A 57,671-nucleotide genomic window follows, 5' to 3' on the forward strand; every position below is an offset into this window, starting at 1 on the left:
CCTCGGGTGATCTGGTTTTCGAGCGCGCCTGTCCGGCCGTTGAAAAGATACAAATGCTCATACCCGTCGCGCTCTGATGCCCAGATGATCTCCTTCCCGTCATCGACATCGTAACGGAAGATTTTTCCGGCATCCTCCTGGCCATGCCCCAGCGGCAAATAATCCACGAATGTCTCGCTGGTCTCATCGATCAGGGAGCGCCCGCGGCCCGAGGCGGCGTCTACCTCGACCAAGCGATAGAGCTGATGCCCGCGCTGGTTATATTCGAAAGTGAAGCCGCGGCTGTCCGCCCACCACCGGAGAGGGGAAAGTTCGAAGACGTTCGAGAAGAGGGCACCGTCAATCACGATCTGGCGCCGGCCGGCAATGTCGAACAGGACTGGTTGGGGCAGCGGAAGGACATCGCCCGGCCTGGGATAGAATATTGTTGAATATTCCCGCTCCAACTGGTCCGTCGATGAATTGAGGTAGCGGACCTCTCGCCTATAGCCGGGGCGAACAAGGTAAGCGGCGAGGTGGCGCGAGTCCGGCGACCAGCTCAGCGTCGAAAAGACGTAGCAATTGCCTTCGGCTCCGTCCCGGCTCAGAGGAACATCCTGCAATCCGTCCTCGCTGCGCAGGAAAACGTTGCAGTTCTTGATATAGGCGATCCATTTGCCGTCGGGCGACGCGTTGCTCTTGTCGGGGTTGTTCTCCGCTGGCGGCGTGTAGCGGTGGCTGAGCTCCCTACGGTCCCCTTTCCTTGCATCGAATGTGGTGCTGGTACAGTCATAGCTTGCAAGGTCGCAGCTCCACCGGGTGTCTTCAATCTGGAAGTCGAGCCTGCGACCATCCTCACTCAGTTCGAAACGGTCGAACGGAAGATTGCCGGCTTGATAGCTCTCATGGCTCACCTTGTTTAGCGCTGCCGCCAGACGCGCCTGATCGAAAGCGGGCCGCTTGAAACCCGTGGCAGCATCGACCTGCATGAACTGCTGCTCGCCGTGGCTAGTCCGGCGGTAGACGAAGGCTTCACCCCCGGTCAGCCAGAAAGGCATTTTGGGGACATTGACAGTGAGCCCGCCATATCGATCGTTGATCGTAAGTGCGCGCTTGAAATCGGCCGGCGCTAGCGTCGGGTGTAAACTTTTCGAACCCTTGGCCAGCGTCTGAGTTGCCGATCGCCATGCCGCGCGCGTCAAAGCGCCGATCCTGGACATACCTGTTCACTTCTTTCGGTTTTCGGAATGCTAATTTTGAAGTTGGGTTCTCGTCGCCGGTCTGCAGCAGCGCCGAGCGTCGCCTTGGAGGAGAGCCAGCACGCGGGTGCAGCCAGGCACGCGCAACAGGGGCGCTCCTTGGACATCCAGGCACTGGTTCGGGTGCCGATTGAAGAGTTGGCGTCCGTCGCCGAAACAACCAGGAAAGAGCGTCCATGCAGCCCTGACGCGACTATTTCCCCGCGAGTATGGCCGCTTGCTTTTCTGCATCATCTGAAAGGTCCTGCTCTAGTCGGGCCGGATGTCACCCCGGCAGATTGTGCTATTTCGACAATCTCCGAGCGATTGCCGCCGGCCCATGACGAGGTTTACCGATAGGGCGCAATATGCGTGCCAAAGGAAAAGCGGTTTAATACACGGCAATCCGCCTATGTCGCATCCCCAACATCGTCGCACACCGGACAATGCCGGACGATATTGTCCCGGGGCGTCAAATTGGTTTGATGGTGACCCAACAACTGGCGGATGACGATCTCGAAATGCGCGACAACGGCCTCGGTGGACACTGTCGCCGCGCCCAGCACGCTGGCCGCCTGCCCGGCGATGTCCGCGCCCAGGCGGATGGCCTTGGCCACGTCGACGCCATCGCGGATCCCGCCCGACGCGATCAGCTTCACCGTTGGCAGCGCCCGACGCACCGCCTGCACGCTGGTCAGGGTGGGAATCCCCCAATTGGCGAATGACATCGCCACTGCACGGTCGGCGGCATTGCGGGCGCGCTCGCCCTCCACTGCGGCCCAACTGGTGCCGCCGGCGCCGGCGACATCGATTACCGCCACGCCCGCCTCGACGAGCGCACAGGCCACCGAGGCGGACAGGCCGCCCCCACTTCCTTGGCCACGATCGGCACGCCCACGATGCGCGCGGCGCCAGCGATCAGCGCCAGGACGCCGCGCCAGTCGCGGTCGCCCTCCCGGCTGTACCGCTTCCTGCAGCGGATTGAGATGGACGATGAGCCCATCGGCCTCCAGCGCGTCCACCGCGCGACGCGCCAGGTCCAGGCCGTCGGCCTCCCGCAGTTGCGCGGCGCCGATATTGGCCAGCAAGGGAATGTCTGGCGCCAGGCGGCGCAGCGCGCGCGTTAGCCCCTGGGAGTTACGGGATTGCAGGCTCACACGCTGCGAACCGCACATGGCGATCCGCAAGGCTTGCGCTGCCTCGCTCAAATGCCGGTTGATGGCCTCGGCCCGTGGCATGCCGCCGGCCATAGAGCTGATCAGCAGCGGCGCGCGCATAGCCTTGCCCAGCAGCGAGGCGCGCAGGTCGATCTGCGTCAGGTCCAACTCGGGCAGTGCGCAGTGTTCGAAATGGATGTACTCCCAGCCAGCGGCCACCGTGGCCGGCGCCGTTCGCCGATCCAGCACCAGCGAAGCGCGCAGCTGAGCGCAGCCCTCGAATCCGGAGAGAACGCACGGTACGCCGTGCCCCAGCGCCTGCTCCACGGCGGCGAGCTGCTCCGGCGCGATCAGGCCAACGTCGTTGCAATCGTCTAGCCAGAACAGCAGCGCCAGTTCGCGATAGAACGCCACGATCAGCGTTTCGTTCTGCGGATCACGGCCGGTGCGGGCGCTGGTGTCGCGCAGGCTCGGGTGAATGCGTTGCAGGATTGGGGGACGCGTGACGCAGTCAAAGCTCCCCTTGCCAAGCACGGAGCAGGCGAGTGAGAGAGCAGATGAATAGGCGTGTCGCCAATATTTTCGCATTGCTATAATCGATTATAGTTGTGAGGAGCAATTTGAGACCATTTACTTGCGGCTCAAGTCACCCATAAAAGAAGGCAAGCACCGATTCGGTAGCTTATCCCCTGTCTTTCGCGTACTCGCGGCCGTGGCGCCGGGTGAACGATTGAAGACCGCCGGTCTCACTCGCAGGTGGGCGCCAGGGCGTGGGACGGTTGGCAAGCCACAGGAGTAGGACAATGTCGAAGGATTCGGGTAAGGGCGATAATCACGGCGGCGGGCCGGGCAAGATCGAGATCACGATGGTGGTGAACGGCCAGCCCACGCAGGTCGAAGCCAATCCCAACCAGCCGCTTCACGTCATTCGTACCAAAGCCCTTGAGAACACGCAGAATGTCGCCCAACCAGCCGAGAATTGGGAATTGAAGGATGAGGCCGGCAACTTGCTCGACGTCGACAAGAAGCTTGGCGATTTCGGTTTCCCGAATACTGTGACCCTGTTCCTCAGCCTGAAGGCGGGCGTCGCAGGTGCCTAAACCCCAAAGTGTGGATCCGGAGGTCTCCCGAGCGAAGTTTGATCGGGAGATCGGCCGGTTCCGGCCATATGCTGATGTCTATCGGGCTCAGGGCTGCTTCTTGATCGAGGCGACCTTTCCGCGCGCTTTCTTCATTTTCGCAAGCCTCAAGTTAAAACCACGGGTGATCAGCGCAGCGAGCGAGGTCGACTTCACCGACTACGACTTAAGACCACCGTCCGTGGTCTTCGTCGATCCGTTTACGCGTCATCCGATTGCCCGGAAAGATCTATACCTGAAAATGCTTAGACGTCCGCCGCTGCCCGGAACGCCGCCGGAGATGATAGGAGCTCTCATCCAGCAGAACGCCGTGCCGCTGACGGACTTCATCCAGGCCAACAGTCCCGAGGACGAACCATTCCTGTGCATGGCGGGCGTCCGGGAATACCACGACAATCCAGCCCATTCAGGTGATCCATGGCTACTTCATCGGGGTTCTGGCGAAGGCTGTTTGGCCTTCATCCTGGACAAGATCATCAAGTACGGAATCATTCCTATAGAGCAGTTGCAGATTCAACTCCCACCGGCAATCGTAGGAATGGTGGTATCCCCTCAGGCGATACAAGAATGACTGGTTTGAGAGATGTAACGATCGTGACTCTCCCGCGCGGCTGCATCTCGACCACGCATGGGCATCTGCGCTCAGTTGGTCGCGAAGGCAATGAGGGGATGGCGCTCTGGGTCGGCGTTCAGCAAGACCGGCACTTTGCCGTAACAGAGACGGTTATCCCGGCGCAGCGTCACATTCGGACAAACGATGGCGTTTGCGTGATCGTTGCGGCCGAAGAACTGCACCGGCTCAATGTCTGGCTCTACAAAAGCGGCCTGAAACTCTTGGCCCAGATTCACAGCCATCCGGGCCGCGCCTACCATTCGACGACGGACGACGCTTATGCGGTTGCTACCACGGTTGGGTGTCTGTCGCTGGTAGTGCCGAATTTCGCCCGCGAGCCTTTCGATTTTGCTCGGGTCGCCGCCTATCGGCTTGACGAAAAGGCCAAATGGAATGCGCTCCCTCCCGCGGCACTGTCGCGAATGATCATGATATCGAGTTGAACAATGGCATTCGCTAACTTCATCGATCGTGCCGCCACGGCGGCATCTCAGGTCCTGGCCGATTTTCATCTGGGAGACTTCAAAGCAGCTCTTGAAAAGCAGGTCGTGGCAGTCGCCTTCGACCATCAGGCCGCTTCCTGCGCCGAAGGCCAGGCGACACTAGATCTTGCGGTGAGATTGCTCGCTAGGCTCTACCCGGTTCTGGCGATACTCCCGCTGGACAGCGCGGCGAGCTCTCAAGCCCAAGCGCTGGAGCGCTTGGCAAAGTCGATCAATCCAAAAGTCGGCATCCGGCGTTCCGGCAAGTCTGCCACCGTCTGCGTCGTTGCAGGGGTAACGCGCCCATCACTCCGGTGCCCGATCTTTTTCGTGGGATCGGACGGTTGGGCGGCAAAGCTGTCGCGTACGGACCCGGTGGGCTCTGGCCCAAGTCTGCTGCCTTTTGGAGCTGGCGCCGCCAGTTGCTTCGGCGCCGCCAACGTCTTTCGAACTATCTTCGCCGCCCAGTTGACCGGCGCCGAGTTGGACGAAACCATCGACCTCTCGCTATGCAGCTACGACAAGACCAAAGCCGGGGAGGCTGGCCCGATCGACTTCCCAGTCGACCTTGGCGAAACCCACCTCGTTGGGCTCGGTGCGATAGGCCATGGCTCGCTTTGGGCGCTAGCGAGACAACCCGATCTCAAGGGTCGTCTGCATGTAATCGATCACGAAGCGATCGAACTCTCAAACCTGCAGCGCTACGCATTGGCCGGCCAGGCGGAGATTGGTATGTCCAAGGCGGTTCTTGCAGCCACCGCCCTTAGATCGACTGGCCTTGAGGTCGAGGCGCACCCTCTGACGTGGGCAGAATATGTTGCGCGCCGGGGCAATTGGGTCTTAGACCAAGTGGGTGTGGCGCTTGACACCGCCGCCGACCGTCTGGCTGTCCAAGGTGCACTGCCGCGATGGATCGCAAACGCTTGGATGCAGGAGCACGATCTCGGTATCTCCCGGCATGGTTTCGATGACGGCCAGGCTTGCCTTTGTTGCATGTACCTGCCATCCGGAAAATCCAAGGACGAGCACCAGCTGATTGCCGAGGAACTCGGAATACCGGAAGCACACGAGCAGGTGAAAACGCTCCTGCAGACAAATGCCGGAGTTCCCAACGACTTTGTAGTTCGCGTGGCTACAGCGATGGCTGTGCCGTTTGAACCGCTAGCCCCGTTTGTCGGCCAGCCCCTGCGCTCCTTTTATCAGCAGGCTATCTGCGGCGGTCTGGTGTTCCAGCTTAGCGAAGGAAGTCGCCGCGTTCGAACTGTGGTTCCGATGGCCTTTCAGTCGGTGCTTGCCGGGATTATGCTTGCCGCGGATTTGGTCAAGCATAGTGCGGGGTTTCCCATGAGCCCGACGACGAGCACTCGGGTGAATCTTCTGCGCCCCCTTGGCTCTCACTTGCACGATCCGAAGGCCAAGGACTCCAGCGGCCGCTGCATCTGTAGCGACGACGATTTCATTGCCGCTTACAGGCGCAAATACGGAGCGCGTTGATCAGGTAAGCGATGTCTCGGCCGCCTAAGCAGACGCGCACCTCTCCGTAGACGCAGGGGGCGCGGCTTGTGGGCGTGACCATGGGCGCCATTATGACACGCTTGGCCCGCTCCTTTGCCGGCCTATCGTCCTCCGCGCATGATCCCGTGCCGACGTGATGATCCAGCACCAGCCGCCATGGCACCAGAGGCTGGTCAAACCTCCGTTGTTGGCCGGTTTGGACAGTGCTGCATCAGGTCTCGACCGACGTCTCGACAGTCAGGGCTGCTTCGACGGGTGTGAAGATGTCAACATCGACCCCAGGCGCCCGAATCGTCACAATCAGGGCGTACCGAGCCAGAGCGTCGACGCGTTCCAGGTAAGGCTTCTCCTTCCACCAGCCCCCGACCGGGAACACGCCGATCGCGTCACGCTCGGCGAGATCGGCGGCGCTGCCCGACCAGAAATCGGCGTGCAACGAGCCGCGATCGCGGAAGGTGCCGAGCAGCCACTCTTCTCCGCCTCCAGCAGGCGCCCCTTCCTCCTCGTCCCGAGCGGCCTGATTGATGCGGGCTCGGAATTCGTCGACTGTCTCGGTCGCTGACTTTACTCTGAACCGAAGACCATGGGACGCGTAACGATGCCGGCGGGTCCATCCGCGTTCACCGGGGTTGGGTTCGATGAAATAGGACAGCGTGACGCGGAGCTCGACCTGGGCAGCGCCGAGCGCCGCGAGCTGCTCCTTCGGCCAAGGCAGGCGATGCAGCTTCATGTCACGCGTTTTGGCAGCCGCGCCGCCCTCGCGCTGGAAAGGCTGAAGCTCATCTTCAACGATAAGCGTGAGGTCGTTCACCGTTGACAGAAGCGCGCGCCCAAGATCTGGCACGCCGTAACCATAGCGCCGCACGAGCGCCTGGATCTCGCCCTTCGCTCCGTTGCACGCATCGATGCGTGCGCGCATCGCCGGAGTCCATTCGGCCGAGTGGACGATCAGGGCGCGAACCGATTCAGGCCACAGCTCGGGGCGCGCTGATAGAATTAGTCCCGCCATCCGTGCGGCATGGGCCGTTGCCGCGCTCGTATCTCCGAGGGTGGTGAAGTGGCGCAGTTCGGGTCGACAGAAAGTGGTCAATATCTGCAGATCGTCGATCGGCTCGCCGGGCAACACACCGTCATGGGCGAGATTGCCGCCTTCGAAGACGACCTCGGGCTTCACCGGCCACTGCCTGTCCCAAACGACCGAAGTGCGACTGCGCGGCGAGAGCTCGCCGACCGGCGCGATCGGAGCGTAGCCCGAAAAGTCGGTGTCAATGATATCGACCTTTTCTGTGAAAGCGCCGACCGTCAGCGCATTCCAGGCCTGAGAAGGATCATCGACTGCTTCCAGATCGTTGCGCGTCAAATGCTCGGCCGGCATGAGGTCATCGCCGATGTTGCCGGCAGAGAGAACGATCAAGCGTCGCTGTTCCTCTTCGAAACAGAGTTGGTCGATAGCGGCAGACCACGATGTGGGCCTTCCACGCGCCGGACTGGCGCTTGTCACAGCCATTGCGATCGCGCGGCGGCGCTCCGGCGCCTGCACCTCGGCGCGGGCGATCGCTTCCGCGGTGATCGCGCCATAGAGTTCTGGATCGTTTGCCTCGTCTTCTGGCGGAAGGATACGAACACTCTCCAGCCGAAAGGGCAATGGAACTGGATCGCCTCCGACCAGGAGCGGGACCAGATCACCGTACAGGCCGACACCTGCCATTCGCGTCCCGTGGCCGCTCCACGCAGGTGTGTCGTCGCTGCCCCATGCCGGTTTGACGGTGTGCCAGTCTTAAACGGCAAGTGCGGGTTCGATCAACGGGTGGGTGCGACGCACGCCGCTGTCGAGAATGCAGACCGCAATATCGGATTGAGGCGGTCTGACGCGCCCGAGAAGCTCGTCGCTCCAGTCCCTTTGCTCCGCGCCGCCAAGGCCCAGGAAGAAGGACGGCGTATCCTTCGCGCGCCGCAGCTCGGCGACGACATCGCTGTGCGCAATCATGCGGTCGAGCATTGCCGTGCTGGCGAGGGCCAGCATGACCACCCGCTCCGGAAACCTAACCGCATGCGTGCGCAAAGTGATGTTCAGGGCTTCGGCAATGTGCTCGAAGTTCTCGCGGCGACCGTCGCGCAGCCAGACTTCCCACCACACCTGCTCGTCAGCGGCCTGGGGGAAGAGGTCGTCGTGGTCGGTAAACAACGATCGTGCAGTCGCCAGCCTGACTGTCTCCATGCGGGAGACGAGCGGCTCGTTGCGCGGTCTGCCGCGGTCAGTATCAACGTCTCGATACGCCTCGACTTTCCGCAAATAATAGGCTTGCGCGCTTTGCGGCAGGAACACCGACGCTGTGATGGGAGCACCGGGTTGAGTTGGCTCATGGACGGCGACCAGCTCCATGTGCTGGCGACGATCGGCCAACTGGTCGAGGGCCGCCCGTCCGGACATGGGCAGATCGATCGCGAGGTAAAAGCCAGGCGTGCCGACCGACAGCTGGGGGTCACGCGCCGCAATCTGCTGGCGTGCACTTTCGACCGCTTGTTCGATGGATTGCGTCAAGGCCGCAGCATGCGACGCCCGATCACGCGCCGGCAGCGGCGGTGCATGTATAAGTTGGTTGGGCCGCCGATAGGCTTCCCGAATGCCGTTGTTGCGAAGGTGGATATGGGCGCGGTCGCGCGGAAAATCGTCTGCCATTATGATCTGTGCTGTCGCTACTCAAACAGCGACGCCTGCCGGCGTTCCTTCAGAGCGTCGATGAGCGCTTCCGAGGTGATCCGCTTCCCCCCCCGCAATATGATGGTTTTTGCAGCGTCGTCGGCCGCGCGCGTGATCTCGGCCTGCGACAGTCTCTCTGCCTGAGAGATCGCCTCGTTCCAGGCAAGCCCTCTGGTGTCGAAGCGGTCGAGTCGAGCCCGAAGCAGCGCCTCTATAATCGGCCGATCGGGCACGGCGTATTCGATGACATCGTCGAAACGGCGGAACAAAGCTCTGTCGAGCAGCTCGGGATGATTTGTTGCCGCAATAATCAGGCTGTGGCTGTCGTCTTGCTCGAGAAACTGCAGAAACGAATTCAGCACGCGCCGAATCTCGCCAACATCCTGGCGTTCGCCTCGACGCGCGCCGATGGCATCGAATTCGTCAAAGAAGTAGACGCCCCGCGTCGCCTGCATTGCATCAAAAACAAGCCGCAGCTTTCCGGCAGTCTCTCCCATGAACTTGGTGATCAAACCATCGAGGACGATCGTGAAAAGGGGCAGATGAAGCTCCCCGGCCAATGCCGATGCGGTCATCGTCTTGCCTGATCCTGGCGGGCCGACCAGAAGCAGTTTGCGACGGGGAACAAGCCCGTGCTCGCGCAAGCTTGCTTGTTGGCGCTGCTCTCCCAGCACGCGGTGCAGGCGCGAGCGCAGACTGTCCGGCAAAATCATGTCGGTCAGTCGCAGGTCCGGATAGCGCACATGCAGGAGCCCTGCGAGCTCGCCCTTTGGCTGAAAAAGGGGAACCGGCCGACTGCTCTTGACAATCCGGGCGTCCCTGCTCTTGGCTGCGTCGACCAGATCCTTGAGCTCCTGAGCAAGCTTACCATGGCCTTGACGTGCCTCATGCGCAGCAAGCTGCATCGCGATAGAGAGGAAACGATCCTCGTCGCCGGCAATGTGGCTTTTAAGCAGCGTCACGATATGGCGGGCCGTGGTCATGGCTCTCTTCTGGGGTATCCGTTTACTTGGCGAAGCGCATGCAACCTAAACGCTTTCAACGGCGATTTGTATCGCGCAATGGTGTTTTTTCTCTTGTCGATGTTCGCCCGTGGCAACTTCAGCGGTGAACTGTTGCGCCGCGGTCATAGGCCAGCCGGAATAACGCCGGCCAGCAGACAACAGTCCGCATCTTCGAGCGCTCGAAGTCTGGCCACTCACGCAGCGTGTCGGGTCCGAACGCTCCAAAGCCGCCCCGCCTGGCAGGTCCATGCGACCGATTGCGGGCGTGCGGCCATAAGGTCTACGCGGGCTCGCATGGCTGCCCGCGCCGCTGGCTAAAAAGCTGTACACCATCTCACGAAACACCAGGTCCGCTCCTTTGCCGGCCGACGGTCCATGAAATCCCCTCCCCACTTACGACACCGGAGACCTCCTTGCCCACATGGCGCTCAAGCACCGGCCGCCATGGCACCAGCGTGAACTCGCGCGACTTTTCAACGACGGCATATTTTCCGCTGGCAAGCTCGACGGAGCGGCGGAGCGTACCCTCTACTCGTCCTCCGGATCGCGCTTCGGCATAGGGCAGGCCAAGTTCCTCCGACAGTTGGCCAGCAACACGGTTCAGTTCTCGCTGGCGCAGGATCGAAAGCATGTTGGCTCGATAGACGATCCCATCCTGTTCTTTATGCGCGAGGCCTTGCGCGATCAGCCACTGCCGCCGGCGAGCTTGCGCCTCTCTCACGTCGCGGCCGAAGCCGGATCCGTGCAAAGGCTCGGGTCTATCGGCAACCAGCTCCCGGTCGAGCCAGGTGGCGCCGTTGAAGCTGACCTGTCGCTCCAGCGCCATTGAGGAGAGCTTGTCGGCAACGACAGGCTCGGCCCTGGCCCGCTGGCCCTCATAATTCGCGACGCGATCGAGATGGTCCGGCGCGATGAGCCAGGTGCCGTTCGGCTCTCGCTCGACGCCGCCGGTCGCGCGGCGGATCGCCTCCAGCCGCCGCACATGCGTTCGCGCAAAGCTCTCGGTGGCGGATGGGTCATGCTTCAGGTGCATATCGACGTCGTAACGGCCGCCATGCGCGGCGGCGATTTCGGCGATGGTACGATCGACCTGCCTCGGCTCGGTGTTCCTTGGCGCGACACGCACGATGCAGCCATTAGGCATCGTTTCCATCGCCTCGCCTCTACCGATGTTGATCCAATGGCTCTTACCGTCGACGGCGTCGACGATCATGTAATGGCGGTCATTGATCTCGTCGGCCAGTCCACGCGCGACAACGCGACCGACGAGAGACTGGACGGGCTCGCCGGATCGATCGTGGATCACCCAGTCGGCGGCCCTGCGGGCAAGCCCCTTGCCGGTCAGTTCGCGGTGCATGGTCTTGATGATGTCGCCGCGTTCGCCGGTGCGGCGCAGCGTGGCTTCGAGCTCATCGTCGAGGCGCCAGGAGCCAGCGCCGACCTCCGCGGCCAGACCCATCCGCTCGAGCTTGCGCAGCCGTCCCTGGTGCAGCGTCTGGCGAATGGCGTCGGGACCGCCCGGCGAGACCAGGCCGTCATCATCACGCATGCTGAGCAGCCGACGGTCGATGCTGGTGAAGCGTTCCTGCTCCATTTCCCGGCGCAGGCGAAGCTCAATCTCGCGGTCGGTTCGCGGACCGAGATCGAGGCTGACCAGCTCGGCCGCCCGCTCGCGGATGCCAGATGAGATATATTCGCGCGCGATGACCAGGTTCTCGCCACGGTCGTCCCTGCCACGGACGATGATGTGGCTGTGCGGGTGGCCGGTGTTGAAATGATCGACCGCGACCCAGTCGAGCTTCGTGCCGAGGTCTTCCTGCATCTGCGCCATGAGCCGCCGCGTCAGCGCCTTGAGGTCGTCGTACTCGATGCCGTCTTCGGCAGCGACGATGAAGCGGAACTGATGGCGGTCGCCGTCCGCGCGATCGATGAACGCCTTGCCGTCGACGCGGCCGCTGTCGGCGCCGTAGAGCTCGCCAGGTTCACCTTCGCGGGTGACCCCGTCGCGCTGAAGATAGCGTAGATGGGCACGCGCCCCGTCCGCGCCCTTGCCGGCGAGCTTGACGACCCGCGCCTTGACGATCACCCGGCGCTGGCGGAAGGCGGCATACCGGTCGCGCGATTTCAGCAGTGCGGCGGCCGCCCCGCCGCGCCCTGTCCGGCTTCCTGTGAAGCGACCACCGCGTTGCGGCCGGCCGCCAGCCCGGTTGATCGCCGCACGAACCTGGCCGGCATAGCGTTTGCCGGCCTTCGAGCCGCGCGACCCGATTTTGCCGAGCTTCGGCCTGAACTCGTCATCCTTAATGCGAGCCTCCCAGACATATCAAGCAAAATCAGACACTTACACGTCAAACCCTCTTGGCACCGGCGGCAGCCTCCCGGAAAAACGATGTGCAGACAAAGATTTAACCGCCTCCTGGAGGCGGTACCTTTATCTTGCCTTCCGCGCCCAGCCCCGCCAGACGCGCCCCCGTCCGCCATGGCTAACGCACCGGCTCCTTCGGCTGCGCGCCGTCCTTGCCGAGCGGCACGACGAGATCGCCGTTTCGCACGCCTGAGTGAACACCGTCATGAATGAAGAACAGCGACCGTCCGAGAGGAGCGATTTGCGCCTTTGGAGCGACAGATTGGCTTTCGAACGCCTCGATGTCGGCCGCCGAAACTCCGGCCGCCTTGAGTTGGTCGAGGTACTCGACGGTCTCTTCTGGCAGCGGTTTGCCACGCTTCAAATGCTCGTCGTAGCGCTCGGGACCGGCATTGTAGGCGCCAAACAGGCCAGGAAATCCGAAGCGGTCATACATGGCACTGAGATAGGCCGTGCCGGCCAGGATATTGTCGCGCGGATCGTGGGGGTTAGGCCCAAGGCCGTGTTCGACCCGCATCTCTTCATAGGTGCCGGGCATCACCTGCATGAGGCCCATGGCGCCAGCGGGGGAGGTGATGGGGCGGCCGCCGCGCATTGTCTTGCCGCCGCTTTCGGCAGCCATGACGGCATAGATCCAGGCTTGGGGAATATGGAAGCGCCGGCTTGCTTCCGATACCAACGTCTGCCACTTTCGCAGCTGCGGACTTTGGGAGATGGCGACCGGCTCAGCGCCGGTCGAGGCGGAACAGGCGCATGGCGCAATGGCGATCATGCCCAACAAGAGGAGGGTCACTCGGTCCATAGTGGTACGAGCCTCCCGATGACATTTTGAGTGGGAACAGGCCCGAAATAGCGGCTGTCGAAGGAGCGGTTTTTGTCGCTGCCGAGCAGGAAAACCTCGTTATCCCCGAGCGCTCGGCAGCCGTTCCACCATGGCAAAGGTCGGCCTTCGGCGTCGATTTTGAGCCGGCGCGCGACGATGTCGCCGCCGATGATGATGGCGTCATTGAAGGCGCAGACATTATCGTCCGGCAGCGCTGCAAGACGTTTTGCCAGCGGCACATTGCGAGGCAGATAGCTGCGCTCGGCGGCGAGATACGCCGCGTATTCAGGCGGGCGCACGAGCACGAGATCGCCACGCGCCAGCGCTCCCGCAGCGATGCGGTAAAGGCCGATCGGCGCGCTGGCCGAGGCGTTCCAGACCAGCCAAGGGGCGGGCTTTCCCAGCGCCGTGAAGCCCAAAAGACCGAGACCGGCCGCGGCCAAGGCGACCGTCTTACGGGCTCGAACACGCCTCAGGCGGCTGCCGATCAGATGGATGGAAGGGCGCCGCCTCATGAACGGCCTCCCGTGCCGCCCTGGCCGGAACCGGCCTTGCCATCGCCGGCGATGGAGTGCTGCGGGTGTCCTTTCGACCAATGGTCGAGTTCGTCGATGTGATAGCGGACATAGCGGCCGTGCTTGCGGAATTTCGGGCCGCCGCCCTTGAGCCGCATCTTTTCGAGCGTGCGCTGGGAGAGCCCGATATAGAAGGCGGCTTGGGCTGTGCTGAGAAACGGGCTGCCCTTTTTCGCGCGGGCCGCGCGTTCGTTTTCGTCGTCCATGATGATCCTCGTTTCGCTTCGGACAAGCGAGGGCGAGGATGGGCGAGGGAGATCGTCTCGGGGACGGGCGAAGAGTCGGGGGAGAGTTTTCGCCGCCCTTTAGGGCGGACGGGGTTTGGGTGGAACTCCTGGGAATGAGCCCCGCGCCGGGGCTGCGGCGCGAGGCTCTTATCTCGGCCGGTCAGTCGGCCGGGTTCCAGATGATGGCGTAGGTGTCGTGATCGTCCTGGCCGGCGGCTCGGCCGAGATTGGCGTAGAGCTTGCGCGGTCCGAACTCCGGCGCTGCAATCGACAGGCTCACATAATCCTTGCCGGAAGTCTCGCCGGTGCGGATCCAGCCAGCGCCGACTTCGACCCCTTGCGTAAGCACCCGGAAGTCGGGATGGTTATCGGCGCTCTTGGCCTGGTTGGGGACGATATCGATGTCGGCGCGGACGCTGAGCGTCTTGAACTGGCCCTTGTAGGCGCCGTTTTCCTGCTTGTTGACGTAACCGATCGCGGTCATTTCGAAGTCTCCTTTTGTGGTTTCGCCGGGGACCATCCCCTGCGATGGCGCACCGTAATGGGCGCGTCAGGACCGCCTGAATCCGACAGGGCCGCAGCGACAGTGAAGGACCCGAGCGGGCAGCTTTTTTGTGAGCGAAGCGGCGCGAGGAAGCCGCCGCAGGCGGCGGGGAAAAAAGCTGATGGCGCGAGGGTTTCGGGCGGCCGGACCCGCCCATAGGTCGACAAGCCAGCCGCAGGGATGGTCCTTGGAGAGAGCATGGAGACCGCTCGCCAAGTGCGGTCTGTCAGCCAAGCAGGACGCCGGGATGAAACGGCCTGCAAAGATGCTGCGCCCTTATGCCGGATCGAGATCGTGCCAGCGGGTCGGGCGCCAGAGCAGACATCCGGCATGGTGCGATCTATGAAAGCAGGGCTCGCCAGCGGGAATTTGATACGCGAGGGGGCCAAAGTAAGGCTGGATGAGAAGCCGGTGCTACCTGCAGGTCCAGTGTCATGTGGCGGCGCTCGGGAAACCGCTACGCAATGTAACGCGCTCTTATGAGGCGAACAGACCGGCCCCAAAACCGATCGACCGGTGGTCGGCGCGAAACGCGTCATGCCTGTCCGAAAGCTGACAGTGGCAGAAGACGCATGTCGGGTTCCGCACAATTGACCATGCTGGATTTGTGAGGTTTTCAGGGAGAGCCATGCGTTCACTTCCCAGTGAGCTTTGGCACGGCATTTGCTCTTGATGTGGCAACACGGATCGAAGGTTGACTGCATGCACAAGCGCGAGATGAGCAATGCTCTCCTTTCCTGGAGGCTTGGCAGCAGATTCGATTTGACGTTGCGAGGAGCTTCAGCCGCTCGCGGCGGAAGTGATCTCAAATCTGAAGGCACCGTTGGGGCCGCAGCCATCAAACACATCTTTCTCTTTTTCGCAGCTCGTCTTCAACGCGATGCGGACTTCTTCGCGTCGACGGCGGCCGAAGGTGGAGAAGGGGCTCGACTTGCAAAAAGGAGTTGTCAATGACGTCTTACGTTCGCACCAACAGCCCGGCGCAGGTGCGCTCACTGTCCACCTTTGGCAAGCATCTGCAAAGGAGCGTGCTGACGGCGACGCTGCTTGCCGCGGCTTCGACGGGAAGTGAAGCGCAGCCCTATGTTCGTGCTGACGGCAGCACGACTGACGACTTGGAAGCGGCGCGAGCAAGTTGGCGTCATGACGCCGAATTCAATGGAAATGTGGGGCTCGCAGCCATCAACGCGGATGCCGCGTATGCGTTGGGTTCCACCGGGGAGGGGGCCAGAGCTCCTCGCCTGCCCTCGTCCGTCTTGACGAGTGCCCGCTTACAGCCTACCTCACTATCGCGTTAGCACTCGTCCATCGCGAGTGCTAACAAAAACCCCTCAACAGCGCACCAGGGAAAAATCCGAAAATGGCAAAGTCGAAGTTCCGCCCGCTGCATGACCGCGTGGTCGTTCGCCGGGTCGAATCCGAATCCAAGACCGCTGGCGGGATCATCATCCCCGACACGGCAAAGGAAAAGCCGCAGGAAGGCGAGATCATCGCTGTCGGCTTCGGCGCTCGTGACGAAGCTGGCAAGCTGGTCCCGCTGGACGTCAAGGCCGGCGACCGCATCCTGTTCAGCAAGTGGTCGGGCACGGAAGTCAAGCTCAATGGCGAAGACCTTCTGATCATGAAGGAATCCGACATCATGGGCATCATCGGCTCATATCAGGCCCTTTCGTCAACTGAATTCCCGGGCTCGATTGAAGCCCCTGCCAGGAGCTAAAAATGGCTGCCAAAGACGTAAAATTCTCCCGCGATGCCCGCGAGCGCATGCTGCGCGGTGTCAACATCCTCGCTGACGCGGTGAAGGTCACGCTCGGCCCCAAGGGCCGCAACGTGGTCATCGACAAGTCGTTCGGCGCCCCGCGCATCACCAAGGACGGCGTCACCGTCGCCAAGGAAATCGAGCTTGAGGACAAGTTCGAAAACATGGGCGCGCAGATGGTCCGCGAAGTTGCTTCGAAGACCAACGACATCGCTGGCGACGGCACCACGACCGCGACCGTTCTGGCGCAGTCGATCGTCCAGGAAGGCCACAAGGCCGTTGCCGCCGGCATGAACCCGATGGACCTGAAGCGCGGCATCGACCTCGCGGTAACCGACGTCGTTGCGACCCTGATCAAGAACGCCAAGAAGATCAAGACCTCCGAAGAGGTTGCCCAGGTCGGCACCATCGCCGGCAACGGCGATGCTTCGGTCGGCAAGATGATCGCCGAAGCGATGCAGAAGGTCGGCAACGAAGGCGTCATCACGGTTGAGGAAGCCAAGACCGCCGAGACCGAACTCGAAGTCGTCGAAGGCATGCAGTTCGACCGCGGCTACCTCTCGCCCTACTTCGTCACCAACGCCGACAAGATGGTTGCCGAGCTCGAGGACGTCTACATCCTCCTGCACGAGAAGAAGCTGTCCAACCTCCAGGCCATGCTGCCGGTTCTCGAAGCCGTCGTGCAGACCTCGAAGCCGCTGCTCATCATCTCGGAAGACGTCGAAGGCGAGGCTCTGGCCACGCTGGTCGTCAACAAGCTGCGTGGCGGCCTGAAGATCGCCGCCGTCAAGGCGCCGGGCTTCGGTGATCGCCGCAAGGCCATGCTGGAAGACATCGCCATCCTCACCGGTGGCCAGGTCATCTCGGAAGACCTCGGCATCAAGCTCGAGAACGTCGGCCTCAACATGCTCGGCCGCGCCAAGAAGGTGTCGATCTCCAAGGAGAACACCACCATCGTCGACGGCGCCGGCAAGAAGGCCGAGATCCAGGGCCGCGTTGCCCAGATCAAGCAGCAGATCGAAGAGACCACTTCGGACTACGACAAGGAGAAGCTGCAGGAACGTCTGGCGAAGCTCGCCGGCGGCGTTGCGGTGATCCGCGTCGGCGGTGCGACGGAAGTCGAAGTCAAGGAAAAGAAGGACCGCGTCGATGACGCCCTCAACGCGACCCGCGCGGCCGTCGAAGAAGGCATCGTTGCTGGTGGTGGCGTCGCGCTGCTGCGCGCTTCGGCCAACATCAAGGCCACCGGCGTCAATGCCGACCAGGCCGCCGGCATCAACATCGTGCGTCGTGCGCTTCAGGCTCCGGCCCGCCAGATCGCGGCCAACGCCGGTGCGGAAGCATCGATCGTTGCCGGCAAGATCCTTGAGAACAAGGGCGCGACCTTCGGCTACAACGCCCAGACCGGCGAGTATGGCGACATGATCGCCATGGGTATCGTCGATCCGGTCAAGGTTGTCCGTACGGCTCTTCAGGACGCGGCCTCGGTCGCCGGCCTGCTGGTCACCACCGAAGCCATGATCGCGGAGGCTCCGAAGAAGGAGTCGGCTGGCGGCGGCATGCCTGGCGGCATGGGCGGCGGCGGCATGGGCGGCATGGGCGGCATGGATTTCTAATCCAGCTCTGGCAGCTTTCGCAACGAGAGGGCGGCATCAATGCCGCCCTCTTTTTTTGCGAACCTCGGTCCGATGAACGATCGACGCCAACGCCGGCCATCGGCGTTAGGGCAACCTCAAAAGAACTGTCGAGTTGGTTGCGCGCGGCTTTGCGTCATCAGAGGCGCAAGGCGGTCGCGTGTGAGGATTGCGCGCTCCCATAGGCGGTTTCGGCATGTGCCTCGCCTTCGACATCGACATTGCGGCCAAGCAGGAAATCGGCGGCTTTCGAGGCATGGCTTGCGGCGCGGAAGATGGCGCGGTTGTCCTCGCGCAAAACCGTCAGCCATGAGCCGATGTAGTCGGCATGGCGCACGCTCGGCTCGATGCCGAGACTGCTGCAGATGAAGGCTGATGCGATTTCGGCGACCAGTTCCTCGCGCGCATAGGTGTTGGACCCGAAGGAGCCGGACAGGTCGCGCGCGAGTCGCCTCGGGTGGCCGGTCCAGTGTCCAAGCTCGTGAAAGCAGGTCCGGTAATAGTCGATCTGGTGGAAGAAAGCCGGCTGCGGCGGCACCTGTATGGTGTCGCTGCCGGGCATGTAGAAGGCGCGCTCGCCGCCGATGCGAAAATCAGCGCCGGTTGCATGAATGAGCGCCTCGGCCTGCGGGACCATCTCGCGCTCAGGCAGAGGCTCGCCGGCGGCGTAAAGATGTTCGGGCAGATTATCGCACTGCGCGACATCGAAGACGGTGAAGCGCTTCAGGAAGGGCACCGCCTGCGGTTCGTCGCCATCGGTGTCGGCGCGTTGCTTTTCGTTCTTGGGAACAAAGCGGTCAGCGTGAACGATGGTGGTGCCGTGCTCGCCCTTCCTGACATTGCCGCCAAGCGAAAGCGCCTGCCGGAAGGTGAGCCAGTTCTGGCTGGGGAAACCGCGCTCGATGACCGCGCCCCACAGGATCAGGATATTGATGCCGGAATATCGGCGCTGGGTGGCCGCATTCCGCGGCAGGCCGAGGCCTGTCCTTGCCCTGCCCCACGGCTTGACCCATGGCACGGTGCCGCGCTCCAGTTCGGCAATGATGCGGTCGGTGATTTCCTGATAAAGGCTGGCGCCGGTGCGCCCGCCACTGTCTGCGCCAGCCTGTCGGCTGCCGCAACGTTTGTTGTTTGCACGCATCGTGATGTCCTCCGCTCTACAATCGCGCGCCCTCCCCGGAAGCGGGGTGGGCGGCAAAAGCGACCGGAAAGGCCCGCCGTCGGAGGCGGACTGCATCAGCAGGACCGGAACGGAGTGGAGGACCCGAAAGCGACAAGCGAAGGGTTGCGGGACGCCGCGGCGGGCCTAGAAGGGAGTGCTGCCCACCCTGCGCCAGGGGGAAGGCCACAATAGAAAGACGCCGGCCGACAGGCCGGCGACCGTCAGCAGCCGAAGGCTGCCCCGCGCCAGGGGGCGATGCCGCAGGGCCAAGACCGCCTGAGCTTGCCGAAGAAAAGCGGGCTCGGTTCACGAGCACCCGGCCAGCGACTTCAGGCGCGGGCGCTCAGGATTGTTGTTGGCGCCCACGGCAGCTGGATGACCGCAACAAGATTACGAGGAGCGACAGCAAAGCCAGCTGCCACAAACGGCACGCTCCGGCAACAACAGCGTGGCCGGTCTACAGATGCTGCCCCGCACGAGAGCCAGCACGCTTTGAGCGCGCATCGGCGATGCAAGCGTTGCAAGCTGGCCATGTCCACAAGGTCGGCGACCACTATATCGCCGACCACCAACGCGGGCGTACCGTCTAAGTGCAGACCTTTCGCGAGTGCGCGGACCGCGCATTTCATCTGCGATGGCCGGATCTTGCATTCCCGCTTGAGCTGCTCAACGTCAAGGCCTACACGCGCTGCGATCTTGAGAGTGACCCTTCAACTGGGGGAAATCATAAGGGCGCGGTGGAATTCGTCGAACTTTCCCTGTTTTCTCGAGGCGAGTGCGGCGAAGGCTGGGAATTGGGAATCCGGTCCCAGGACCGGGAACTGTTTGATCACAAGCTTCAGATTGGGTTCATGCTTGAAGGCTTTTTGGTAGTTGATATCAGCCAGTCTGCAATGCGGACAGTTGTGGTAGTCATTGAATATGACCAGAACGGCATCGCCTTGCGGGTTGCCGGCGATTGGCGAAGGAGATCGTTGTCGAATGCGCCGCTCCACTTTTGCCTGTCGGTCGACCACGCCTGCCGGTGCAGGTTCGCGCTATATTGGCTCGCCAGCAAGGCGAGGAGTAAAAGAAGAGCTGCGACAGTGATGGCAGTCGGCTTAGACATGAGTCTCCAATCCATGGACGGCGTGGCAGCAACGGCCGCCTTTTTGGTGTAAAATGGGTCAGTTTTGATCGTGCCCCGCAGTTGCTACAGGCGCACAGGTGCCGGTGCGATCTGGCGGTTTCTCAAATACGGCTTTGCGCCATCGGGTCCACCCCAATAGCTGAGCGTCGTTCGCACGGGGAATTGTGTTCACCACGCCGGGCGACTTGACCGTCCACCGCCGGAGCGCTGAACGGTCCGCTAGTGAGGCGCTCCCCGAATCGTCGTTTATCCCGCTCGCCCCGGACCGGGTGACAGCCAGCGTTGCCGCTACGCTGCGGAGAAAAACCGTCAGCGCGTGGCATTCGGACATAAGCTGATCGACGCCAAGAATAAGCCCCACGGAGGTGACCGGTGCGGCCGGAACAAGAAAGAGCGTTGCAGCCATTGTGACGAGGCCTGCACCGGTAATGCGGGTTGTTCCGTTCGAAGGGAACAATGCGACAAACAGCATGAGGATCCGGCAGCCGATCGGGAGATCAGTTTTCGTCGCTTGGGCGATGAAAAGGGCGGCGAGCATCATATTCGTGCCGTCCAGATTGAATGGAATGAGACCCACGACCGAATGCGTGGCGCCGGCCCTTTCCATCTTCTCCATGAGCGAGGCCAGCGCGGCCTCTGAGGAGGACATTGCGAGCAGCAGCTCGTCCTTGATGTATCGGACGAGAGAGAAGAGCGAGCGGCCGTTGTAGCGGCAGACCGCGCCGAACAGGACCGAGAGGAACAAGACTTGCAGGATGTCGCCTTCCGCGAAGGCATTGGCAATCGTTGACGGGATGATGTTCATCAGGAAGCTGGTCACGGACTGCTCGTGAGCCGTGGCCACATAGCCCTTAACGGCTTGGACATCGAGCGAGGCCGGATCGATGTTGAGGCCGGCGCCAGGCTGAACGATATTCGCGACAATCAGCCCGACAACAAAAGCGAGCGTCGAAAAGGTGAGAAAATAGACCATCGCCTTGGCGGCAACTCGGCCGACCTTCTGCAGATCGCTCATGCCGGCAATGCCGGTCGCCATTGTCAGGAAGATGACAGGTACGGTGATTATCTTGACGACATCGACGAAGGCATCGCCGAGCGGCTTCAGGCTGTGGCCGGTCTCCAAATGGAAATAGCCGATTGCGGCACCCAGGATTATGGCGGCAAGTACCTGCACGTAGGTCCGGGCAAAATGGCGCTTGCGGGGCGCTGCGATCGCGCGGGGAACTCTTGGAACCAACACCGTCTCTCTCCTTGACCGGATCGGGGTGGGGCTCCTCCCTCTCCCATGCAGTGCTCCGGTCGAACGCTGCGCCCACTTCGGCGCAAACGATGTGCCAAATAGCAAAGAGGGGAAAACGCGCAGGACCTCACGCAATGCTTGCGATTCGCTCTCCCACACTCGTGCAGTGGTTGCCTGTCGCAACTATGGAAGGGTCGATTCTTGGGAACTCCAAAGGCCGCTCTTTGCGTCGAGCAGCTTGGCTGCCTGGAAGGTTCCCTCTTTGCCTTGCGGTCTGCGAGCTGAGTCCAGATCGTCATCATTTGGCTGCGCGCCGCACGGGGCTCGAAAGATTCAATCGAGGACGGGTCCTCTTGGAAAACGGGGGCAGCGTTGGTCAAGCCCTTCCACCCTGCTGTCCCAATGGTGTTCAGAAGCTCAGTTCACGATCAAGCGATGGATCAGCGTCATCTGGCGTTTGCGCCATCGCGGCGGCGTTGCAACGGGTCTGCCAAAGATGAGAAGGCCGCGAGGCAGGGTCCGAGACCTAGACTCCAACCTCATAGCGCGCTCGGCTCGCGTTCGGAAGGTTCGAACCGCAGCACGATCAGGTGGCGACACCGTTGGTCGGAACCGGAACCCGACGAATGATCGTTCGTGACCGACATCTGTGAACAAGCAGTATGTGTCATTGCAATCACCACCCGTTGCGCGGAAATGCCCATATGGCCGTGAATGAACTGGATTTGGTGATTTTCCAGATGGCGGTGGAAAGCGTCCGCTTGCTCTCTTCAAGCTTTGATGAGAAGGCGGCTGAGATAGCCACGAGGAGCCGTGGTAGCCTTCTTTTTGACGTGCGGGTGGACGGTGACCTGGAGGTCCAGCGAGTCGCAGCCATTGGATATCCAGGCGACAAGATCGGTGTGGTGGCATTGGACCGAGAGGGCCTTGTTAGCTGTTGTTGCCTAGTCAATGGCACCTTCTCACCTTTCATTGCACCGTTGGAGAACTGGACCAGCATGCCCCTTTCGATGCAGGCCCAGATCGATGTCACAGGCTATGCGAGGCTCCTTCTGGCCGCCTTGCGAAATGCTGGACATATGCTGGACAGGTAGCATCGCGATGATGTCTGTGATGAGATGGTGCAAACGGCTGGATGAGGCGATCGCTTGCTGGCAGCTTTGGCAACAAAGCGATCGGTGAGTTCGCAATGCTGGAACACGTCCTTTAGACTCTGCAGTTAAGTTAGCGGACTACCATCTGACGAATGCCCTCTGACAGTCTGCATGGCGCGGCATGCCCTCTTAGGAATGCAGCCGTGGTTCTACACCATCGGCTGTTTTTGTGTCGAAGGCGACGGGCACGCCATGAACGAAGGAAGCGGCCGCCAACAGTTCCTCCAACTCGCGGTCGGTGGCCTTGCATGCCGGCATTAGTGTTCGGATGGCGCGGATCGCCTGCGCCATGGAGAGAAAGCGGACCCTTCCCCTGGAAAGGACATAGGCTTCTGCGGCTTTTTCGACGGTGACGGTGTGAAACGAATTGGTCATGACGAATTCCTCCCTGAACCCTGACCAACCCGACTTATGGCACGAATTCGACCGCCTTCAAGCCTATGTCCGATTGCGGACAATAGCTGCGATTCGTTCAAAACCGCTGATGCTTTTGGGCGACCTGGTGAGGGGCAAGGAGACGTCGGCTGAACCCGTTTCAACCGACATGCTTCAGGCAGCGGCCAGGCCGAAATAACGCTGCTCCTCCTTGTCATAAGCGCCATGTGTGAGCTTTATCAATCCGGCACGGTCGATGATCGTGATCTCGCCGCGCTTGGCGTGCACCAGTCCTCGATACTCAAGCATTTGCAGGGCCGTGGTGACCCCGGGCGGTGGGCGCGAGCATGGTCGCCAGAAATTCATGCGTCGGGAGGATCTTATCTCCTTCCGCACGGTCGTGGACCATCAGCTGCCAGCGGGCCAGCCGTTCTTCGATCTTGGAGTGGCCATTGACCAGTGCCGTCCGGCATGATTGGACGAGGAACGCGTGGGCATAATCCAGCACTGAGGTGCGAAGCGACGGGCTAATCGCAGGGCGAAGGTTTTCAACCGGCAGGCGCCAGGTAGTGCTTTCCTTTCCGAGAATGACGGCAATTCCTTTCATCCCGTCATAGCCGACAATGCCGACTTCACCTTGCCGCCCGCCGGTCATGGTGGCGACCACCGACGCGATGCCCCTCTCGGGAAAATATACGTTCTTGATCGGCTGATGCGCGACCTCCAACTGGTCCTTGATGCCCGGTTCGACGTGATGCAGCGATGGTCGCAAAAGCGCGAAGTCCTGCGGGGTGAGGGCTTCAGCACCTGGTCGCGAAAGAGGGATCGGGCAAGGCTCTCTTCCAACGGGGCAAGAGCGCGTACGTCTTACTGTCGGCTGCACCGAAGTAAATGCCGGCCGATGCCAAAGCATAGGCTTCGAAACGCGCGATTGCAAAGCCCTGTCGGGGCAGTGCAGTCATGCTAGAAGTCGCGCCGCCTACGATAGGCAGCGGATGACATGATTCCCTTCTGCGGCGGCCACCAAGAACGGCTCGGGCACGCTTTAATCGTTCATACACAAGCTCGCAGGAATGTAAGCAGCGGAACAATCGGGTGATTCGTACCGCCCTGCCCTTTCAGAGATCAAGTCATTGGACGTCAATTCGGCTGGAACGCCTCGTCGAACGGCCCAGGAAAATGCAGCCGGATGAGCAATGGTGGTTCACCTTATGTGCGGTCCCGGATATGCGGTCCGGCGGCTCATCTCCCAATAGCTTGTCGATGGGGAAGTGGAACTCGTCATGTCGCCGCGAACCGTCACCGCGCTAGCGGGGCTCTTTTGAAGACGCCGGTGTTTTTCTTTGTGGAACTGAATCTGTGAGGTGATTGATGCATGAATCAAACATTTGCGTATTTCCGCTGCATCGGCGACGTATATTGGTCGAAAGTATCGCCCAGGCCCTCGAGACCAAGAACGGCGAGGCGGCGAGTGCGTTCTGGCGCTGTGCTGCCAAGAAAATGCTCATTCAATTGTCCGATGTAGGAATTGCGCCAGAGCTCGCTGCGCAGGAGGTTGGAAGCCTTCTTCATGCGGTCTTGGACGACATGGCCAACCGAACGGTAATGCACAAAGCATAGGCTCGGGCGCTGTTGGACCGCGCGTCAGCTCGGGTCCTTATCAGGGGACTGCTCCGACTGGCCGACGGTCCGGCCAAACCGGCATACCGGCAAAGGTTTGAGGTTGCGATCGCTCACGGCGGCCGGTCCAATATTCTAAGACGACCTCAGAAGCCACGTTGGCTTCTTTGGACGAAGCGGAGGGGCGCCATTTTGGCGTGCTCACGCTGGACTGCGGGTTGCGCCTACGGAAATCCAAAGTCCGGCCGCGCGAGCCAATCGACCGGAACAGTCGAAAGCTCGTGGGGGCGGGTCCGCTCACCCTCACGGCGGCGGTGGCGGCCGTGAGCAGACTTAACTCAAGTCACGGCTGAGCATCCGCAGGCGCTATGCCGATTGGATGAGAACTGGTTGCCACAACACCGGCCCGTTGAGGCGTCCCCTCCAGCGGATGCGCAAGAGACTGGCGTAGGAAATATCGAGGAAGCCGGCGACTGCCTCGGTGTTGCCGACCTGCTTGGGCTGTCCGATACGTGACAACGGCCAGGTGGCGAGACGAAGGATCCTTTCGATGCGCGTATCTGTCACCGTTACGATCCCGGAGAGATTGTTGGCCAAGCCGAATTCGATGATCCCCGCGAAGAGCTCGTAGGTTGCTTGGGCCAGGCCGCCAGCTGCCTTCGGCGCTGTCGCAGGGAGATCGAGCGCGAAACGACTACTCTCCCAGATATCGGCACTCGCAGGGACCACCATCTCATCCAGCAGCGTCGGAAACGTATCGCGCAACATTGTCGGTCCGGTGGTCGGCAAAAGGCGGACGCAGCCGCAAGTTCGCCAATCGGACCCCTTGAGAAGCAGGTAGACGGGGTTCAGGCTGTCAAACGGGTCCGTTTCCATTTCGCCTTCGGTCTGCACTTCCCAATCGAGCCGCTTCTTGAAAACCCGATACCTAAGTCCGTGCATTTCCTTGAGTTCGCTCGCAAACTCGGCGTAGCAGTCGGGTGTTATCAGCTGCATCATTGTCGTCTCCGTGCGGGATGTGTCCACGCAATCGAAGGGCAAAGCCGTCATGAATGCAGCCTGTAGACCTTTACAGCTAGACTTGGAGAGGATCAGGATCTCGCCCGAGCAGCCATCCGCACTACGGCCTGGTTGATGGTTCGCACGCCAAGCTTCGCCTTGGCGTTTTCCTGATGGAAGGTCACGGTGCGTTTCGAGACACCGAGAATCTGGCTGATATCCCAGGCCGACTTGCCGCACGCCGCCCATTTCAGGCACTCGAACTCCCGCCGGGTGAGCGTTATGCCATCTACCACGCAATCTTCGGCGAGCCTGCGCCGGGCATGGATATGAACGTTGATCGCAACCAGTTGCATTGCTTTTTCGTAGCGCGTCAGCGACCTCAGAAATGGCGGATGCGCCTCGTTGGAGGCGAAGGTCAGTGCGGCGAACCGGCCGCGATGATCATGCATCGACATGGTCAGTCCGCCGCGAATGCCGAACTCAGCTGCTTTTTCCAGGACTTCCTGCTGAGAGGTCGGCAAATAACGGTGATCGCGGTCCACACCCCAGTCGAAGGTATCCCAGCCCCGCAGTCCCCGCAGGATCACGGGATCCACGCTGTGGTAGCGCTGTTGCAGGTAATGTGATGTCCATGATGATGGATAATTCGAGATCAATCGCGGCCTGTCGCCGGAAGCGGATGGGTAGGTGAAATAAGCGAAGAGCGGAAAGTCGAACCCGGCTGCGGCGGACGCCATTGCCTCATGGAGATCGACGGCATCGACGCTTGCAGAGAGTTGCTCGACCAAGGTTTCAAATACGCGATGCATCTGCGCTTAGCGTACCTCGCGGAGGTTGCTGGAAGCCGACGGAGACGTGGTTCTAAATGATGGCCTGTCCCTGCAGGGCATACGACGCGCCGCCGTCATCACCGCAATTGCTGTGCTGCTTCCGATTGGAGAGAGCTCCGCCCACCTGACCAACTACCGATGGGTGATATTGCGACGTTATCGATGAGCCGCGTGTCGCCAAGCCAAGCCGCAGCAAGCAAGCGTGCCGGTCGGTCAAGGCTTGCTAACGATTGCAGGTCTGTTTCTCCGCGCAGCTCCAGGTATTCGAGCTCGCGATAGCCGGCAGCCAGAATTGCTGCACGCGCTTCATCAAGCGTAGGCAGGATGGGGGAGCCGCGTGCAAGCCGCTCGGCCGTATCGAGCAGGACCGATGCTAGTTTTGGGGCAATGGCGCGTTGGGCTGGGGAGAGCCGCACGTTACGCGACGATAGCGCAAGACCATCGGCTTCGCGGACTGTCGGACAGGGCACAATAGTGATCGGAATGTCGAGATCCCGGACCAAGCGCCTGACAAGCTGAAGTTGCTGAAAATCCTTTTCGCCAAAAAAGGCGAAGTCAGCGCCGGCCTGCAGGAAGAGCTTGGCCACGACCGTCGCCACGCCATTGAAATGGCCGGGCCGGAATGCGCCGCAAAGGCATTCGCTGATGCCGGACACTGAAACGGCCGTGGCGAAGCCCACCTGGTACATTTCCTCTGTGTCCGGCACATAGAGCAGATGCGTGCCCAGCAGAGCGAGCTTGGCAGCATCGTCGCTTTCCGTCCGAGGGTAGGCAATCAGGTCGGCGGGGCTGTTGAACTGCTTGGGGTTTACGAACAGCGTCACGATCACCCGCTCGGCCCTTTCGAGCGCCTTCCGCACGAGGCTCAGATGCCCGTCGTGCAAGGCTCCCATGGTCGGCACAATACCGATCGTGGCACCCGAGCGACGCCATTGCGCAACGACGCCGCGCAGCTCGCTCACGGTTCGAGCGATCGGCACGCTCATGTGAAGTCACCGGCCTTCAAGGCGTTGACATAGAGATGTTCGACCGCCGGAAAGTGCCGGTTCCGCACATCGGTGGCGTAAGCGGCGATTGCCGCCTCAGCCTGCTCACCGAGCTCGGCATAGCGTTTGACGAACTTCGGCCGAAATGAGGTGAAGAGCCCGAGCATATCGTGGCTCACCAGAATCTGGCCGTCGCAAGCTGGCGAGGCACCGATGCCGATTGTGGGTATGTCGATATCGGCGGTTATCTGCCGTGCAAGCTGCTCCGGTATCTTTTCCAGCACCAAGGAGAAGGCGCCCGCTTCGGTTACCGCCCTGGCGTCGCGCCTGATCCGCTCTGCATCGGCTCCCCGGCCCTGCACACGATAGCCTCCAAACGTGTTTACCGCCTGCGGCGTCAGGCCCACATGGGCCATGACAGGTACGCCGCGCGCGGTAAGGAAGCGGATGGTTTCCGAGATGGTCTCGCCGCCCTCGATCTTTACCGCTGAACAACCGGTCTCACCCATCACGCGCGCAGCGTTGCCGAAAGCGTGCTCTGGGCTTTCCTCGTAGGAACCGAAGGGCAGGTCGACGACCATCAGCGCGTGTTCAAGGCCGCGGCGAACGGCCTGTCCGTGCATGATCATCATGTCGAGCGTGACCCCCAGCGTCGACGACAGGCCGTGCAGCACCATGCCGACGCTGTCGCCGACAAGAACGATGTCGCAGTGGCGATCGAGCAGCCTCGCGACCGGCGTGGTGTAGGCCGTCAAGCATACAAGTGGCGTCTGGCCTTTTCGCGATCGAATATCTGGAGGAGTCATCCCTTTTATCTCACCAGCCGCGCTCAACCGAGGCCCCTTCCCTTACGTTACCAACAGCGGGTGTCGCGTTTGGCATATTTTTGTGCGACTGCGAAGAGCTAAAAACAGCGCTTGAGTACTCTGGTGTTGACGTGCTGGCTTCCAAGGTTACATTCAATCGATTAAGGCGCTCCGTTGGGCCAACCCGCTTTCGCAAACATGGATCCTCAGACAAGAAGAACCAAGAAAGGCAAAGCCGCCGTCAAAGCTGACGAAGCCAAAGTGGACCTGACTGCCGTCGTGGTCGCCGTAAACGACAGTGAGCCCTGTGTCCTCACAGTCGGTCATGCGGACACCCTCCCTTCTGGACCTTTTGCCCTTGAGCATCGATCACTGCAGTCGGGTTTGAGGGGGTGGGTGGAGCAGCAGACCGGCCATGCACTTGGATACATCGAGCAACTCTACACCTTCGCCGATCGCGATCGCATCGGCACTGAGCGCCACCAGCGCGTCATCTCAATCAGCTATCTCGCATTGACCAGGAAGGAACAGGCAACGAACTCGGCCGCGTGCGGCTGGCAAAGTTGGTACGAATATTTTCCCTGGGAGGACCACCGCTTCGGCACGCCGCCTGTGCTGCTCGATAGATTGCGGCCCCGCCTGATTGAGTGGGCCGGCGGCGCCAGCGAGCCGACCACTCAACGCGAGCGCCGGCAGCGCGCTGCGATAGCCTTCGGCTTCGACGACCGCCATTGGAACGAGGAACTCACGCTCCAACGCTACGAGTTGCTCTATGAAGCTGGTCTGATTGAGGAGGCCGGTGGCGGCAGGGACGCGATTGCGGCCGCGGCTGGCAAACCAATGGTCGCTGACCACCGTCGTATTCTGGCAACCGGGATCGCGCGGCTGCGTTCGAAGATCAAATACCGGCCGGTCGTGTTCGAGCTTATGCGGCCTTCCTTCACGCTGCTGCAACTGCAGCGAACCGTGGAAGCTTTGGCTGGCAGGCTGATCAACAAGCCGAACTTCCGGAGATTGGTCGAGCAGCAGGAACTTGTTGAGGAGACCGGGGAGACCTCCCTCGACACGGGCGGCCGACCGGCGAAGCTTTATCGCTTCCGGCATGCCGTCCTCGACGACAGGGCTATCGCCGGGACAAAATTACCGCTGGCGCGGGCTTGACATACTTATAGTCAAGGTAGATATATTCCCTTATTGTCAAACCGAATATAATCGAGGCGCCAATGACTGGGGCGTTACCTATGGCTGCGTCCCTGTATGAGCGTGTCCGGCGGGTGATCCCACCCGTTGAATGGCTCGCGTTCGCCGGCGATATTGAAGCCATCTTAGCGCTGAAGCGTGAGCGCAATGCGGTGGTGCTGGCGCACAATTACCAGACGCCCGAAATTTTTCATTGCGTGGCAGACATCGTCGGCGACAGCCTGGCGTTGGCCCACAAGGCGGTGACGGTCGACGCCGACATCATCGTGGTTGCCGGCGTTCATTTCATGGCCGAGACGGCAAAACTGCTCAATCCGAACAAGACCGTGCTCATCCCGGATCTCCGCGCCGGCTGCTCGCTGGCCGAATCGATCACGGCAAACGACGTGCGGCTAATGCGGCTGCGGTATCCGGGGGTCCCCGTTGTTACTTACGTCAACACTTCCGCCGCCGTAAAAGCGGAGTCCGACATCTGCTGCACGTCCGGCAACGCCAAGGCGGTGGTGGAATCGCTTGGCGTGGCGCGTGTGCTGATGCTCCCGGACGAATATCTGGCGAGGAACGTGGCAGCCGATACAGACGTCGAGATCATCGCCTGGAAAGGCCATTGCGAGGTGCATGAGCGCTTCACCGCAGCAGACATCCGGGAACTGCGCGATGCCCATCCAGGCGTCATCGTGCTGGCCCATCCAGAATGCCCACCAGACGTTGTCGCGGAGGCGGAGTTCTCCGGCTCGACCGCGGCGATGTCGGATTATGTCGAGCGTGAGAAACCGACGCGTGTCGTCCTTCTGACCGAATGTTCGATGAGCGACAACGTCGCGGTCGCGCATCCCGACGTCGAGTTCGTTCGCCCATGCAATCTGTGCCCGCACATGAAGCGCATCAACCTGGCCAACATTCGCGCCGCACTCGAGCAGAACCGGCATGAGGTCCGGATTGATCCCGAAATTGCCGGCCCCGCCCGCCGCGCGGTCGAGCGCATGCTTTCCCTATGAGTCTGGAGGTTCGCGACATCGCCGGGGCGCCGGTCGTCATCGGCGGCGGCATTGCCGGCCTGATGACGGCGCTTCATCTGGCGCCGGAACCGGTCGTGCTTTTGACCAACGCGCCGCTTGGAACCGGAGCCTGCAGTGAACTTGCCCAGGGCGGTCTTGCGGCAAGTCTCGGGGGCGACGACGGCCCAGATTTTCACCTTTGCGACACGATAGCTGCCGGCGACGGACTCTGCGATGAGGCCACGGTGCGGCGAGTGGTACGAGCTGCACCCGAAGCGATTAGGACGATCCAAAGGTTCGGCGTCGACTTCGACCAGCACCCTGACCGCGCGTTGCGACTTGGGCTCGAGGCGGCACACTCGCGACGGCGAATTGTGCATGCAGCCGGCGACGCCACCGGTCGCGAGTTGGTGCGCGCGCTCGTCGCCGCGGTTCGGCGTACAGCCTCGATCACCATTATCGAAAATGTGGAGGTCCGCCGGCTGGTCGTGCAGGACGGGTCGGTCATCGCCGTGGTCGCAGCAGGACGAGCCGGCGCGCTCGCTCTGCCCACGCGTCGCGCGGTGCTGGCGACCGGCGGCGTCGGCGGGCTGTTTTGCGACACGACAAACCCCGCTGGCTCATGGGGTCACGGGCTGGCGCTCGCCGCATGGGCGGGGGCGGAACTCGCCGACTTGGAATTCATACAGTTCCATCCAACTGCGCTCGACGGTCCGCGCCGGCCGATGCCGCTGGTGAGCGAAGCCGTGCGTGGCGAAGGCGCGGTGCTCATCGATGAGCGAGGAGAGCGCTTCCTCGCCGACACACCTGGCGGTGAACTTGCGCCTCGCGACGTCGTAGCGCGCGCCATTTGGCACCAGCTTGCCGTTGGACGCCGCGTATTCCTGGACGCACGGCAAAGTCTCGGCCCGAGATTTGGCAAGCGTTTTCCAGGCATCGCCGAATTGTGCCGGAGCGCAGGAATCGACCCCGCGACCGACCTGATCCCGGTGCGCCCGGCGGCACATTATCACATGGGCGGCGTCGCCGTAGACAGCGCCGGCCGCAGCTCCATCGAGGGATTGTGGGCCTGCGGTGAGGTGGCCTGTACCGGCCTGCACGGCGCCAACCGCCTGGCCAGCAACTCGCTCACCGAAGCGGCGGTCACCGCGAGCTGGGTTGCCGAAAGCGTTGCCGGCACGTCGTATACCCGGCGACCGCGCAGATGCTCCACATTCGTCCCTCCACGACCAGACGCTTCCGTGGTCCGCCCGATTGTCTCCGCCGCCCTGGGTATCATCCGCGACGGCGAGGCAATGCGCGAAGCGGTGGCGACCCTGCTGCCGATCGCAGCCAATAGTGTCGCTGCCTCTGGTCCGGCTTTGGTCTCACTGATGATCGCCGCGGCGGCCCTGAGGCGGGAAGAGAGTCGAGGCGCGCACTGTCGGTCCGATTTCCCGCTCCACGATGCCAACGTGCGCCCATCACGGCTGACACTGCACAGCGCAATGCGGGCCGCGGCCGCACTCGATTGCCGGGCTACCATACGGAGCACTTGATATGACTTCATTCTCCCCCCTCCCCGCGACCCTGATCGAACCGATTGTGCGCGTTGCGCTCCTCGAAGACCTGGGCAGATCCGGCGACCTGACCACCGATGCGGTTATCCCGTATGATTGCACTGCCACGTTGGTGCTCAAAGCGAGGCAGGCGGGCGTCGTTGCCGGGCTCGATCTGGTCTCGTATGCCTTCCTTCTCGTGGAACCGGCGATCAACATCCAGATCTGGCGCCCTGATGGCAGCGAGGTTGGGGCCGGGGAAACCATTGCAAGATTGTCCGGACCCGCACGAGGCCTGCTCACGGCCGAACGCACGGCCCTCAATTTCTTATGCCGGCTGAGCGGCATTGCCACTGCCACAGCGGCCATGGTTGAGGCCGTGCGCGGTCACAAGGCGAGGATTGTATCGACGCGAAAGACGACGCCCGGGCTGCGGGCATTGGAGAAATACGCCGTGCGCGTCGGCGGCGGTGCCAATCACCGGTTCGGCCTCGATGACGGCGTGCTCATAAAGGACAACCACATCGCGATCGCCGGCGATATCCGCACAGCAATAGAGCGGGCGCGCGCCGCAGCAGGGCATATGGTGAAGGTCGAGGTCGAGGTCGACACGCTGAAGCAGCTCGATGCAGCGCTCGCGATTGGTGTTGACGCGGTGCTGCTCGACAATATGTCGGTCGAGGATCTTGCCCGCGCGGTTTCTATAGTGGATGGCCGTACGATCACCGAGGCGTCCGGTCGGGTGATGCCGAAAACGGCGGCGGCGATTGCGGCGACCGGTGTCGATCTCATCTCCATGGGTTGGCTGACGCACAGCGCCCCGATCCTCGACATCGGCCTGGACATGCCGGACCACCAGAACATCTGCAAGCACTTGAACTGAGGATTACGGCGTGAGGAGCAACATCAGCTCGGCAGGCGTAGGAGGTGCTGGAAAGACGTGCCGCAGCTCGCCTTTAGCGAGTGCGCCCCAAAGCCAAGAAGGCGTACCGGACTAGCAAACAAAGGTTTGACGATGACGATTGGAATGAACTCGGAGTTCGACGTGAACCAGACCATGCAATCGGTCGATGGAACGCCTCCGCGATGGAACCGCAAAGAGGCCGAGGCCATCTACGGCATGCCATTCAACGATCTGCTGTTCCTAGCTCAGACGATCCACCGCCAGAACTTCGATCGAAACCGAGTGCAGCTGTCGCGGCTCCTTAGCATCAAGACCGGCGGGTGCCCCGAAGATTGCGGCTATTGCAGCCAGTCTGCGCATTACGAAACCGGTGTGAAGGCGTCGAAGCTGGTGGACGTCAAGCATGTCATCGACGAAGCGGCCATGGCGCGTGATGGCGGCGCAACGCGCTATTGCATGGGCGCGGCGTGGCGAAGTCCCAAGGAGCGCGACATGGAGGTTGTGGTCGCCATGATTGAGGGCGTCAAGGCCCTCGGCATGGAGACCTGCATGACGCTCGGCATGCTCGATCTTGAGCAAGCTGCTCGCCTGAAGCAGGCCGGTCTCGACTACTATAACCACAACATCGATACCTCTGAGCGCTACTATGGCGAGGTTATTTCAACCAGGACTTTTGCCGACCGGCTGGAAACGCTTGGGCACGTGCGCGCGGTTGGGATGAAAGTCTGCTGCGGCGGCATTGTCGGGATGGGAGAAGAAAAGACCGATCGCATCGACATGCTGGTCACGCTCGCGAACCTGCCCGAGCCGCCGGAAAGCGTGCCGATCAACATGCTTATTCCCATCGAAGGCACGCCGCTTGCCGCGGCCGACGCCATCGATCCGATCGATTTCGTCCGCATCGTTGCGCTCGCGCGGGTGATGATGCCGAAATCCTATGTAAGGCTGTCCGCCGGCAGGACGGCGATGAGCGACGAAACGCAGGCGCTGTGCTTCTTTGCCGGGGCCAATTCGATCTTTGTCGGCGACACGCTGCTGACGGCGGGAAATCCCGGCGAGGACAAGGATACCCTTCTGTTCCGGCGCCTCGGCATTGAGCCTATGGAACTCGCCACGCAATGAAGGAGGCAATTCTTGCCCGCTATGACGCAACCTTGCGGGGACTGGGGCGCAAGGACCGGTTGCGGACGCTCGCACCGCGCGCCGGGCTCGACTTCTCGTCGAACGACTATATCGGACTTGCCGCCTCCAAAAGACTGGGCGATGCGGTTTCGACGGCGATTGCGCGGGGCACGCCAGTGGGCGCCACCGGATCGCGGCTGTTGCGCGGCAATGCACCGGAACATGAGCAACTGGAGGCGGACGCAGCGGCATTTTTCGGAGCCGAGCGTGCACTGTTCTTCGGCAGCGGCTATATCGCCAACTTCGCTCTGCTGACGGCCCTGCCGCAGAAAGGCGACCTGCTGGTCCTCGACGAGCTCGCTCATGCCAGCATGCATGAGGGTGCCCAGGCCGGGCGCGCTGAGTTCAAGCTGGCCGCGCACAACGACGTCGACGCTGTCGAGGACGCAATCACCCGCTGGCGCGCCGAAGGCGGCATGGGGCGGGTGTGGATCGCCTTCGAAAGCCTTTACAGCATGGATGGCGACCGTGCGCCGATGGAGAGCCTGGTCGCGCTGGCTGATCGGTACCAGGCATTCATCGTCGTCGATGAAGCGCATGCCACCGGCGTCTGGGGACCGGACGGCCGGGGACTGGCCGCCGCGTATGAAGGCCGCGACAACATCGTCACGCTCCACACATGCGGCAAGGCGCTTGGCGCATCCGGCGCGCTCGTTACCGGACCGCGAACACTGTGCGACTATCTTATCAACCGGTGCCGGCCATTCATCTATGCGACCGCACCATCGCCGCTGATGGCAGTCGCGGCACGTGAGGCGCTGACTATTCTGTCTGACGAGCCTATGCGTCGTGCTCAGTTGCACGAGCGTGTCGCTTTCGCGAGCCGGCAATTGGCCGAACGCTGCGGCGTGATGCCCAGCGGTTCGCAGATCCAGCCGCTTGTGATCGGCGATAACAGCCGCACCATGGCGGTGGCGGCAGGACTGCAGGCACGCGGCTTCGACATACGCGGCATTCGCCCGCCGACAGTGCCTGAGGGTACGTCGCGCCTGCGCATTTCGCTGACTCTCAACGTCGACGAAGCCGACATTTCCGCCATGGTCGAGGCTCTCGTCGGAGTGTTGGCCACAGCATGACCAAACGCATCGTCGTCACCGGAACAGACACTGGAATTGGCAAGACAGTGTTTTCGGCCGGACTTGCCGGGCTGCTCGACGGCTTCTACTGGAAGCCGGTGCAATCGGGCCTCAACGAGGAGACCGACAGCGAGGTCGTCGCCCGGCTTTCCGGCTTGCCCGACGGACGCGTGCTGCCCGAAGTCTATCGACTGACGATGCCGCTGTCGCCGCATCGATCAGCCGAAATCGACGGCGTCGCGATCGAGGCCGACGATCTTTCATTTCCGGTCCTGCCGACACCGCTCGTCATCGAAGGCGCCGGCGGGCTGATGGTGCCGCTCAATCGACAGACAAGGTTCATTGACATATTCGAACAATGGCGGCTGCCGGTCATACTGTGCGCCCGCACCGCGCTTGGCACCATCAATCATACGCTGTTGTCGATCGAGGCCCTGAGAGCCCGCTCCATCCCGCTCATCGGCATTGCCTTCATTGGCGAAGAGGTGGCCGATACACAAAGGACAATCGTGGAATTCGGCGGCGTGCCGCAGCTGGGCAGGCTGCCGCACCTCGGTCCGCTGACGGGTGAAACGTTGAGAGATGCAATGATTTCCGGCTTCGACCTGGCCATGATTGCCGGAGGCGACTGATGGCGGAGTCTCGAGTCTGGCATCCGTTCACGCAGCACGCGCTAGAGCCCTCGGTCCCTGAAATCGTGCTGACTGAAGGCGCCTATCTCCACAAGGCCGACGGCTTCCGCATCCTCGATGCGATTTCTTCCTGGTGGGTCGTCACCCATGGCCATCGCCACCCCCGCATCATGAAGGCCATCGAGACGACCGCGTCGAGCCTCGACCAGATCATCTTCGCGGGCTTCACCCACGAGCCGGCCGAACGGCTGGCCGAGGCGCTTATCGGCATCGCACCCGCCGGCCTCGACCGGGTGTTCTATTCCGACAGTGGCTCCACCTCAGTCGAAGTCGCGCTGAAGATGGCGCTCGGCTATTTCCGCAACATCGGCGCGCCGCGTTCGCGCATCGCCGTCATGGAGCACAGCTATCATGGCGACACGATCGGGGCGATGAGCGTCGGCGCCCGCGGCGTCTTCAACGCCGCCTATGATCCTTTGCTGTTCGAGGTCGACGCCATCCCCTTCCCGGCCGCCGGGCGCGAGCAGGAAACGCTGGATCGGTTCGAGGCCGTTAGCCGCGACCGGCGCGCAGCCGCGCTGATCGTCGAGCCGCTGGTGCTTGGCGCCGGCGGCATGCTGATGTATCCGGCCTGGGTTCTTGCCGAATTGAAGAGGATCGCCGAAGCCTCCGGCACGCTGCTGATCGCCGATGAAGTGATGACCGGCTGGGGGCGCACCGGAACCATGTTTGCCTGCGAACAGGCGTCCGTCTCGCCCGACATCTTGTGCACCTCGAAAGGTCTGACCGGTGGTACCATCCCGCTGGCCGCCACGATCGCCACCGATGCCATCTTCCACGCTCACTTTTCGGAGGATCGCAAGAAGACGTTTTTCCATTCGAGCTCCTACACCGCCAATCCGATCGCCTGCGCGGCAGCACTTGCCAATGTCGAGATCTGGCGTGACGAGCCGGTGGCCGAGCGGATCGCGGTCTTGAGCGCGAGGCAGGCCGCCGGGCTGCAACGCTTCCGGGTCAATCCATATTTCACCGACTGCCGGACAACCGGCACCATCGCGGCACTCGACCTACGCACCGGCTCAGCCGGTTATCTGGCCGAGATCGGGCCAAAACTGCGCGCTTTTTTCCTTGAGCGGGGGCTACTTGTGCGCCCGCTCGGCAATGTCCTCTATCTTCTACCGCCCTATTGCATCACCAGCGACGAATTGGGCGGGCTCTATGACGCGATAGAGGAGGCCGGCGAACGCTTCGGCTCGCGGCCATGAACCTATCGTCGCGCGTTCTCGGCTTCGGCCATCATGCGCCGGCGCGCAAGGTCGAGAACCCGGAAATCGAAGACCGGCTCGGGCTTGAGCCCGGCTGGATCGAGCGGCGCACCGGAATTCGCTCGCGCTTCTGGGCAACAGACGAAGACACGCTGTCGGGCCTTGCCGCCTCTGCCGGCGACATGGCGCTGACCAATGCCGGTATCGACCGCGGCGACGTCGGTCTACTCTTGCTCGCCACGTCGACGCCCGATCACCTTCTGCCGCCAAGCGCGCCGCTGGTCGCACATCGGCTGGGGCTAGGCCGCGCCGGAGCGATCGACCTGACCGGCGCCTGCGCCGGCTTCATCTATGCGCTGATGTTCGCCGACGGGTTCACCCGCCTGCACGGCAAAGCGAGCCTTGTCATCGCCGCCAACATCCTCAGCCACCGCATCAATTTGGCCGAGCGCGCCAGCGCCGTGCTGTTTGCCGATGCCGCCGGCGCCATGGTGATCAGTCCTTGCGATGACCCGGATCGAGGCATTCTCGGCGCTTCGGTGGATTCCGACGGCTCGCGCTACGGGCTAATCCAGATTCCCGCCGGGGGAAGCAACACTCCGTTCCATGCCGACCTCGACCTCGCGCAGACACGGATGACGATCACTGACGGCCGTGAAGTATTCAGCAAGGCCGTGGAGATGATGACCGCCTGCTCGAGAGATGCGCTCACTGCTGCCCGACTGAGGCCGCAAGACCTCGATCGTTTCGTGCCGCATCAGGCCAATGCGCGCATTTTCGACGCGGTCGGCAGGAACCTCGGCATCGCTGATCACTCGATCGTCAAGACGATCGCCGAATATGGCAACTCTTCCGCCGCGACGATCCCGCTCTCATTGTCGCTGGCCCATCGGGCGCAGCCGTTTCGGCCTGGCGAGAAAGTCCTCTTGGCGGCAGCGGGTGCGGGTCTCAGCGGCGGCGCGCTTGTGGTGGGAATTTAGCAAAGCAATGCTTGCGCACAGGACTGCTCATGAATGAGACTATGAGAATGGCTCAATACGTAAATAGTCGCCGGCAAGCTCCATAGAGCTGGGTTCCGTGCGGTGCTCCGCGATGTCTAAGTATCGACCCGCTTGCTCAAATCGCAGCGCTCATCGAAGGCCAGCAATACCTCATGCAGAGCGAAAATCCTCAACCGCCCGTTTCAAAGACGCTCGCCCCATTTCGAAACAAGGTGTTTCGCTCAATTTGGGCGGCCACCCAGATTTCCAGCCTCGGTTGGCTAGTGCAAACGGTCGCCATCAGTTGGCTTATGGCAACGATTTCAGCGTCCGACCTCATGGTGGCACTCGTCCAGGCCGCATCCACATTGCCGGTGTTCTTCCTCTCAGTTTTCGCCGGAGCCATTGCCGACAACTTCAGCCGCCGGTGGGTGATGTTTGCGGGACACTGCCTGATAGCATCGGCGTCGACGACGCTGATGATTTCTGTGGGTCTGGGATTTGTCAGTCCTTGGCTGATTCTCGGGTTAGGTTTCCTGGCCGGCTGCGGCTTTGCCTTGAATGATCCGGCTTGGCACGCTTCGGTCGGCGATATCCTTCACAAACGCGACATTCCGGCCGCAGTGACGCTTATGTCCGTCGGATACAACATTGTGCGCAGCGTTGGTCCGGCCTTGGGGGGCGTGATCCTGGCCGTCTTTGGGCCGCTGGCCGCTTTCGCCTTGGCTGCGGTGAGTGATCTGGCGCCCATAAGCGCGATATGGCGCACCAAATGGGAGGTCCGCTCTTCGCCTCTCCCTCGTGAGAGAATGACGACGGCAATTCATGACGGAGTGCGCTTTACTGCGATGTCTTTGGAGATCAGGGCAGCGACCGCCCGAGCCGCTCTTTTCGGATTGGCAAGCATCTCCATTCTGGCGTTGCTCCCCCTCGTCGTCCGGGATCAGTTGAAGAGTGGGCCAATTGTCTACGGTATCTTATTGGCCGGCTTCGGCATGGGTGCTTTCATCGCGGGCATGGGCAACGGCTTCTTGAGGAAGGTCACGTCTCAAAACAGGCTGGTGGCCTTCGCCTCTGTGGCTTGTGCAGTCTGTTGCCTCTCCCTTGCCCTTACATCGTCGATTCCTGTGGCGGCCATTTCGCTGGCGCTCGGCGGAGCGGGTTGGCTTATCACCTGGACGGGCATTGACGTGTCGGTGCAGTTGGCAAGCCCAAGGTGGGTTGTAGGCCGCACGCTCTCCATTTACTACGCCTTGAGCGCAGGCGGTATGGCTGCTGGCAGCTGGATCTGGGGTTCTGTCGCGCAAAACTATTCCTTGACCTTAGCATTGGAGGGCGCCGCAGGCGCTCTGTTGCTGGTTGCAGCAGCGGGGATCGTGTTGCCGGTCCGTCCCTGGGAAGAAACCGATCAAGAAAGTTCAGTTTTTCATCCGCCGGACGTGGCTCTCGATCTGAAACCCAGAAGTGGCCCTATCGTGGCCAAGGTCGAGTATTTGATATCGGAGGAAAATATCGAGGCCTTTCTGGGCTCCATGCGCACGCGGCGACACGTCCAGAGCCGTGCCGGTGCACGAAACTGGACGCTCCAGCGAAATCTGCAAACACCGTCACTTTGGACGGAGACATTCCGCACCCCCACCTGGATGGACTTTCTCCGCCTAAATCATCGACTCACCGCAGCAGATAAGGAAGTCGCCCAGCATCTCCTGTCACTGCATGAAGGAGAGGTGCCTCCGCAGACAGTGCTTTCGATTGAACGGACGACCGAGGCAATTCGTACCCGTACCTCGACAATCTTTTCTCGTCCTCCAAGATGACGCCATCAAGCTGCTGTCCAGGGACAGGGTGGATCACCGGTGCTTTGCAGAGCACAGCCTCACACCGAGAGCAGCGTGCTCCGGGTTGTGCGCTTTCGCGCGCACCCAGGCGAGATGATGGTGAACGCGGCGTCAAGTGGAAGTCCCCTGCATACGCTTGCGGAGTCTTCTGCGAGAGCCCATGCCGACGAGCGCCAAACAAGGTTTGATGCCTTTCGGCGTCGTGGCCTCAACTCATCGATTCGCGAGAAAAGCATCGAATGCAGCAGCAACGGCGCGAACAACAAAGCGGTGCTCCGGCCGCACGCGGATGAAGCCGTTTTCGACGTCCAGGATCCCCTCCTCAGCCAGCGTCACCAAACTCTCAACTGAATCGAGAAAACGAGCTGGTTCGATTTCGTGGGCGGCACAGATGGTCGGCACGTCGGCCTCCAAATCGCACATCAGTCGCTCGATGATCGCTGCGCGCACCCGGTCATCGTCGGTCAGACGGTGACCCTTTGATGTCGCCAGACGTCCACTTGCGATGTGCCGGGCGTAAGAATCCCGTGTTACTTCGTTCTGAACATACCCCTCGCGGACTCGGCCAATAGCCGACGCGCCTAAGCCGATCACGTTTTGCAAGTATCGGCCGAGTATCCCAGCGAATTACGCCGTAGGCGCGCCCGGTCTTCTGCGCTAGCGCGAGTTCGTCGTCCGGCGGAGCGAAATGATCGAGCCCGATCTCCCGGTAGCCAGCGCCAACCAGTGTCTCGGCGACAGCTGCAGCCTGTTCGGCGCGAAGATCGCCGTCCGGTAGACCTGCCTGCTCGATAGGCGCTGGTTCTTTATCACGGAAGGAATATGCGCGTATCCGAACACCGCAAGCCGGTTGGGGCGCATGGCGACCGCAGCCATCGCGGTCTGGATGCAGGACTGCACAGTCTGTTTCGGTAGACCGAAGATGAGGTCGAAGTTGATATGGCCAACGCCATGCCGGCGGAGATTTTGGACTGCAGCGGCCGTCTGCACCTTACTCTGGATCCGATTGATCGCCTTTGCACATCGGGATCAAAGCTCTGCACGCCGATGCTCGCGCGGTTGACACCGTTAGCTGCCAAGGCTTCGGCCATTTCCGGTGTGAACGTTCGGGGATCGATCTCCACGGTGATCGCAGCAGTTTTGCTGAAAGCGAAGTGGCGGCGTAGAAATTCCATCAGCGCCAAGTGCTCGGCTGGCCCGATAAGGTGAGGCGTTCCGCGCCGAAATGCACATCGCTCACCGGCAGCCCTTGCCGCACTTGCTCCGACACCAAACTGATCTCCTGACGCAGCACCGCTAAATAATTAAGGATCGGGCCGTTGCGACGGATGACCGCGGTAGGGAAGCCGCAATACCAGCACATGGATCGGCAAAACGGAATGTGGAAATAGAGCGACACCGATTCGTCGGCCGGGAGGCCCCCCAGCCATTCCTCATAATCGTCAGCACCAACTGCCGCAGAGAAGTCTGGCACAGTCGGATAGATGGTATACCAAGGCGGCCGGGGGTCCCGGTACTTTGTCAGGATTGAGGTGTGCAAGGAGCTGTCATCCCACGTCGCTGATCCATCATTCTTTCGTTGCGCGCTCGTCCTGGTCTCTGACCTAAGTCAGTGCGTCCCGCTTATGTCGCAGTCTCGTTTGGACAGGATGGGGTCAACCACGCCGGGGAGCGCGCGTGCCATGGTTGCGCCTGAGGTGATGGTGCGGTGCCGCATTCAACGTCTGAGTAGTACGTGACGCCAGTGCAGTGTGCTTGAGGCGTCTGCGGAAGAACTTTGCAATGCGAAATTCATGTCCGACGCAACGGACCTGTCAAGCCTCGTTCAGACGCCATCCAGGTCCAGCCAGCGGCCTTCCCTGCCGGCCGAAAAACCATACCGGCTTTAGCCACCGAGACGCTCTAAAGCTGACGTCGGCTCATTTGATGAAAGGAGGACGCCGCTAGGGGGTGCACAAGGTTCCCCGGCTTGACGTCGCTTCGAGCGAAGAGCGGCGGTGTGGCTTGTCGTCAAGCGCCGGGCAGCGTGCCCCCTACCGATATCCCGAAAAGATCGACCAAGATGGCCATGCCGACGCCACACGCGGTCTGGATGAGGCCGACCATGAAAATGCGATTGGCGCGTTCGTAGATGGGGCGCCGCAAGGAACTCATGTCGAGCAGCATGGACAGCGCTCTCATCTGCAGTGCGATGCCGAGCAGGATCGGCACTACGGCGAACAGATCGTAGAGTTGCCATGGCAAGGGGTTCGCGGCCCAATGAGTGAGGAAGCCGAGCGAAAAGGCAAGCAGGATACCCACGGCAGTGATTGTGCCGTTGCGGAAAATGGTCTCGATCGGTTCTTCCTTCGGATCGTGCTCGTCCAAGCGGCTTCCTTTCGTTGCTCTTTCCGTCGAGACTAAGTTCTCGAGAATGCTGTTCATCGCCAATTACTCGAGGCGAGCCGTAGGCAGCCGTTTCAGGGTGCGCTCCCTCTCGCTTCCGGCCGCGCAATGTACCTGCACGGCGAACTTACAGCGGCGAAAAGGTGCTGCGGCCACCATGCGACGCCTCGGACGCGCACGCCCTCTGTTCCTGGCGCAGCCCTTGCGGAGCGTACGCGCAGTGATCCTTCTCGGTAGCGCATGGCGCGGCCTCCGTTGCGGTCAGACGGGAAGCCGTCGCTGTTAAACGAGACTGTCACATATCGAACATGGCGAACCGTGTCGCACATTGCTTTTCGCAGTGACCCTCAAAAAAAGTGATTCCAGCGAGACGAAGGCGCGTCGGCCCGATTTTGGTGTCGGCCGCATTTACGCTTCAGGTTGGCATGTCGCTTGCTGCTCTATTTCGGAGAGCTGCAGCGGTCCGACCGGAGTGTTTCACATGTAAACGATAATGAATCTCCTAACAGAAAACACTATTATAAGTACATGTGGCTTTTACGCTGGCTCACCTCTCGTGTCAAGCGCTTTGGCGTCCACATATTGGAGACAACACGCACAAAATTTAGAGGAAAAGCTTGCTCTTTCGCCTCTATCCTTTTTATTCCTTCATGGAGATCTAGACATGTACATCAAGAGTCCTCTTCTCGGCTTAACTGCTCTGATGACCGTTTCCGTCGGTCGAGCAGCTGGCGCCGAGCGGGAACCGGCCGAGTACATCAAGATCTGCGACGTCCTCGGCTCGGGATATTCCTATATTCCCAACACCGAGACCTGCCTGCGCATCGGCGGCTATGTCCGTTACGATATCGGCCTGGGTGACGTCCGATCGTATGACAGCGCAAGAACCTCGGACGTGAGAACTGGCGAGGACCAAGGCACTTGGCGAAACAGCACACGCTTCACGTTCAAAACTTGGACCGGCCAGCAGACCGAGCTCGGCGCGTTGACGACCTATACCGAAACCCACGTGAATTTTGGCAACAGCGCTAACTCGCATGACAGTCCTCAGAACTATGATTTCAACAGCGGCCTCGCACTGGCTTCTGCCTGGGTCGAGCTGGGAGGCCTGCGAGTTGGCAAGGAGGGGTCGGCCTTCGATACGTTTGTAAGCTACGCTGGCGACGTTCTCGATAGTATGCTCGTTCCGTCGGCCGGCTTCGACACCAACGTGGCTCAGTACCACTTCGACGCCGGCAACGGCATTTCGACTGTGATTTCGCTCGAACAAGGATCGGGCTCAGCCGGTACTATCGACAGCTATATTCCGCACGTTGTCGCCGGCTTGAAATACACGCAAGGCTGGGGCTCGATCACCGGCGTCGCGGCTTATGACAGCAATTACGAAGCTTTTGCCGGCAAGATCCGCGTCGACGTCGCTGTCACAAACCAGCTGTCGCTGTTTGGACTCTTCGGCTACGGTTCCAATGCCAGTCTCAACGAGGACTCAAACGGCGCAATTGCCAATCATGGGCGCGGCTCGTACAAAATCTGGAACGGCCAGTGGGCTTTCTGGGCGGGCGCCACCTACGAGTTTGACGAGAAAACTTCGTTCAACCTTCAGGTCTCGGGTGATCAGCTCAAGGATGCTGGTGTGGCTGCAAACGTCGCCTACATGGTCGTTCCCGGCTTCACGGTCACAGCCGAGGTCGATTACGACCACTACGGCAACTCTGGCCTCGGCCCTGCCGAGCCTACCGCCGTCAAGGGCACGAGCAAGCCGAACAGCGTCGGCGGCATTCTCCGCTTACAAGGCTCATTTTGAAATCTCTCCAGTCGCGAGCATGGCAAAGGCACTTGCCTCGACAACGCACGCATGGAGAGCTTCGTTCGCCATCTTGAAGTCTGCATCGACCGTCCACGGCCCATCGTACCAACTAGAAACTGAAAGTTATGAGCCCTGTGTACTACACCTAGCCCTTGACCTGCCCGATGAACCGGCCAGGGGCCGTCAGTTCAAATTCGGGGCCGCTTAGAGGGCAGTGTGAGGCCGTGTTAGGTAAGCGCCACTGCAATGTCGAGGCCGCGACACGCCTGTCGCTTTGGACGGCTGGAATTGCCCTTCGCGGCGCCATTCATTCTCTCAACATTTACGTGATAATGCACGCTGAGTCCGAGCCGCGTGGCAGCACCCATCCTAGGTCACTATCGGGGGGCCTTAAACCTGAACAGCTCCATCGTCGCGGCTGCTGCGGAAGCAGGAGCTATCACTGGGACCCGTACTGGTGCTTGTCAGCCGCTGAGCCGCTACTTCGTCTTAGGAAGAGCATTGTCCTTGCCAAAAGCCGGCCAGTATTTCGAGATTGCCAGTGTGGCGCCGGCTGAAGAGAAATGACCATAGTCGAAATATAAAAACTCTCCTCTATCGGAATAGGCGCAGCGTCCTGCGCTGCACAGGAATTTCAGCGGATCGATGAATGTGGCGCCTTTGGTAAATGAGCGCACACGTTCGTTGATGTCGGGGTCCATCGCGATCGGCCAGGACGTATCGTCCAGATTTTGGCGCTTGGCGAAGAACGCAATTTTCCGGACGTCAGTTGGGAACTGCGGAGACTGGCCGATGACAAACACGCGCACGCCCAGGGCACGAAGCGTAGCGATTGTTTGCTGAAGACCGTCGAAACCTCTGACCTCATAGTCACTCCATCTACCGCTGAGGATAACCGTCTTGATGTCCGCTTCCAAGATGACGTCCAAGGCCTTGCGATTGAACCGGACACAATCAAGACGATCGTAAGGGTAGTAATAGAGTATCGGCGCGCAGCTGGCGTACGTATATTCAACGATGTTCGCCTGCAATCGATTTATGTTAGCACCCAAGCCGGAAACATAGTGCGCGGCGAAGGAGTCGCCCCACAAAAAAACCGTTGTTGGAAAACCGCTGGTGCGCGTGCAATCCTCCATATTCCAGCTTTCGATCCGGCTGGTGCCCTCGTTGAAACAGATGCCATTCCTCCAGTCCCCGACGGAAATGCGCCGCTGGACATAGTCCGGAAACCGTTGCGGAAAGCCATTGCCGAGCGCCCCCGCCGCTCCGCCGGCACAAAGGACAACGATCGCGAGCGCTGAAAAGGCGAAGATAGGCCCCGGGGAGGTGAAGGCCCTCTTCTGTCGAAACGGCTGCTCTACAAACTTCCAGGAGAATGCAGCCAATGCGAGGCTTGCCACCAACATCGCACCGGTCATCAACGGATCGAGTTTTTGGAACGAAAGATAGTGCGCGAACGCATTGAGAGGCCAGTGAACAAGATACAACGAATACGAGATGAGCCCAATCCAGACCAGCGGCCGGACTTCGAGCATGCGGGTGGCGACCGTCGAGGGGGTATTTTGGCCAACATAGATCAGAAGGGCCGTTCCGATGCATGGATACAAGGCGTTGTAGCCTGGGAACGGATCACTCGCCGAAATCGCGAAGAACCCGATGGCGAGAAGGCCAAATCCGGCCACCCCCACCGACTCCATCAGGAATCGGTTGCCCAGCGGCGAGGGGCATTTGAGCATGAGCAGGGCGCCCAACATGAGTTCCCAGATTCGGGTCGGCAGCAGATAGAATCCGGCGGTGGGTGCCAGCGATGTCGCCATCACCGCCACTACGAAGCTGCAGAGAATTATCGGAAGAAGTGTCGTCAGCCAGCGCTTCCCGATGTAGCGATAGATTAGGAACATCAGGATTGGTGCGAAGATGTAGTACTGCTCCGCTACGGAAAGCGGCCAAGTGTGCAACAGTGGTAGAAGCGCGGCATCGATAGAGAAGTAACTTGACGTTTTCCAGAAGAAAACGTTCGACCAGAAGGTCGAGGTAGCTATGATGCTAAGACTGAATCCGCGCAGATCCGGTGGCAGAAGAATGAACAATGCTGCAATGCAGGTGAGAAGCATCACAAAGACGAGCGCCGGCAGAATGCGCCGGGCACGGCGCCAGTAGAAGTTGACGATGGAAAATTGGCCGCGTTCAAGGTCATCCAGGAGGCTTCCGCTGGTTAGGTAGCCGGAGATGACGAAGAAGATATCGACCCCGCTAAAGCCACCCGGGATCGCCGAAATTCCGAAATGAAAGAGTACGACCGGAAGTACAGCAACGGCCCTAAGGCCCTCGATATAGCGCCTATATTGCATCCAGCGGTTCCTTTTATTTTAGATCAGGACGCGATTGGAAGCTTTCAATCTCCGGTAGGAGTGCTGCCGAGATAAGGGCGGTATCAGCCACCTTTATCCGTCCCGAATGTTCTGTAAGTTGCAACTGGTACAGAAGCACGATCGCCATCGCCGGCCTTGACGGCCTGATTGTCGAGCAGATCGCGCGGATCGTTGACCATCACGGCCAGGTTATGTCCTGTCGAACAACCAAGCGGCTGTTTGAAGGATTCTTCATTGGGTAAGGCACCATATGAGGGACAGACCGGCGGACGGGCGTGATAGACAATCGCCTCAATTCGCACTGAGCCGGCGTCGTGTTGATCGCGCAATTGAATGTTGTCTTCTTCGATTGCCAACTGCCTGGCCTGATGGGCTACCCCTGCGCTGAGCTGGGGCGAACCGCTGATGAGGAGGTGGATGGCATCGAACCGGCCGCGACTGGCCTTGTCTAGGAAAACACGCAAACGCTGCCGTTCGGAAGCGCGCAGGCTTTGCAACGTCAGGACGGTGGTCTCCTCTCGGACAAGCATTGGTGCCGATGGTTCGACATCAACTGGCGTAGTGCTTGTGCAGCCACTTACGCTTGGTGCCAGAGCGACAAAGAGGATTATAAAACGCAACATCTTTGGATGACACTATTCGATGATGAAGCCGAGACCGCCCTGGGCGCTTGGCGCGCCCGCACGGATAGCAGCGCGGTCTCGCGGGGGACTTGTCACGGAATTCGTCGGAGCGCCCCCTCCGTTCAAAGCCGGTGCCGCCCGCTCGGTCGGTGCGCTCATCTGGTTTGGGTTGGAGCCTGGTCTTACAATGTAAGGCGTAACTAGAATGACCAGTTCTGACTCCTCTTTTTGAAACGAGGTCGAGCGAAAAAGCGGTCCCAGGATCGGCAGTTCTCCGAGCCAGGGAAAGGCCCTGACATCATTGTTGACGTTCCGCCTGATTAGACCGCCGATTGCGAAGCTCTGGCCGCTGGCGAGTTCGACGACCGTATCGGCTCGGCGCGTGGAAACTGCCGGCACGGAAATTCCGTTGATTTGCACGGCACCTTGCGTCGACAGTTCACTGACTTCGGGCGTTACGTGAATGTTGATTTGATTGTTGCTGAGAACTGTCGGCACAAATTCCAGACTGACGCCGAAGTGACGGAATTCAACCGATACCTGCCTGTTTTCCTGCAGGACAGGAATGGGAAATTCGCCGCCCGCGAGAAAGCTGGCCTTTTCACCCGACATAGCGGTGAGGTTCGGCTCAGCCAGGACGGAAGCTATATGCTCCTTGGCGAGCGCGTCGAGAACCGCGCTGACGTTGACGGCACCGTTGTCGAATCCGATTTCTGCTGTACCGCCACCCTGGGTTGAACCAGACCCAGCGCTTGCAGCGCTTCCGCTTAGAACGCCCACTTTGAAATTGCCGATTTGACCGAAGGCGGACAAGTTGACGCCGAGTGACTTCATGGCGCTGCGTGAGACTTCGGCTACGCGCACGCTGAGGTTAACTTGCAGGGATCCAGCGACCTTGATGTTGTTGACGACTTGCGCTCCGTCGCCCAGATATTGCTCAGTGACTCTTTTTGCGGTGTCGGCGACCTCTGCGTCGGGCGCCGTCCCGCTAAGGATTGCGCCGCGCGGCGTATAGTTGACGCGGATGGGATAGTCGCCGACCTGCTCCCGCAACATGGCGCGTAAATCCCCGATCGGTTGCGTGACAACGATACGCAATTCGGCGAGAGGCTCGCCATTGCCATCCAAGGCGAATAGGCTGGTCCGCCCCGATTTCTTGCCAAAGACGAAGATTGTTTTGCTCGATGGCGCCTGAAAATCCGCGATCGTGGGGTCAGCAACAAAGATGGTCGTGGCTGGCGCGGGCAGATGAACGGTCTCCCCGAGCGAAGAGGAAAGGGTCAGCGTGGCGTTGATGCTATTCGAAGCCGCATGCGGCGGGCCTTTGTCCTGCTTGTTTTGCGCCGCGACACCAAGTGGGAAAGTCACAATAAGCGCGCAGAGGAGATGGCCCAGGTAACGGGGAACTGCAGGTCTTGTAACCTTGTTGGCGATCGCCCGCCAATTGAGCGCATGGCAAGGATGTTGAAGGATCAGCAAAATAGATCTTCTTTCGATTCGACAAACTATGCGGACGAGGCGTCAGTCAATTCTAGGATGTAACCAATGCCTCGGATGGTCTTGATCCGTGGCGTTGCACCTGATCTGGTCAGATGTCCCCGTAAACGATAAATTCCGACTTCAAGCGCGTTGGCAGACACGTCGTCGTTGAATGAATAGAGGTGATCTTCCAATTGCGCACGGGGCACGATGCGGCCTGCCCGGTTAAGCAGGTGCTCTAGAATACAGAGTTCGCGACGTGCGATCATCATTGGGTGCCCATCAACGAAAACCTGGCGGGCGACCGGATCAAAGTCGAGATTGCCAAATACGAGCCTCAGGTCGGTCATCTGTGTCGCCCGGCGCAGAATGGCTCTCATTCTGGCAATAAGCTCATCGGTAGAGATGGGTTTGAGCAGAAAGTCGTCCGCACCACCGTTGAAGATCGCAATTCGCTTATCGAGATCGTTAAGGCTGCTCATAATGACGGCAGGAACTGAATGCCCGTGGGTCCTCAACTGCCTCAGCCAACCCAAGCCATCGCCATCTGGCAGAGCCAATTCCAGCAGGAGAATTTCATAGCTGGCGCAAGAAAATGCACTCGAAGCCAGTTCCAGAGTACCAACGACATCAACGACGAAGCCGCCATCCCCGAGCGCAAGTCGCATGGCGCGCGCAAGATCCGCATGATGATCCACGAGCAGCGTTCGCATTTCATCTCCTCTCGAAGAGGGACGGCCCATCGAACGCGTCACCGGCGGCCATCTGATCGGAGCACACGGCGCGCAACTCGTCGCAGCTCTCGGAACTGGTCCGAGTCGGAGGGACATGCAAGTCGCTCGGTGGCAATAGGCGCGGGTGAGGACCAACTGACGGGCTCAAATACGCCGGTCGGCGAACCCACGAGGCCAGCAACCCGCGTGCGATTTCTCGTTGCATCATCTCTCCTACGTGCAGCCCCTGCGCTCGCAAGGCAGCGTCGCGGCTCAGAGCCCGATTCCCACAGAGGGTAGGGTTAGCTTTCGAGAAACTGATTGAACAAATCGATTATTTGGATCGAATGCATCCACGGTATGGATGCAGCGCACCATCTTCAACGACTGCGGCGTCCTGATGCACTGTTGTGTCTGTCGTGCTCTGCTTTTTTCGCTGTCCTTCAAGGCTGGCGAGCCTGGTGGAACCTGCGCGTCATTGGCTTGGTAGCTTGAATGCTCAACAACGGAGCGCCCTGCGCAAAGCCGCTCTCATTTCCAAAAAGCCTTGCAATCTGGTTGGAGCACTTCGCGCTCGACACCAAAATAGGCGAGGAAAACTGACGTCTGACAGGGATGTACATGCAACAGCCGATTTGCGGCACCAGCAAACGACCGCGTTCAGGCTGAAGATCGACGACCAACGGCTCCTCGATTTCCGCACCGACCGCTTTTACAAGCTCTTCCTGTGCGGGCGGATGCCGGCAAACAGCAGCACAGGGTCAGCGAAACCGGGAGCGGGCCTGCTTGATCGCCATGATCACATTGCCGCTGTCGCGCGTGCGGAGCGGAATGCAATCGGTCCAGCCGGCGGCAATCCGGTCAGCACCATCGTCTGCACGAAGCTCCCTGACGAAGACGTGCCCGAATGCGCTCAACAAAGCCGGGCGGCGGATCTTTCCAATCGCCGAAGGTGCGGGCTGGCACCGAGCGGCGAACTGCGAACTCATTCCTGCCCGGCGGCGCTGGCCGCCGCGAGCGTCGATGCGGACCCAGCCGCTCCGAATCCTCCCACAACACGATGAGCGCGTCGCGGACATCGCTGCCGTAACAGCGGCTGCGGCTCTTGCCCGCAGACGGCCTCTGCTCACGACGGTTCATAAGACGGATCGCGCGCTTGCGAATAATAGCCGGTTACCGCCTCGAACTCATCCAGAATGCGCCGCTTGTCAACGCCGCAATAAAGCTCCACGATCGCCGCTTCACCGTGTCGCCATGCTGAGCCGCGCCATCCTTCCCCCGAACCGGAATGGCACGACCTGTCCATCCCCTTTGGAACAGGACACTATTGGTAACATTTTGCTTGAGGCAATGCGGCTCGTTGCCTTCCTTTTCGCTGACCGGAAGGGTACCGGAAGTCGTCTATCGCATTTTACCCGCTGAAAGCGGCAACACCTCGACCTCAATCGCAGATCATAGGAAATAGACGATCGCGTCGGGGCCTCAGCATCGGTTCACCGGGTTTCCGTCATCGACTGAAGCGAATTGCCCCATCGACCGTCACCGGGTGGGCCGCGATACGTCGCCGTGTATGATTAGCGAGCGCACGTAGCGGAGCCATAGCTCTCCACCCAGCCATGTTCCCCTAGTTGGAAAATGTCCGGCGGACCAGAGGTGCTGTCGTCAGCTTTTCCTGAATAGCGGCCAAGGCAATCCCTACCAGTCCATCACCACCTTGCCGGAACTGCCGCTCTTCATCGCATCGAAACCGATCTGAAAATCGTCGATGCCGATGCGGTGGGTGATCAGGCCGGAGACATCCAGCGGACCCTGCACAAGCGCGATCATCTTGTACCAGGTTTCGAACATCTCGCGGCCGTAGATGCCTTTGAGATGCAGCATCTTGAAGATGACCTTGTTCCAGTCGATCTCGAAGCCGGTCGGCGCGATGCCCAGAATGGCGATCTTGCCGCCATTGTTCATGGTGTCGATCATGTCGCGGAAAGCGGGGGCGGCGCCTGACATTTCGAGGCCGACGTCGAACCCCTCGGTCATGCCGAGCACCGGCATGACGTCGCGCAGCTTTTCCTTCGAGGCGTCGACGACATGCTGGACGCCGAGTTTCTTGGCTAGCGCCAGCCGCACCGGGTTGATGTCGGTGATGACCACTTTGCGCGCGCCGACGCATTGGGCGACGAGCGCGCCCATGATGCCGATCGGCCCGGCGCCAGTCACCAGCACGTCCTCGCCGACCAGATCGAAGGACAATGCGGTGTGGACGGCATTGCCCAAGGGATCGAAGATCGCGGCGATCTCATCGGGCACATCGTCGGGGATCGGCACGACATTATGCTGCGGGATCGCCAGATACTCGCCGAAGGCGCCTGGACGGTTGACGCCGACGCCGAGTGTGTTGCGGCACAGATGCCCTCGCCCGGCGCGACAGTTGCGGCAATGGCCGCAGACGATGTGGCCTTCGCCCAATACACGCTGGCCGACCTTGTATTCGGTGACCGCTGCGCCGAAATCGGCAACGGTGCCGACGAATTCATGGCCCGTCACCATCGGCACCGGCACCGTCTTCTGCGCCCACTGGTCCCAATTGTAGATGTGCACGTCGGTGCCGCAGATCGCCGTCTTCTTGATCTTGATCAGCACGTCGTTGGGGCCGATTTCCGGCACCGGCACCTCTTCCATCCAGATGCCCGGTTCGGCCTTGGCCTTCACAAGCGCCTTCATCATGTTCGACATCAGGATTTCCCTATTCCGTGATTGCGCTTCTGGCGAGATAGCCTGCACAACGGGAAGGTAGGCCACTAACTCGTTTGAACGTCCGGAATGGTCAGCCCCGCCTGCTCGGCCTCGCGGCGCAAATTCTGACGGGGCCTGGGGCCGATCTGCTGGATCACCAATCCGGCTGCCAGTGAGCCAAGGTCGCCGCAAGTCTGCAGGTCGCGGCCTTGCGTGTAGCCATGCAGGAAGCCGGCGGCATAGAGATCGCCGGCGCCCGTCGTGTCGACCAGTTCCTTGATGGCGGTCGCCTTGATCACCACGGTCTCGTCGCCGCGCACGATCACCGAGCCTTTTTCCGAGCGGGTGACGGCGGCGATCCGGCAATCCTTGCGGATCTGGGCCAGCGCCTCGTCGAACGACGATGTCTGGTAGAGCGACTTGATCTCGTGGCTGTTGGCAAAGACGATGTCGACCGTGCCCGAGCGCATCAGGTCGAGGAATTCGTCGCGGTAGCGGTCGACGCAGAACGAATCCGATAGCGTCATCGACACTTCTCGGCCTGCCGCGTGCGCCAGCTTCGCCGTCTGGCGGATTGCCTCCTTGGCGCGCGGCGGGTCCCACAGATAGCCTTCGAAATAGGTGACCTTGGCGCCAGACGCCTTGTCGGCTTCGACATCCTCAGGGCCAAGCTCGACGCAGGCGCCGAGATAGGTGTTCATCGAGCGCTCGCCGTCGGGCGTGACGAAGATCATCGAGCGCGCCGTCGGCGGCTCACCCTTGAGCGGCGTGGTGCCGAAGGCGACGCCCTGCGCATGGATGTCGTGGGCGTAGATTTCGCCCAGCGCATCGTTGGAGACCTTGCCGAAGAAGGCGGCGCGGCCGCCAAAGCTGGCGACGCCGGCCGCCGTGTTGCCGGCGCTGCCGCCGGACGCTTCGATCGCCGGGCCCATGCGGCTGTAGAGCAGTTCGGCGCGCTGTGTGTCGATGAGGTTCATCGCGCCCTTGATGATGCCGTTGGTCTCGAGGAATTCCTCGTCGCACTGGGCGATGATGTCGACAATGGCATTGCCGATGCAAAGCACGTCATAATCCGGCATCAAAATCTCCGCCAAAACCCGAGCCGGCTTCTTGCCACGCCGGCCGGGCGTGGTCTCGCGAGTTGAAATGGGTTGCCGCATGCGCTTGATCCAGCCGCCCTCACGCAGCTGCCGGTCCGGCTTCACGCAGCAAATCGTCAGCTTTGTCCGTCTTCTCCCAAGTGAACTCAGGCTCTTCACGCCCGAAGTGTCCGTATGTCGCCGTCTTGCGGTATATCGGCCGTAAGAGATCAAGCATCTTGATGATGCCTTTCGGTCGGAGATTGAAAACCTCGAGAACAAGGCGCTCGATCCTTTTTTCCTCGATCCTTGCGGTTCCGAAGGTATTGACCATGACAGAAACCGGACTGGCCACGCCGATCGCGTAGGCAAGCTGAACCTCGCAGACCTCTGCAAGGCCGCTGGCAACGATGTTCTTCGCGACATACCGGGCGGCATAGGCCGCCGAGCGGTCAACCTTGGATGGGTCCTTGCCCGAAAAGGCACCGCCGCCGTGACGCCCGGTCCCACCGTAGGAATCGACGATGATCTTCCGTCCTGTGAGGCCGCAGTCGCCGGCAGGCCCACCGACCACGAACCGCCCTGTTGGGTTGACCAGAAATCTGATCCCCGAAGTATCCAGGTGGGCCGGCAGGACCGGTTTTATGATCTCCTCAATGACGCCTTCGCGGACCGTGGCTTGTGAGACCGCTTCGTCATGCTGCGTTGACAGGACTATGGTATCCAGCGCCACCGGGCGGAGCCCTTCGTAGCGTACCGACACTTGAGATTTCACGTCCGGACGCAGCCAGCCAAGCTGTCCCGCTTTCCGGACCTCGGCCTGTCTTTTCGTCAAATGGTGAGCGAGTTGGATCGGCAGGGGCATCAATGTATCCGTCTCGTTGCATGCGAATCCAAACATGATGCCCTGATCCCCTGCCCCTTGCCCGAGATCCTGCCCTCGTCCTTCATCAACGCCCTGGCTTATGTCGGGCGACTGCTCGGTGAGGGCCAGAACGACGGCGCAACGTCGACCATCAAAGCCAATCGCATCATCGTCGTAGCCAATATCGAGTATCGTATCGCGGGCGACTTGGCTGTAATCGATGTGGGCATGGCTGGTGATCTCGCCAGCCACAACGACCATCCCCGTCTTCACCAACACTTCACAGGCGACGCGCGCCTTCGGATCGGTGCGCAGGACCGCATCGAGAATGGCATCGGAGATGTTGTCTGCCATCTTGTCGGGGTGTCCCGCGCCGACGGATTCGGAAGAGAACACGAACTGCCTGGTCATAAAAATGCCCTCGCTTCAAGTGCTGGAGTTAGTGAGGAGTTTCTGGATTGGGGTGGCTTATCGGTCGCGGATGCCGGGAACATCGAACGCAGTGCAGAAGTCGGCAACGTCTCTTCGTACGCTCGCATGAACTTCCTGGTCATCGGGCTGGCGGCAGACCGAGTCGATGAAAGCGGCGATCTGCACCATCTCCGTTTCGCGCATGCCCATGGACGTCACCGCTGGTGTCCCTAAGCGGATGCCGCTTGTCAGCGCCGGATGCCGCCGGTCGCCCGGGACCATATTGAAATTCGCAATGATGCCTGCACGCGATAAGCGCTCCGCATAGGCTTTGCCTGACAGCGGCCGGTCCCGAAGATCAAGGATCAGCATGTGATTGTCAGTGCCCCCAGTGACGAGTTCATAACCTCGCTCCAGAAGCGCCTGGGCCAGAGCCTTGGCGTTGTGGACGATCTGCTGACCGTAGACACGAAAGGACGAGTTCGCTGCTTCCTGCAAAGCGACGGCAAGCGCGGCGATAGTATTCATATGCGGTCCGCCTTGCAGAAGAGGGAACACGGCGCAGATTGTGTTTGCTCTTCGGATGATGGAGGGGCTGATAACGGTCTTCATTCCTTGATAAAATGAAGCCACCCCGGGGACCGCGTCGACTTGTGAGAGGTGCTGGTGACCACATCGCAATGGGACACGGGGTTCGGATGCACTCCTGCGACAACCAGGCCGCAGATGTGGGCGATGTCAGCCACCAGATACGAGTTCACCTCCGAAGCAATTTCGGCCATTGCCGCGTAGTCAAAAATACGCGGATAAGCAGTTCCGCCGACCCAAATTAGCTTCGGGCGTTCCCGCTTGGCGGTCTCGCGCAAGTGGTCATAGTCAATTTGCTGTGTCTTTTCGTGCAGCCTGTACGGGACGCGCTGATAATCGCTGCCGGAAAAATTGACGGACCAACCGTGAGTCAGATGGCCGCCTTCGGGTAAAGGCAAGCCCATGACTTTGTCACGGGGGCTCAAAAGCGCGCGATAGACAGCCTGGTTGGCTGGCGAGCCTGAATAAGGCTGGACGTTGGCGTGTTCACTGCCAAATAGCGCTTTCAGGCGCTCGATCGCGAGGGTCTCAAGCTCATCGACGATCTCGTTTCCGGCGTAGTAGCGCGCACCGGGGTATCCCTCGGCATACTTGTTGGTGAAAATCGACCCGGTCGCTTCCAACACCGCCGAGGAGGCAAAGTTCTCGGAGGCGATCAGTTTGAGAGTTGTCCGCTCCTGACGCTCCTGTCTTAGAAGCAGTTCGTGAACGCGGGAGTCGACGGCGGCTAAGTGAGGCCGCCCGTAAGTGTCGGGCTGCGCGATGGCGCCGCCGGCGGAGTTATCCATGGTAGTCGCGCTCCATTTGGACTGATCTATTTCACGATCAAGCAGGCGGTCCCTTCAACCGCGCGTCTTGTATTGCTTCCAGGCGTTGTAGGTCTCTTTTATGATGGCCATCATCGTGGGGCAGGAGATCGACCACCAATTGAGCCAGCCCGCCATCCTTGCCTCCTGCTTGCATATGGTACGAAGACTGCGGACGTTGTTCGTTGCAGCAAAGAAAGTTGGCTCTGCCCAGCCGCCGAACGTGGCGTCGAACCTGCTCGCGAGGCAGACTGGTAATATCGGCCAGCTCGCCGACGGTTAGATCCGCATGCGCGCAAAGGCCCAGGATTCGAAGGCGATCAAGATGCGCTGCCGTCCTTAGGCGATTTACCAGTGTCAACATTGGTTGGCATCAACCCGGACGGGATGCAGCAAGCCGCTAGCCCTTCTATCCCCATCAATCCGCATGAGACCTCTCTCGTCATTTGCTGTAAATCCGCTGGTATGGATGCTAATGGAAGATGGATCACAGTCCTTTCTACGACTAAGACGCCAGATATTGGGGCTAATGTACCACCTGACAGGAGACTACACTCACGAACATTATGTGAATTTTTTTTAACGTTGCTGAGAATCAAGGGTGAGGTTTGGCGAATGTCTCGCCGTCGACTGTCGAATCCTGCCCGACGGGATTATGGGGTGCGTAGCCTGCTTGTCCTTTCCACATGACCAGCGACGATGGGGCGGAGGCGGCAGACATAGCTCTGGAGCATGCTGCGGTATCTTTGGCCTGAAGCCGAGGAAGGCGGACCGTGGCTTCCGCGCCGCTGCCGGGAGCCCGCGAACAGGCCAAGTTGATCAGCCGGGTGTTGCCGTCATAGAGCGTGAGACCCAAAGCTGGCCAGCCGCGCCCTGAGGCTGACGCACCGCTCAGCGTCCACCTTGCTCTCGAAGCCCATCGGCATAGCGCCGATAACGACTTGACCGCGTGCGTGTCGACGAGCGATCGGTGAGCGCAAGGATCGAGGGTGCAGTGCAGGATAATGCTGTTTTAAATCAGCGCTGTTTTCAGCCGACTGCCTTGAGCGTGGGCACAAGGATATAGGCCCAAGGCAGGAGATCATCGTCTGCTGTTCGGGAGGCCGCCCTGGGCGCGCGACAGCCGTTCCTTCGGCTGCGCCGCTCCGCCACCATCCGCGCCGTGCCTTCCGGAGACCATTCCCGCTGCCGGCCGGCGCCCGTGAAAACCTCGACCCGGCGCACCGGCTCGAGATGGCTGGGCTCAGCGTAACTCTGAAGTCGTCATATACCGAAGCCTTCACAGACTTCGGACATCCCCCTCACAGTCCGATCCAGATGGCGTCAGGAACACCGCTGCGTTGATGCGGATGAACCCCTGCTTGTGCCACAATGACCCTTATGTCAGCGCGCGAGCCAAAGCTTCCGCGCAAGGCGACGGCTAGGATAAGGCAATGCCGACGAAGGGCACATTGCTTGCCACACTCTGGAATGATGGCATGCTCGGAAGGCCTAGGCTTTGCTCAGGGCCGCCTGCAAGGCGCGCTTTGAGGTTATTCACATAGCCTTCTGCGTAGTCCTGCGCCGTCGAGACCGAAAGATCAATGCCTGCCGCCAAGGCCTCTTCCATCAGGTGCTTTACGAGCCCATTTCGAATGGCCAGCTTGACCTCGGGGCCTGCGATAAGGCCGATCGCCTGCGCGGCCATATTGAGGCCAGCTTCCTCCAGCGCTCGCTTCATATCGCCTCCGTTAATGGCCGTACGCAGGAGATTGGCTGCTTGCGACTCAGCCTCGAGAACCATCGAGGCAAGATCGGCTACTTGTCCGAGGCCCGGAATGAAGCTGAGCAGTCCCACCGCCGTTGCCGCCAAGTCGAGCACTTTCGTCTCGATTTTGAGCACGGAGTCGACGACGTGCATGACGGCCCCGCCGTTCTTTTTGGCTGACTTAATGTCAGGCTGGTCCATCAGGCCCATCTTCATGTCCGCGACGGCATTCTGCTCTTCTGCGGTTTGGGCGCCGTGGGTGATTGGCTGCTGAACGTTGCGGTTCGCAGACGACATGTTTGTGCAAAAATGGGCAAAGTCTTTTTTGCTGATATTGCCGGAATCAACCGTATGCCCGCCGCCAAAGTCGAAGAATTTATGATGGGTCTTATAG

General features: G+C 60.8%; 46 protein-coding genes and 7 pseudogenes (1 of these 53 running past the window's edge). 22 read left to right on the top strand and 31 right to left on the bottom strand.

Features of this window, described 5'->3' with window-relative positions; all coding sequences use genetic code 11:
• The 3 genes and pseudogenes from EN749_RS00800 to EN749_RS38170 form a co-directional block, all read right to left on the bottom strand.
• On the bottom strand, positions 1–1,199 hold a 1,199-nt coding region (locus EN749_RS00800), incomplete at its 3' end, for a DPP IV N-terminal domain-containing protein (protein WP_189367279.1).
• A gap of 515 nt (positions 1,200–1,714) precedes the next feature.
• Positions 1,715–2,638: pseudogene (gene fni / locus EN749_RS00805) on the bottom strand (type 2 isopentenyl-diphosphate Delta-isomerase); the annotation flags it as partial.
• A pseudogene (locus EN749_RS38170) lies at positions 2,627–2,866 on the bottom strand (hypothetical protein); the annotation flags it as partial. The pseudogenes fni and EN749_RS38170, both read right to left, overlap by 12 nt.
• Before the next feature lie 311 nt (positions 2,867–3,177).
• Between EN749_RS38170 and EN749_RS00810 the strand changes: the two are divergent.
• From EN749_RS00810 to EN749_RS00825, 4 genes are all read left to right on the top strand, one after another.
• Positions 3,178–3,474: a DUF2604 domain-containing protein gene (locus tag EN749_RS00810; RefSeq protein ID WP_126057779.1), complete on the top strand. Its 297-nt coding sequence runs from the start codon at positions 3,178–3,180 to the stop codon at positions 3,472–3,474.
• Positions 3,467–4,084: a putative metal-binding protein gene (locus tag EN749_RS00815; RefSeq protein ID WP_126057778.1), complete on the top strand. Its 618-nt coding sequence runs from the start codon at positions 3,467–3,469 to the stop codon at positions 4,082–4,084. The genes EN749_RS00810 and EN749_RS00815 overlap by 8 nt, the downstream gene beginning before the upstream one ends.
• Before the next feature lie 98 nt (positions 4,085–4,182).
• Positions 4,183–4,569 carry a Mov34/MPN/PAD-1 family protein gene (locus EN749_RS00820; RefSeq protein WP_245454736.1) on the top strand — a complete coding sequence of 129 codons (387 nt, stop codon included), beginning with the start codon at positions 4,183–4,185 and terminating at the stop codon, positions 4,567–4,569.
• A 3-nt stretch (positions 4,570–4,572) separates the two neighbouring features.
• The gene (locus EN749_RS00825) at positions 4,573–6,102 is read left to right on the top strand and encodes an E2 ligase fold family C protein (protein ID WP_126057776.1); all 1,530 of its coding nucleotides are present in this window, start codon (positions 4,573–4,575) and stop codon (positions 6,100–6,102) included.
• A 232-nt stretch (positions 6,103–6,334) separates the two neighbouring features.
• Here EN749_RS00825 and EN749_RS00830 read toward each other — a convergent pair.
• The 7 genes and pseudogenes from EN749_RS00830 to EN749_RS00860 all read right to left on the bottom strand — a co-directional run bounded on the left by EN749_RS00830 (position 6,335) and on the right by EN749_RS00860 (position 14,302).
• Positions 6,335–8,803, bottom strand: a pseudogene (locus tag EN749_RS00830) (S8 family peptidase).
• A 17-nt stretch (positions 8,804–8,820) separates the two neighbouring features.
• Positions 8,821–9,807, bottom strand: a complete 987-nt coding sequence (locus EN749_RS00835; RefSeq protein ID WP_126057775.1) for an ATP-binding protein — start codon at positions 9,805–9,807, stop codon at positions 8,821–8,823.
• Between the two features lie 355 nt (positions 9,808–10,162).
• Positions 10,163–12,133: a relaxase/mobilization nuclease RlxS gene (gene rlxS, locus EN749_RS00840; protein ID WP_024505648.1), complete on the bottom strand. Its 1,971-nt coding sequence runs from the start codon at positions 12,131–12,133 to the stop codon at positions 10,163–10,165.
• Between the two features lie 178 nt (positions 12,134–12,311).
• Positions 12,312–12,995, bottom strand: coding sequence for a lytic transglycosylase domain-containing protein (locus tag EN749_RS00845; protein WP_128362398.1), 684 nt, complete (start codon positions 12,993–12,995; stop codon positions 12,312–12,314).
• Entirely contained in the window at positions 12,983–13,531 is a 549-nt protein-coding gene (locus tag EN749_RS00850; RefSeq protein WP_024505646.1) for a S26 family signal peptidase, read from the bottom strand. Before EN749_RS00850 ends, EN749_RS00845 begins: the two co-directional genes overlap by 13 nt.
• On the bottom strand, positions 13,528–13,797 hold the full coding sequence (locus EN749_RS00855) for a helix-turn-helix domain-containing protein (protein ID WP_024505645.1): 270 nt from the start codon (positions 13,795–13,797) through the stop codon (positions 13,528–13,530). Before EN749_RS00855 ends, EN749_RS00850 begins: the two co-directional genes overlap by 4 nt.
• A 181-nt stretch (positions 13,798–13,978) precedes the next feature.
• Positions 13,979–14,302, bottom strand: a complete 324-nt coding sequence (locus EN749_RS00860; protein WP_024505644.1) for a DUF736 domain-containing protein — start codon at positions 14,300–14,302, stop codon at positions 13,979–13,981.
• Between the two features lie 1,010 nt (positions 14,303–15,312).
• On the opposite strand from EN749_RS00860, the gene EN749_RS00865 reads away from it, so the two are divergent.
• From EN749_RS00865 to groL, 3 genes and pseudogenes are all read left to right on the top strand, one after another.
• On the top strand, positions 15,313–15,660 hold the full coding sequence (locus EN749_RS00865; protein WP_063169239.1) for a hypothetical protein: 348 nt from the start codon (positions 15,313–15,315) through the stop codon (positions 15,658–15,660).
• Between the two features lie 62 nt (positions 15,661–15,722).
• Positions 15,723–16,016: pseudogene (gene groES, locus EN749_RS00870) on the top strand (co-chaperone GroES); the annotation flags it as partial.
• 65 nt (positions 16,017–16,081) lie between these two features.
• Positions 16,082–17,737 (top strand): chaperonin GroEL, encoded by a 1,656-nt coding sequence (gene groL / locus EN749_RS00875; RefSeq protein WP_126057772.1) that lies wholly within the window; start codon positions 16,082–16,084, stop codon positions 17,735–17,737.
• Between the two features lie 157 nt (positions 17,738–17,894).
• On the opposite strand, the gene EN749_RS00880 is transcribed toward groL, so the two are convergent.
• The gene (locus EN749_RS00880) at positions 17,895–18,896 is read right to left on the bottom strand and encodes a zincin-like metallopeptidase domain-containing protein (RefSeq protein ID WP_126059319.1); all 1,002 of its coding nucleotides are present in this window, start codon (positions 18,894–18,896) and stop codon (positions 17,895–17,897) included.
• Positions 18,897–19,507: 611 nt separating this feature from the next.
• Between EN749_RS00880 and EN749_RS38525 the strand changes: the two genes are divergently transcribed.
• Positions 19,508–20,077: a hypothetical protein gene (locus EN749_RS38525; RefSeq protein ID WP_245454735.1), complete on the top strand. Its 570-nt coding sequence runs from the start codon at positions 19,508–19,510 to the stop codon at positions 20,075–20,077.
• 6 nt (positions 20,078–20,083) lie between these two features.
• On the opposite strand, the gene EN749_RS00890 is transcribed toward EN749_RS38525, so the two are convergent.
• Positions 20,084–21,283: a cation:dicarboxylase symporter family transporter gene (locus EN749_RS00890; RefSeq protein WP_306462679.1), complete on the bottom strand. Its 1,200-nt coding sequence runs from the start codon at positions 21,281–21,283 to the stop codon at positions 20,084–20,086.
• A gap of 707 nt (positions 21,284–21,990) precedes the next feature.
• Here EN749_RS00890 and EN749_RS00895 point away from each other — a divergent pair.
• On the top strand, positions 21,991–22,380 hold the full coding sequence (locus tag EN749_RS00895; protein WP_024505560.1) for a hypothetical protein: 390 nt from the start codon (positions 21,991–21,993) through the stop codon (positions 22,378–22,380).
• Between the two features lie 189 nt (positions 22,381–22,569).
• On the opposite strand, the gene EN749_RS00900 is transcribed toward EN749_RS00895, so the two are convergent.
• The 3 genes from EN749_RS00900 to EN749_RS00905 all read right to left on the bottom strand — a co-directional run bounded on the left by EN749_RS00900 (position 22,570) and on the right by EN749_RS00905 (position 23,587).
• Entirely contained in the window at positions 22,570–22,815 is a 246-nt protein-coding gene (locus EN749_RS00900; protein ID WP_063169243.1) for a hypothetical protein, read from the bottom strand.
• 174 nt (positions 22,816–22,989) lie between these two features.
• Positions 22,990–23,124, bottom strand: coding sequence for a hypothetical protein (locus tag EN749_RS39380; protein ID WP_256754986.1), 135 nt, complete (start codon positions 23,122–23,124; stop codon positions 22,990–22,992).
• Positions 23,117–23,587: a hypothetical protein gene (locus tag EN749_RS00905; protein WP_245454734.1), complete on the bottom strand. Its 471-nt coding sequence runs from the start codon at positions 23,585–23,587 to the stop codon at positions 23,117–23,119. Before EN749_RS00905 ends, EN749_RS39380 begins: the two co-directional genes overlap by 8 nt.
• A gap of 599 nt (positions 23,588–24,186) precedes the next feature.
• Between EN749_RS00905 and EN749_RS38530 the strand changes: the two genes are divergently transcribed.
• Positions 24,187–24,435 (top strand): DUF6074 family protein, encoded by a 249-nt coding sequence (locus EN749_RS38530; RefSeq protein ID WP_063169245.1) that lies wholly within the window; start codon positions 24,187–24,189, stop codon positions 24,433–24,435.
• Between the two features lie 366 nt (positions 24,436–24,801).
• Here the strand turns inward: EN749_RS38530 and EN749_RS00915 are convergent, their stop codons facing one another.
• From EN749_RS00915 to panB, 4 genes are all read right to left on the bottom strand, one after another.
• Entirely contained in the window at positions 24,802–25,434 is a 633-nt protein-coding gene (locus tag EN749_RS00915; RefSeq protein WP_126057769.1) for an acyl-homoserine-lactone synthase, read from the bottom strand.
• Positions 25,435–25,526: 92 nt separating this feature from the next.
• Complete coding sequence (locus tag EN749_RS00920) at positions 25,527–26,246, bottom strand: LuxR family transcriptional regulator (protein ID WP_126057768.1); 720 nt, start codon at positions 26,244–26,246, stop codon at positions 25,527–25,529.
• 98 nt (positions 26,247–26,344) lie between these two features.
• Complete coding sequence (gene panC, locus EN749_RS00925; RefSeq protein ID WP_024505565.1) at positions 26,345–27,253, bottom strand: pantoate--beta-alanine ligase; 909 nt, start codon at positions 27,251–27,253, stop codon at positions 26,345–26,347.
• Entirely contained in the window at positions 27,250–28,086 is an 837-nt protein-coding gene (gene panB, locus EN749_RS00930) for a 3-methyl-2-oxobutanoate hydroxymethyltransferase (protein ID WP_126063927.1), read from the bottom strand. Before panB ends, panC begins: the two co-directional genes overlap by 4 nt.
• A gap of 171 nt (positions 28,087–28,257) precedes the next feature.
• On the opposite strand from panB, the gene EN749_RS00935 reads away from it, so the two are divergent.
• The 10 genes from EN749_RS00935 (at position 28,258) to EN749_RS00980 (ending at position 39,651) form a co-directional block, all read left to right on the top strand.
• Positions 28,258–29,220 (top strand): hypothetical protein, encoded by a 963-nt coding sequence (locus EN749_RS00935; protein WP_126063926.1) that lies wholly within the window; start codon positions 28,258–28,260, stop codon positions 29,218–29,220.
• Positions 29,221–29,282: 62 nt separating this feature from the next.
• A complete protein-coding gene (gene nadA, locus EN749_RS00940) occupies positions 29,283–30,257 on the top strand; it encodes a quinolinate synthase NadA (protein ID WP_126063925.1) in 975 nt (324 codons plus the stop codon).
• The gene (locus tag EN749_RS00945) at positions 30,254–31,795 is read left to right on the top strand and encodes an L-aspartate oxidase (protein ID WP_024505569.1); all 1,542 of its coding nucleotides are present in this window, start codon (positions 30,254–30,256) and stop codon (positions 31,793–31,795) included. Before nadA ends, EN749_RS00945 begins: the two co-directional genes overlap by 4 nt.
• A gap of 1 nt (position 31,796) precedes the next feature.
• A complete protein-coding gene (nadC, locus tag EN749_RS00950; protein WP_024505570.1) occupies positions 31,797–32,678 on the top strand; it encodes a carboxylating nicotinate-nucleotide diphosphorylase in 882 nt (293 codons plus the stop codon).
• Positions 32,679–32,852: 174 nt separating this feature from the next.
• Positions 32,853–33,821, top strand: a complete 969-nt coding sequence (gene bioB / locus EN749_RS00955) for a biotin synthase BioB (protein WP_245454882.1) — start codon at positions 32,853–32,855, stop codon at positions 33,819–33,821.
• The gene (locus EN749_RS00960; RefSeq protein WP_024505572.1) at positions 33,818–34,957 is read left to right on the top strand and encodes an 8-amino-7-oxononanoate synthase; all 1,140 of its coding nucleotides are present in this window, start codon (positions 33,818–33,820) and stop codon (positions 34,955–34,957) included. Before bioB ends, EN749_RS00960 begins: the two co-directional genes overlap by 4 nt.
• Complete coding sequence (gene bioD, locus EN749_RS00965) at positions 34,954–35,589, top strand: dethiobiotin synthase (protein ID WP_063169254.1); 636 nt, start codon at positions 34,954–34,956, stop codon at positions 35,587–35,589. Before EN749_RS00960 ends, bioD begins: the two co-directional genes overlap by 4 nt.
• Positions 35,589–36,854 carry an adenosylmethionine--8-amino-7-oxononanoate transaminase gene (locus tag EN749_RS00970; protein WP_126080683.1) on the top strand — a complete coding sequence of 422 codons (1,266 nt, stop codon included), beginning with the start codon at positions 35,589–35,591 and terminating at the stop codon, positions 36,852–36,854. Before bioD ends, EN749_RS00970 begins: the two co-directional genes overlap by 1 nt.
• Positions 36,851–37,834 carry a beta-ketoacyl-ACP synthase III gene (locus tag EN749_RS00975; RefSeq protein ID WP_126063924.1) on the top strand — a complete coding sequence of 328 codons (984 nt, stop codon included), beginning with the start codon at positions 36,851–36,853 and terminating at the stop codon, positions 37,832–37,834. The genes EN749_RS00970 and EN749_RS00975 overlap by 4 nt, the downstream gene beginning before the upstream one ends.
• A 173-nt stretch (positions 37,835–38,007) precedes the next feature.
• Positions 38,008–39,651 (top strand): MFS transporter, encoded by a 1,644-nt coding sequence (locus EN749_RS00980; protein WP_126063923.1) that lies wholly within the window; start codon positions 38,008–38,010, stop codon positions 39,649–39,651.
• A gap of 234 nt (positions 39,652–39,885) precedes the next feature.
• Here EN749_RS00980 and hemN read toward each other — a convergent pair.
• Positions 39,886–41,212, bottom strand: a pseudogene (gene hemN / locus EN749_RS00985) (oxygen-independent coproporphyrinogen III oxidase).
• A gap of 470 nt (positions 41,213–41,682) precedes the next feature.
• Positions 41,683–42,039 carry a hypothetical protein gene (locus EN749_RS00990; protein WP_024505577.1) on the bottom strand — a complete coding sequence of 119 codons (357 nt, stop codon included), beginning with the start codon at positions 42,037–42,039 and terminating at the stop codon, positions 41,683–41,685.
• Between the two features lie 682 nt (positions 42,040–42,721).
• Between EN749_RS00990 and EN749_RS00995 the strand changes: the two genes are divergently transcribed.
• Positions 42,722–43,861, top strand: coding sequence for a porin (locus EN749_RS00995; protein ID WP_126063922.1), 1,140 nt, complete (start codon positions 42,722–42,724; stop codon positions 43,859–43,861).
• 482 nt (positions 43,862–44,343) lie between these two features.
• Here EN749_RS00995 and EN749_RS01000 read toward each other — a convergent pair whose 3' ends face one another.
• From EN749_RS01000 to glyA, 9 genes and pseudogenes are all read right to left on the bottom strand, one after another.
• The gene (locus tag EN749_RS01000; protein ID WP_126080682.1) at positions 44,344–46,215 is read right to left on the bottom strand and encodes an acyltransferase family protein; all 1,872 of its coding nucleotides are present in this window, start codon (positions 46,213–46,215) and stop codon (positions 44,344–44,346) included.
• An 83-nt stretch (positions 46,216–46,298) separates the two neighbouring features.
• Entirely contained in the window at positions 46,299–46,859 is a 561-nt protein-coding gene (locus EN749_RS01005) for a CpaD family pilus assembly lipoprotein (RefSeq protein WP_063169261.1), read from the bottom strand.
• Positions 46,860–46,871: 12 nt separating this feature from the next.
• Complete coding sequence (locus tag EN749_RS01010; RefSeq protein ID WP_050580548.1) at positions 46,872–48,293, bottom strand: type II and III secretion system protein family protein; 1,422 nt, start codon at positions 48,291–48,293, stop codon at positions 46,872–46,874.
• Positions 48,294–48,364: 71 nt separating this feature from the next.
• The gene (locus EN749_RS01015) at positions 48,365–49,051 is read right to left on the bottom strand and encodes a response regulator transcription factor (protein ID WP_024505585.1); all 687 of its coding nucleotides are present in this window, start codon (positions 49,049–49,051) and stop codon (positions 48,365–48,367) included.
• Positions 49,052–49,863: 812 nt separating this feature from the next.
• Positions 49,864–50,032 (bottom strand): annotated as a pseudogene (locus EN749_RS38535) (transposase); the annotation flags it as partial.
• A 714-nt stretch (positions 50,033–50,746) separates the two neighbouring features.
• A complete protein-coding gene (gene tdh / locus EN749_RS01025; RefSeq protein WP_126063920.1) occupies positions 50,747–51,781 on the bottom strand; it encodes an L-threonine 3-dehydrogenase in 1,035 nt (344 codons plus the stop codon).
• A gap of 65 nt (positions 51,782–51,846) precedes the next feature.
• Positions 51,847–52,860: an adenosine kinase gene (locus EN749_RS01030; protein WP_126063919.1), complete on the bottom strand. Its 1,014-nt coding sequence runs from the start codon at positions 52,858–52,860 to the stop codon at positions 51,847–51,849.
• A gap of 100 nt (positions 52,861–52,960) precedes the next feature.
• A complete protein-coding gene (gene metK, locus EN749_RS01035; RefSeq protein ID WP_063169265.1) occupies positions 52,961–54,136 on the bottom strand; it encodes a methionine adenosyltransferase in 1,176 nt (391 codons plus the stop codon).
• A gap of 57 nt (positions 54,137–54,193) precedes the next feature.
• Positions 54,194–55,512 (bottom strand): annotated as a pseudogene (glyA, locus tag EN749_RS01040) (serine hydroxymethyltransferase).
• 100 nt (positions 55,513–55,612) lie between these two features.
• Here glyA and EN749_RS37535 point away from each other — a divergent pair.
• Entirely contained in the window at positions 55,613–55,813 is a 201-nt protein-coding gene (locus EN749_RS37535) for a hypothetical protein (protein WP_024505365.1), read from the top strand.
• 1,137 nt (positions 55,814–56,950) lie between these two features.
• Here the strand turns inward: EN749_RS37535 and EN749_RS01055 are convergent.
• The coding region annotated (locus EN749_RS01055) for an HrpF/NolX family T3SS translocon protein (protein WP_281061867.1) crosses the window boundary (this coding region is incomplete at its 5' end): on the bottom strand, positions 56,951–57,671 show 721 of its 1,208 nt. Its footprint extends 487 nt past the window's final position.

Source organism: Mesorhizobium sp. M7A.F.Ca.ET.027.02.1.1 (assembly GCF_004022985.1).
In the GTDB taxonomy this organism is placed as follows: Bacteria; Pseudomonadota; Alphaproteobacteria; order Rhizobiales; family Rhizobiaceae; genus Mesorhizobium.

Bases quoted from the DNA above. Each gene is read 5' to 3' on its own strand.
- EN749_RS00935 (WP_126063926.1), top strand. From the start codon at position 28,258: ATGGATCCTCAGACAAGAAGAACCAAGAAAGGCAAAGCCGCCGTCAAA.
- EN749_RS00880 (WP_126059319.1), bottom strand. From the start codon at position 18,896: ATGCGTGCAAACAACAAACGTTGCGGCAGCCGACAGGCTGGCGCAGAC.
- EN749_RS01015 (WP_024505585.1), bottom strand. From the start codon at position 49,051: ATGCGAACGCTGCTCGTGGATCATCATGCGGATCTTGCGCGCGCCATG.
- EN749_RS00810 (WP_126057779.1), top strand. From the start codon at position 3,178: ATGTCGAAGGATTCGGGTAAGGGCGATAATCACGGCGGCGGGCCGGGC.
- EN749_RS00900 (WP_063169243.1), bottom strand. From the start codon at position 22,815: ATGACCAATTCGTTTCACACCGTCACCGTCGAAAAAGCCGCAGAAGCC.
- EN749_RS00860 (WP_024505644.1), bottom strand. From the start codon at position 14,302: ATGACCGCGATCGGTTACGTCAACAAGCAGGAAAACGGCGCCTACAAG.
- EN749_RS00825 (WP_126057776.1), top strand. From the start codon at position 4,573: ATGGCATTCGCTAACTTCATCGATCGTGCCGCCACGGCGGCATCTCAG.
- bioD (WP_063169254.1), top strand. From the start codon at position 34,954: ATGACCAAACGCATCGTCGTCACCGGAACAGACACTGGAATTGGCAAG.
- EN749_RS00855 (WP_024505645.1), bottom strand. From the start codon at position 13,797: ATGGACGACGAAAACGAACGCGCGGCCCGCGCGAAAAAGGGCAGCCCG.
- EN749_RS38530 (WP_063169245.1), top strand. From the start codon at position 24,187: ATGCATGAATCAAACATTTGCGTATTTCCGCTGCATCGGCGACGTATA.
- EN749_RS00920 (WP_126057768.1), bottom strand. From the start codon at position 26,246: ATGCATCGCGTATTTGAAACCTTGGTCGAGCAACTCTCTGCAAGCGTC.
- EN749_RS00850 (WP_024505646.1), bottom strand. From the start codon at position 13,531: ATGAGGCGGCGCCCTTCCATCCATCTGATCGGCAGCCGCCTGAGGCGT.
- EN749_RS00960 (WP_024505572.1), top strand. From the start codon at position 33,818: ATGAAGGAGGCAATTCTTGCCCGCTATGACGCAACCTTGCGGGGACTG.
- EN749_RS00945 (WP_024505569.1), top strand. From the start codon at position 30,254: ATGAGTCTGGAGGTTCGCGACATCGCCGGGGCGCCGGTCGTCATCGGC.
- EN749_RS00970 (WP_126080683.1), top strand. From the start codon at position 35,589: ATGGCGGAGTCTCGAGTCTGGCATCCGTTCACGCAGCACGCGCTAGAG.
- EN749_RS01030 (WP_126063919.1), bottom strand. From the start codon at position 52,860: ATGCCGGATTATGACGTGCTTTGCATCGGCAATGCCATTGTCGACATC.
- EN749_RS00975 (WP_126063924.1), top strand. From the start codon at position 36,851: ATGAACCTATCGTCGCGCGTTCTCGGCTTCGGCCATCATGCGCCGGCG.
- EN749_RS00915 (WP_126057769.1), bottom strand. From the start codon at position 25,434: ATGATGCAGCTGATAACACCCGACTGCTACGCCGAGTTTGCGAGCGAA.
- EN749_RS00835 (WP_126057775.1), bottom strand. From the start codon at position 9,807: ATGACCACGGCCCGCCATATCGTGACGCTGCTTAAAAGCCACATTGCC.
- EN749_RS01005 (WP_063169261.1), bottom strand. From the start codon at position 46,859: ATGTTGCGTTTTATAATCCTCTTTGTCGCTCTGGCACCAAGCGTAAGT.
- metK (WP_063169265.1), bottom strand. From the start codon at position 54,136: ATGACCAGGCAGTTCGTGTTCTCTTCCGAATCCGTCGGCGCGGGACAC.
- panC (WP_024505565.1), bottom strand. From the start codon at position 27,253: ATGAGCGTGCCGATCGCTCGAACCGTGAGCGAGCTGCGCGGCGTCGTT.
- EN749_RS00865 (WP_063169239.1), top strand. From the start codon at position 15,313: ATGACGTCTTACGTTCGCACCAACAGCCCGGCGCAGGTGCGCTCACTG.
- tdh (WP_126063920.1), bottom strand. From the start codon at position 51,781: ATGTCGAACATGATGAAGGCGCTTGTGAAGGCCAAGGCCGAACCGGGC.
- groL (WP_126057772.1), top strand. From the start codon at position 16,082: ATGGCTGCCAAAGACGTAAAATTCTCCCGCGATGCCCGCGAGCGCATG.
- EN749_RS00820 (WP_245454736.1), top strand. From the start codon at position 4,183: ATGGCGCTCTGGGTCGGCGTTCAGCAAGACCGGCACTTTGCCGTAACA.
- EN749_RS00895 (WP_024505560.1), top strand. From the start codon at position 21,991: ATGGCCGTGAATGAACTGGATTTGGTGATTTTCCAGATGGCGGTGGAA.
- bioB (WP_245454882.1), top strand. From the start codon at position 32,853: ATGCAATCGGTCGATGGAACGCCTCCGCGATGGAACCGCAAAGAGGCC.
- nadA (WP_126063925.1), top strand. From the start codon at position 29,283: ATGACTGGGGCGTTACCTATGGCTGCGTCCCTGTATGAGCGTGTCCGG.
- EN749_RS37535 (WP_024505365.1), top strand. From the start codon at position 55,613: ATGATGGCCATCATCGTGGGGCAGGAGATCGACCACCAATTGAGCCAG.
- EN749_RS01000 (WP_126080682.1), bottom strand. From the start codon at position 46,215: ATGCAATATAGGCGCTATATCGAGGGCCTTAGGGCCGTTGCTGTACTT.
- EN749_RS00845 (WP_128362398.1), bottom strand. From the start codon at position 12,995: ATGGACCGAGTGACCCTCCTCTTGTTGGGCATGATCGCCATTGCGCCA.
- nadC (WP_024505570.1), top strand. From the start codon at position 31,797: ATGACTTCATTCTCCCCCCTCCCCGCGACCCTGATCGAACCGATTGTG.
- EN749_RS00980 (WP_126063923.1), top strand. From the start codon at position 38,008: ATGCAGAGCGAAAATCCTCAACCGCCCGTTTCAAAGACGCTCGCCCCA.
- EN749_RS00995 (WP_126063922.1), top strand. From the start codon at position 42,722: ATGTACATCAAGAGTCCTCTTCTCGGCTTAACTGCTCTGATGACCGTT.
- EN749_RS39380 (WP_256754986.1), bottom strand. From the start codon at position 23,124: ATGCTTGAGTATCGAGGACTGGTGCACGCCAAGCGCGGCGAGATCACG.